The 55,707-nt window shown below is 62.6% G+C and carries 51 protein-coding genes, 2 tRNA genes and 1 pseudogene (1 of these 54 only partly in view); 30 read left to right on the top strand and 24 right to left on the bottom strand.

Annotated features, from left to right (window positions below):
* The 4 genes from hisS to AC1DLT_RS04780 form a co-directional block, all read left to right on the top strand.
* On the top strand, positions 1-1,349 hold the 3' portion of the coding sequence (gene hisS / locus AC1DLT_RS04795; RefSeq protein ID WP_477486052.1) for a histidine--tRNA ligase. The gene continues 199 nt to the left of window position 1, outside the view; 1,349 of the gene's 1,548 nt are visible here — the last part of the coding sequence; its start codon lies beyond the left edge, outside the window; it ends in the stop codon at positions 1,347-1,349.
* Between the two features lie 198 nt (positions 1,350-1,547).
* A complete protein-coding gene (locus AC1DLT_RS04790; RefSeq protein ID WP_477486051.1) occupies positions 1,548-2,669 on the top strand; it encodes an ATP phosphoribosyltransferase regulatory subunit in 1,122 nt (373 codons plus the stop codon).
* On the top strand, positions 2,666-3,364 hold the full coding sequence (hisG, locus tag AC1DLT_RS04785) for an ATP phosphoribosyltransferase (protein WP_477486050.1): 699 nt from the start codon (positions 2,666-2,668) through the stop codon (positions 3,362-3,364). Before AC1DLT_RS04790 ends, hisG begins: the two co-directional genes overlap by 4 nt.
* 22 nt (positions 3,365-3,386) lie before the next feature.
* The gene (locus AC1DLT_RS04780) at positions 3,387-3,791 is read left to right on the top strand and encodes a GFA family protein (RefSeq protein ID WP_477486049.1); all 405 of its coding nucleotides are present in this window, start codon (positions 3,387-3,389) and stop codon (positions 3,789-3,791) included.
* Positions 3,792-3,856: 65 nt separating this feature from the next.
* Here the strand turns inward: AC1DLT_RS04780 and AC1DLT_RS04775 are convergent, their stop codons facing one another.
* The 3 genes from AC1DLT_RS04775 to AC1DLT_RS04765 form a co-directional block, all read right to left on the bottom strand.
* Positions 3,857-4,306: a DoxX family protein gene (locus AC1DLT_RS04775; RefSeq protein WP_477486048.1), complete on the bottom strand. Its 450-nt coding sequence runs from the start codon at positions 4,304-4,306 to the stop codon at positions 3,857-3,859.
* A gap of 147 nt (positions 4,307-4,453) precedes the next feature.
* Positions 4,454-5,995 (bottom strand): cation:proton antiporter, encoded by a 1,542-nt coding sequence (locus AC1DLT_RS04770; protein WP_038540177.1) that lies wholly within the window; start codon positions 5,993-5,995, stop codon positions 4,454-4,456.
* A 174-nt stretch (positions 5,996-6,169) separates the two neighbouring features.
* A complete protein-coding gene (locus AC1DLT_RS04765; protein WP_151040933.1) occupies positions 6,170-6,685 on the bottom strand; it encodes a disulfide bond formation protein B in 516 nt (171 codons plus the stop codon).
* Between the two features lie 289 nt (positions 6,686-6,974).
* Between AC1DLT_RS04765 and AC1DLT_RS04760 the strand changes: the two genes are divergently transcribed.
* Both AC1DLT_RS04760 and AC1DLT_RS04755 read left to right on the top strand, forming a co-directional pair.
* A tRNA-Arg gene (locus AC1DLT_RS04760) sits at positions 6,975-7,051 on the top strand.
* A gap of 499 nt (positions 7,052-7,550) precedes the next feature.
* Positions 7,551-8,261 carry a hypothetical protein gene (locus tag AC1DLT_RS04755; RefSeq protein WP_247137419.1) on the top strand — a complete coding sequence of 237 codons (711 nt, stop codon included), beginning with the start codon at positions 7,551-7,553 and terminating at the stop codon, positions 8,259-8,261.
* Between the two features lie 109 nt (positions 8,262-8,370).
* Here the strand turns inward: AC1DLT_RS04755 and AC1DLT_RS04750 are convergent.
* A tRNA-Leu gene (locus tag AC1DLT_RS04750) sits at positions 8,371-8,455 on the bottom strand.
* 284 nt (positions 8,456-8,739) lie between these two features.
* Between AC1DLT_RS04750 and AC1DLT_RS04745 the strand changes: the two genes are divergently transcribed.
* Entirely contained in the window at positions 8,740-10,374 is a 1,635-nt protein-coding gene (locus AC1DLT_RS04745) for an AMP-binding protein (protein WP_247137418.1), read from the top strand.
* 14 nt (positions 10,375-10,388) lie between these two features.
* On the opposite strand, the gene AC1DLT_RS04740 is transcribed toward AC1DLT_RS04745, so the two are convergent.
* The 3 genes from AC1DLT_RS04740 to secA all read right to left on the bottom strand — a co-directional run bounded on the left by AC1DLT_RS04740 (position 10,389) and on the right by secA (position 15,972).
* Complete coding sequence (locus AC1DLT_RS04740) at positions 10,389-11,615, bottom strand: GNAT family N-acetyltransferase (RefSeq protein WP_247137422.1); 1,227 nt, start codon at positions 11,613-11,615, stop codon at positions 10,389-10,391.
* Positions 11,616-11,668: 53 nt separating this feature from the next.
* Complete coding sequence (locus tag AC1DLT_RS04735; protein WP_309493814.1) at positions 11,669-13,090, bottom strand: lipopolysaccharide biosynthesis protein; 1,422 nt, start codon at positions 13,088-13,090, stop codon at positions 11,669-11,671.
* Positions 13,091-13,260: 170 nt separating this feature from the next.
* Entirely contained in the window at positions 13,261-15,972 is a 2,712-nt protein-coding gene (secA, locus tag AC1DLT_RS04730; protein ID WP_038540192.1) for a preprotein translocase subunit SecA, read from the bottom strand.
* A gap of 255 nt (positions 15,973-16,227) precedes the next feature.
* Here secA and AC1DLT_RS04725 point away from each other — a divergent pair, with 255 nt between their 5' ends.
* The 6 genes from AC1DLT_RS04725 to AC1DLT_RS04700 all read left to right on the top strand — a co-directional run bounded on the left by AC1DLT_RS04725 (position 16,228) and on the right by AC1DLT_RS04700 (position 20,249).
* A complete protein-coding gene (locus tag AC1DLT_RS04725; RefSeq protein WP_051899649.1) occupies positions 16,228-17,097 on the top strand; it encodes a peptidylprolyl isomerase in 870 nt (289 codons plus the stop codon).
* Positions 17,098-17,159: 62 nt separating this feature from the next.
* Entirely contained in the window at positions 17,160-18,401 is a 1,242-nt protein-coding gene (argJ, locus tag AC1DLT_RS04720; RefSeq protein WP_038540195.1) for a bifunctional glutamate N-acetyltransferase/amino-acid acetyltransferase ArgJ, read from the top strand.
* A gap of 6 nt (positions 18,402-18,407) precedes the next feature.
* Positions 18,408-19,190 (top strand): GNAT family N-acetyltransferase, encoded by a 783-nt coding sequence (locus tag AC1DLT_RS04715; protein ID WP_477486047.1) that lies wholly within the window; start codon positions 18,408-18,410, stop codon positions 19,188-19,190.
* Positions 19,187-19,600 carry an 8-oxo-dGTP diphosphatase MutT gene (gene mutT, locus AC1DLT_RS04710; RefSeq protein WP_477483818.1) on the top strand — a complete coding sequence of 138 codons (414 nt, stop codon included), beginning with the start codon at positions 19,187-19,189 and terminating at the stop codon, positions 19,598-19,600. Before AC1DLT_RS04715 ends, mutT begins: the two co-directional genes overlap by 4 nt.
* A gap of 107 nt (positions 19,601-19,707) precedes the next feature.
* Positions 19,708-20,028 (top strand): hypothetical protein, encoded by a 321-nt coding sequence (locus AC1DLT_RS04705; protein ID WP_038540203.1) that lies wholly within the window; start codon positions 19,708-19,710, stop codon positions 20,026-20,028.
* A gap of 47 nt (positions 20,029-20,075) precedes the next feature.
* Complete coding sequence (locus tag AC1DLT_RS04700) at positions 20,076-20,249, top strand: Flp family type IVb pilin (protein WP_255761287.1); 174 nt, start codon at positions 20,076-20,078, stop codon at positions 20,247-20,249.
* Between the two features lie 19 nt (positions 20,250-20,268).
* Here AC1DLT_RS04700 and AC1DLT_RS04695 read toward each other — a convergent pair whose 3' ends face one another.
* On the bottom strand, positions 20,269-21,144 hold the full coding sequence (locus tag AC1DLT_RS04695; RefSeq protein ID WP_477486046.1) for a class I SAM-dependent methyltransferase: 876 nt from the start codon (positions 21,142-21,144) through the stop codon (positions 20,269-20,271).
* A 58-nt stretch (positions 21,145-21,202) separates the two neighbouring features.
* Here AC1DLT_RS04695 and AC1DLT_RS04690 point away from each other — a divergent pair, with 58 nt between their 5' ends.
* From AC1DLT_RS04690 to AC1DLT_RS04670, 5 genes are read left to right on the top strand one after another with little or no spacing between them, the layout of a single operon-like run.
* A complete protein-coding gene (locus AC1DLT_RS04690; protein ID WP_038548765.1) occupies positions 21,203-21,979 on the top strand; it encodes a ComF family protein in 777 nt (258 codons plus the stop codon).
* 59 nt (positions 21,980-22,038) lie between these two features.
* Positions 22,039-22,296, top strand: a complete 258-nt coding sequence (gene grxC, locus AC1DLT_RS04685) for a glutaredoxin 3 (protein ID WP_038548767.1) — start codon at positions 22,039-22,041, stop codon at positions 22,294-22,296.
* 12 nt (positions 22,297-22,308) lie between these two features.
* Entirely contained in the window at positions 22,309-23,163 is an 855-nt protein-coding gene (locus tag AC1DLT_RS04680; RefSeq protein WP_477486045.1) for a carbon-nitrogen hydrolase family protein, read from the top strand.
* Positions 23,160-23,588: a DUF1178 family protein gene (locus AC1DLT_RS04675; RefSeq protein ID WP_038540215.1), complete on the top strand. Its 429-nt coding sequence runs from the start codon at positions 23,160-23,162 to the stop codon at positions 23,586-23,588. Before AC1DLT_RS04680 ends, AC1DLT_RS04675 begins: the two co-directional genes overlap by 4 nt.
* A complete protein-coding gene (locus AC1DLT_RS04670) occupies positions 23,589-24,167 on the top strand; it encodes a DUF3291 domain-containing protein (protein ID WP_477486044.1) in 579 nt (192 codons plus the stop codon).
* A 24-nt stretch (positions 24,168-24,191) separates the two neighbouring features.
* Here the strand turns inward: AC1DLT_RS04670 and AC1DLT_RS04665 are convergent, their stop codons facing one another.
* From AC1DLT_RS04665 to ubiG, 3 genes are read right to left on the bottom strand one after another with little or no spacing between them, the layout of a single operon-like run.
* On the bottom strand, positions 24,192-24,491 hold the full coding sequence (locus AC1DLT_RS04665; RefSeq protein WP_477486043.1) for a type II toxin-antitoxin system RelE/ParE family toxin: 300 nt from the start codon (positions 24,489-24,491) through the stop codon (positions 24,192-24,194).
* Positions 24,492-24,500: 9 nt separating this feature from the next.
* On the bottom strand, positions 24,501-24,746 hold the full coding sequence (locus AC1DLT_RS04660; protein ID WP_105405215.1) for a hypothetical protein: 246 nt from the start codon (positions 24,744-24,746) through the stop codon (positions 24,501-24,503).
* Positions 24,747-24,796: 50 nt separating this feature from the next.
* Positions 24,797-25,543, bottom strand: a complete 747-nt coding sequence (gene ubiG, locus AC1DLT_RS04655; protein WP_038540224.1) for a bifunctional 2-polyprenyl-6-hydroxyphenol methylase/3-demethylubiquinol 3-O-methyltransferase UbiG — start codon at positions 25,541-25,543, stop codon at positions 24,797-24,799.
* A gap of 41 nt (positions 25,544-25,584) precedes the next feature.
* On the opposite strand from ubiG, the gene AC1DLT_RS04650 reads away from it, so the two are divergent.
* Together AC1DLT_RS04650 and AC1DLT_RS04645 are read left to right on the top strand one after the other, a co-directional pair.
* Positions 25,585-25,920 carry a hypothetical protein gene (locus AC1DLT_RS04650; RefSeq protein WP_477486042.1) on the top strand — a complete coding sequence of 112 codons (336 nt, stop codon included), beginning with the start codon at positions 25,585-25,587 and terminating at the stop codon, positions 25,918-25,920.
* A gap of 552 nt (positions 25,921-26,472) precedes the next feature.
* On the top strand, positions 26,473-27,366 hold the full coding sequence (locus AC1DLT_RS04645) for an alpha/beta hydrolase family protein (protein ID WP_038548768.1): 894 nt from the start codon (positions 26,473-26,475) through the stop codon (positions 27,364-27,366).
* Between the two features lie 15 nt (positions 27,367-27,381).
* Here the strand turns inward: AC1DLT_RS04645 and AC1DLT_RS04640 are convergent, their stop codons facing one another.
* The 8 genes from AC1DLT_RS04640 to bglB all read right to left on the bottom strand — a co-directional run bounded on the left by AC1DLT_RS04640 (position 27,382) and on the right by bglB (position 36,977).
* Entirely contained in the window at positions 27,382-27,726 is a 345-nt protein-coding gene (locus tag AC1DLT_RS04640) for a hypothetical protein (protein WP_038540230.1), read from the bottom strand.
* 102 nt (positions 27,727-27,828) lie between these two features.
* Positions 27,829-28,911 carry an ABC transporter ATP-binding protein gene (locus AC1DLT_RS04635; RefSeq protein WP_477486041.1) on the bottom strand — a complete coding sequence of 361 codons (1,083 nt, stop codon included), beginning with the start codon at positions 28,909-28,911 and terminating at the stop codon, positions 27,829-27,831.
* 9 nt (positions 28,912-28,920) lie between these two features.
* Positions 28,921-29,973, bottom strand: a complete 1,053-nt coding sequence (locus AC1DLT_RS04630; RefSeq protein ID WP_247038953.1) for a carbohydrate ABC transporter permease — start codon at positions 29,971-29,973, stop codon at positions 28,921-28,923.
* On the bottom strand, positions 29,973-30,989 hold the full coding sequence (locus AC1DLT_RS04625) for a carbohydrate ABC transporter permease (protein WP_477486040.1): 1,017 nt from the start codon (positions 30,987-30,989) through the stop codon (positions 29,973-29,975). The genes AC1DLT_RS04630 and AC1DLT_RS04625 overlap by 1 nt, the downstream gene beginning before the upstream one ends.
* Positions 30,990-31,184: 195 nt before the next feature.
* Entirely contained in the window at positions 31,185-32,453 is a 1,269-nt protein-coding gene (locus AC1DLT_RS04620) for an ABC transporter substrate-binding protein (protein WP_477486039.1), read from the bottom strand.
* 92 nt (positions 32,454-32,545) lie between these two features.
* Complete coding sequence (locus tag AC1DLT_RS04615) at positions 32,546-35,032, bottom strand: hypothetical protein (RefSeq protein WP_477486038.1); 2,487 nt, start codon at positions 35,030-35,032, stop codon at positions 32,546-32,548.
* Positions 35,033-35,043: 11 nt separating this feature from the next.
* Positions 35,044-35,880 carry a 5-dehydro-4-deoxy-D-glucuronate isomerase gene (gene kduI, locus AC1DLT_RS04610; protein ID WP_477486037.1) on the bottom strand — a complete coding sequence of 279 codons (837 nt, stop codon included), beginning with the start codon at positions 35,878-35,880 and terminating at the stop codon, positions 35,044-35,046.
* Positions 35,877-36,977 (bottom strand): beta-galactosidase BglB, encoded by a 1,101-nt coding sequence (bglB, locus tag AC1DLT_RS04605; RefSeq protein ID WP_477486036.1) that lies wholly within the window; start codon positions 36,975-36,977, stop codon positions 35,877-35,879. The genes kduI and bglB overlap by 4 nt, the downstream gene beginning before the upstream one ends.
* Before the next feature lie 146 nt (positions 36,978-37,123).
* On the opposite strand from bglB, the gene AC1DLT_RS04600 reads away from it, so the two are divergent.
* The 7 genes and pseudogenes from AC1DLT_RS04600 (at position 37,124) to AC1DLT_RS04570 (ending at position 45,975) form a co-directional block, all read left to right on the top strand.
* Positions 37,124-38,173 carry a LacI family DNA-binding transcriptional regulator gene (locus AC1DLT_RS04600; protein ID WP_477486035.1) on the top strand — a complete coding sequence of 350 codons (1,050 nt, stop codon included), beginning with the start codon at positions 37,124-37,126 and terminating at the stop codon, positions 38,171-38,173.
* 157 nt (positions 38,174-38,330) lie between these two features.
* Positions 38,331-38,846: pseudogene (locus AC1DLT_RS04595) on the top strand (SH3 domain-containing protein); the annotation flags it as partial.
* Between the two features lie 341 nt (positions 38,847-39,187).
* Positions 39,188-40,462, top strand: a complete 1,275-nt coding sequence (locus AC1DLT_RS04590) for an aspartate kinase (RefSeq protein WP_477486484.1) — start codon at positions 39,188-39,190, stop codon at positions 40,460-40,462.
* A gap of 81 nt (positions 40,463-40,543) precedes the next feature.
* A complete protein-coding gene (ptsP, locus tag AC1DLT_RS04585; protein WP_247038969.1) occupies positions 40,544-42,811 on the top strand; it encodes a phosphoenolpyruvate--protein phosphotransferase in 2,268 nt (755 codons plus the stop codon).
* A 29-nt stretch (positions 42,812-42,840) separates the two neighbouring features.
* Complete coding sequence (gene prfA / locus AC1DLT_RS04580; RefSeq protein WP_477486034.1) at positions 42,841-43,923, top strand: peptide chain release factor 1; 1,083 nt, start codon at positions 42,841-42,843, stop codon at positions 43,921-43,923.
* Positions 43,920-44,783, top strand: coding sequence for a peptide chain release factor N(5)-glutamine methyltransferase (gene prmC, locus AC1DLT_RS04575; RefSeq protein WP_477486033.1), 864 nt, complete (start codon positions 43,920-43,922; stop codon positions 44,781-44,783). Before prfA ends, prmC begins: the two co-directional genes overlap by 4 nt.
* A 301-nt stretch (positions 44,784-45,084) precedes the next feature.
* A complete protein-coding gene (locus AC1DLT_RS04570; protein ID WP_477486032.1) occupies positions 45,085-45,975 on the top strand; it encodes a DUF4167 domain-containing protein in 891 nt (296 codons plus the stop codon).
* Between the two features lie 82 nt (positions 45,976-46,057).
* Here the strand turns inward: AC1DLT_RS04570 and AC1DLT_RS04565 are convergent, their stop codons facing one another.
* Positions 46,058-47,146, bottom strand: coding sequence for a 3-deoxy-7-phosphoheptulonate synthase (locus tag AC1DLT_RS04565; protein ID WP_477486031.1), 1,089 nt, complete (start codon positions 47,144-47,146; stop codon positions 46,058-46,060).
* Positions 47,147-47,530: 384 nt separating this feature from the next.
* Between AC1DLT_RS04565 and clpB the strand changes: the two genes are divergently transcribed.
* Positions 47,531-50,131: an ATP-dependent chaperone ClpB gene (gene clpB, locus AC1DLT_RS04560; RefSeq protein WP_477486030.1), complete on the top strand. Its 2,601-nt coding sequence runs from the start codon at positions 47,531-47,533 to the stop codon at positions 50,129-50,131.
* A 290-nt stretch (positions 50,132-50,421) separates the two neighbouring features.
* On the opposite strand, the gene groL is transcribed toward clpB, so the two are convergent.
* Entirely contained in the window at positions 50,422-52,065 is a 1,644-nt protein-coding gene (gene groL / locus AC1DLT_RS04555) for a chaperonin GroEL (RefSeq protein ID WP_038540272.1), read from the bottom strand.
* A gap of 59 nt (positions 52,066-52,124) precedes the next feature.
* Entirely contained in the window at positions 52,125-52,421 is a 297-nt protein-coding gene (gene groES, locus AC1DLT_RS04550) for a co-chaperone GroES (protein ID WP_007752582.1), read from the bottom strand.
* Between the two features lie 452 nt (positions 52,422-52,873).
* On the opposite strand from groES, the gene AC1DLT_RS04545 reads away from it, so the two are divergent.
* Positions 52,874-53,722, top strand: coding sequence for a TIGR01459 family HAD-type hydrolase (locus AC1DLT_RS04545; protein WP_477486029.1), 849 nt, complete (start codon positions 52,874-52,876; stop codon positions 53,720-53,722).
* Positions 53,723-53,761: 39 nt separating this feature from the next.
* Complete coding sequence (locus AC1DLT_RS04540) at positions 53,762-54,742, top strand: bifunctional riboflavin kinase/FAD synthetase (RefSeq protein ID WP_477486028.1); 981 nt, start codon at positions 53,762-53,764, stop codon at positions 54,740-54,742.
* A gap of 4 nt (positions 54,743-54,746) precedes the next feature.
* Here the strand turns inward: AC1DLT_RS04540 and AC1DLT_RS04535 are convergent, their stop codons facing one another.
* Positions 54,747-55,205, bottom strand: coding sequence for a PIN domain-containing protein (locus AC1DLT_RS04535; RefSeq protein WP_477486027.1), 459 nt, complete (start codon positions 55,203-55,205; stop codon positions 54,747-54,749).
* Positions 55,202-55,474, bottom strand: coding sequence for a type II toxin-antitoxin system Phd/YefM family antitoxin (locus AC1DLT_RS04530; RefSeq protein WP_477483837.1), 273 nt, complete (start codon positions 55,472-55,474; stop codon positions 55,202-55,204). Before AC1DLT_RS04530 ends, AC1DLT_RS04535 begins: the two co-directional genes overlap by 4 nt.
* Positions 55,475-55,707: the final 233 nt, after the last annotated feature.

Here is a 55,707-nt window from a genome sequence, read left to right as displayed (position 1 = left end):
GCGACCGCCCGAACGAGGGCGTCTTTTCGCTGCAGGACGACGACGACCAGTGGATGAGCCTGCGCTACGACCTGACGGCGCCGCTCGCCCGCCATGTCGCGGAGAATTTCAACGAGATCCAGCTGCCGTTCCGCACCTATCGCGCCGGCTACGTCTTCCGCAACGAAAAGCCGGGTCCTGGCCGTTTCCGCCAGTTCATGCAGTTCGACGCCGATACGGTCGGCGCACCGGGCGTCCAGGCGGATGCCGAAATGTGCATGATGATGGCTGACACGATGGAAGCCCTCGGCATCAAGCGTGGCGACTACGTGATCCGGGTCAACAACCGCAAGGTTCTGGACGGCGTCATGGAGGCGATTGGGCTTGGCGGGGAAGAGAATGCCGGACGTCGCCTGAACGTGCTGCGCGCGATGGACAAGTTCGACAAGTTTGGTTCAGAAGGAGTCGCGTTGCTTTTAGGTGCTGGCCGAAAAGATGAAAGCGGAGACTTTACCAAGGGGGTGGGGCTACCCCAGAATGCAATAGAGGGCATCATAGAGCTTCTTGATGCTCCTTTAATTGATGATCTGATCGACTACACCAATAACATCACGTTTAAGACTGCAGCTCTTTCAAAGTTTAGTGTAAATCCAAAATTCGAAGAGGGCTTTGGCGAGCTCCAGCTAATCTCGGAGCTCGTGCAGGCGGCTGGTTACCTTTCAGACAAGATTCGGATCGATTTATCTTGCGTCCGCGGCCTTGAATATTACACCGGCCCGGTCTTCGAAGCCGAGCTCATCTTCGACGTCACCAATGAAAAAGGCGAAAAGGTCGTGTTCGGCTCGGTCGGCGGCGGCGGGCGTTATGATGGCCTCGTGTCGCGCTTCATGGGCCAGCCGGTTCCGGCGACGGGTTTCTCGATCGGTGTGTCGCGCCTGATGACGGCGCTGAAGAACCTCGGCAAGCTTGGTCAAGACGAGGTGATCGCCCCGGTTCTGGTCACCGTCATGGATGGCGATGTCGAGAGCATGGGGCGCTACCAGCGCTTCACCCAGGCGCTGCGCAACGAAGGCATCCGCGCCGAGATGTACCAGGGCAACTGGAAGAAATTCGGCAACCAGTTGAAATATGCCGACCGCCGCGGCTGCCCGATCGCCATCATCCAGGGCGGCGACGAGCGGGCAGAGGGCGTCGTGCAGTTGAAGGACCTGATCGAAGGCAAGCGCCTCTCCGGCGAGATCGAGGACAATGCCAGCTGGCGCGAGGCGCGCGTGGCGCAGGAAACCGTTCCCGAGGCGGACTTGGTCGCCAAGGTGAAGGAGATTCTCGCGGCTCAGGCGGAGGATCGGAAAAGGGCGGGCAATGCGTGAGCTCTACCCCCCTCTGTCCTGCCGGACATCTCCCCCACAAGGGGGGAGATCGGCTGGGCTACTGCTCACCACTTCCTATCTAACGTCGCGTCCTTCGCAGCGCTCCTTCGGGGGCGTCGGTCATGCCGCTTGTGATCTCCCCCCTTGTGGGGGAGATGCCCGGCAGGGCAGAGGGGGGTATTCCTGGGGAGCAATCCCATGCCCCTGATCGACATGCCCGACTTCTCCGCCGACCTCCTCGCCGAATTCGCCGCCCGCCGCACCGAGCGGGTCAACACGCCGGTCATCCAGCCCGCCGAACCCTTTCTCGACATGGCCGGCGAGGATCTGCGCCGCCGGATTTTCCTCACCGAAAGCGAGACCGGCGCCAATCTCTGCCTGCGCCCGGAATTCACCATTCCGGTCTGCCTGCGCCACATCGAAACGGCGACCGGCACGCCAAAACGGTATTCCTATCTCGGCGAAGTGTTTCGCCAGCGCCGTGAGGGTTCCCACGAATTCTACCAGGCCGGCATCGAGGATCTCGGGAATAAGGATATAGCCAGTTCCGACGCTCGCGCCATTGGCGATGCCACCGGCATCCTGAAGGCGCTGTTGCCCGGCCGCGAACTCAGCCTGACGCTCGGCGATCAGGCGGTGTTCGAGGCGGTCGTCAAGGCGCTTGGCCTGCCGTTCGGCTGGCAGCGGCGGCTGATCCATGCGTTCGGCGACATGGCGCATCTCGAAGCGCTGCTGGAACGGCTCGCCAGGCCCCAGCCGGTCACCGGCCTTGATCCGCAGATCGCCGAACTGATCGCTTCGGACAACGAGGCGGATCTCGTCGCCCGCATCGACCGCACCATGCAGGAAACCGGTTATTCCACCAATGCCAGCCGTTCGCCGACCGAGATCGCGAGAAGGCTGAAGGAAAAGTTGGAACTGGCCGAAACCCGGCTCGACGGCACGGCGCTGCTGCTGCTGCGCGAATTTCTAACGTTGCAATTGCCGCTCGCCGAAGCACCTGCCGCTCTGGCCGGTTTTGCCGATGCCGCCGGCCTGAAGCTCGGGACGGCGGTTTCCCGCTTCGACGCCCGGCTCGCAGCGCTCGCCAATGCCGGCGCCGATCTCTCCGCCATGACCTACCGCGCCGCCTTCGGCCGGCCGCTCGACTATTATACCGGCCTCGTTTTCGAAGTGACCGAGGCGGGGTCGTCCGCGGTGCTTGCCGGCGGCGGCCGTTTCGACCGGCTGCTGACCCTGCTCGGCGCCAGGGAGCATATTCCGGCGGTCGGTTTCTCGCTCTGGCTCGACCGGATCGAAGCTGCGAGGGCACTGAGATGAGCACGATCACCATCGCTCTGCCCTCCAAGGGCCGTATCAAGGAAGAGACCGCCGAGGTCTTCGAGCGCGCCGGCCTTGCCATTTCCGCGGTCGGCAACGACCGCTCCTATCGCGGCCGCATCGAGGGCATGGAAGGCGTCGAGGTCGCCTATCTCTCGGCCTCCGAGATTGCCCGCGAGCTTGCGAGCGGCGCCGTCGATTTCGGCGTCACCGGCGAAGACCTGGTGCGCGAAGGCATGGCCGGTGCTGACGGTCGCGTCGAATTCTGCGCCCGCCTCGGCTTCGGCCACGCGGATGTGGTGGTCGCGGTGCCGGAAATCTGGCTCGACGTCGAAACCATGGCCGACCTCGGCGACGTGGCGGCGGATTTTCGCGCCCGCCACGGCCGCCGTTTGGCAATCGCCACGAAATACTGGCGGCTCACCCAGCAGTTCTTTTCGAGCCAGCACGGCATCCAGCTTTACCGCATCGTCGAAAGCCTCGGCGCCACGGAAGGCGCGCCGGCTGCCGGTCAGGCGGATATCATCGTCGATATCACCTCGACGGGATCGACGCTCAGGGCCAATCACCTGAAGATCCTGTCGGATGGCGTGATCCTGAAGTCGGAAGCCTGCCTGGTCAGGGCCCGCAAGCCGGCTCACGAACAGGATCCGCGGATTGCCAGGATCGTTGAGGCAGTCCGCGCCGTGCTTTGAGCTTTGAAGAGGAGGAAGGACGATGCATGTAACCGGTCGATGCCATTGCGGCTATGTCACCTATGAGGCTGAACTCGACCCAAAGCGGCTCGCCATCTGCCATTGCACCGATTGCCAGACGCTCAGCGGCTCGCCCTTTCGCGTCACCGCCGTCGTCCCGGAAAGCGATCTGAAGCTCACCGGGCACGAGCCAAAGCTCTATCGCAAGGTGGCCGAGAGCGGCCGTGTCCGCCAGCAGTATTTCTGCCCCGAATGCGGCTCGCCGCTTTTCGTCAATGGCGAAGGTGAGGCGGCCAAAATCTGGGGCATCCGCTGGGGCAGCATCGACCAGCGGGCGGAGTTGAGGCCGCAGCGCCAGATCTGGTGCCGCTCGGCCGTTTCCTGGCTGCCCGAAATGAGCGAACTGCCAGCCGTCCAGACCGATTGAGCTCAAAAAAATACCCGCCGGACTTCTCATCCGGCGGGCAGTCTTGGGCAGGGAATTTCGAAAGCTTAGGCAGCGATTGCGACAGAACCACGGCGGGCGTCGACAGAAAATGCACCGGCGCCGATGGCGGCGAGAGCCAGGAAACCACCGGCAATCGTCAGGTTTTTCATCATCATCAGGCTGTTAAAGAGCGTCAGCAGGCCGTTCGCGGCTGCCGGGAAGCCCGGGACATTGATGGCGCCGGAATGGAAGACCAGCGCGGTAAAGACCGAGAACAGCGCCAGCAGGATTGCTGCGATACGCGTCTGGAAGCCGGTCAGAACGGCAAGGCCGGTGATCAGTTCGAAGAGGCCTGCGACATAGGTGAGCAGCGTGGCGGCGGGAAGGCCGGCGCCGGTGATCATGCCGGCGGTGCCGGCGGGATCGACGAGCTTCTGGAAACCGGACATGACGAACATGCCGGCCAGAAGAACGCGGCCGACGAGAAGCAGGGAATTGGTGGCAGTGGTGGACATTTTGGGATCTCCGGATCGGTGTCTCTGGTTGGACACGCGGGTTGAATTCTCTGGGACCGTATGTGCCCCATTTCGCCCGTATCCGGAAGATGAACAATGATTGACAGTTCGTTCGATAAAAGGAGACGATATTGACTGGCGGGCGGATCAGCTCTCCTCGATTCGGCGCGCATCTTCCGGCAGGACCGAAAGCTCGCGCCAGTCGATCTCTTCGAGCAGCAGATTGTATTCGTCGACATTGACCTTGTGCACGGAGCGAAGCTTTTCCAGCTCTTCCCGCTGTGCGGCAATCGCCTTCAAGGCCAGCCGCCGGTAGGTCTCGAGAGAGTTGGCGTCCTCGATCCGGGAGGCGGCCAGCTGTTCGATGCGGAATTTCGAGCGCAGCAATTCGGCTTCCGTCTCGGTCGCACCGTCGAGCCTGGAAAGGCCGGCGAGCGCGATCTTGCCGCGGATGACGGCGAGTTCGCCATGCCCCTCGGCGCGTCGGTCGAGGCCGAGCCAGCGGATGATCGGGGTAAGCGTCAATCCCTGGACGACAAGGGTCGCAAGCACCACCGAAAAAGCGGTCAGCACCACGACGTCGCGCTGCGGAAAGTCCACCGGCAGGGCGAAGGCGGTCGCAAGCGTCACCAGACCGCGCATGCCGCACCAGCCGGCCAGCAGTGCCTGGGTCGTCGTCGCGGGTTCCGGCCTGCCGCGGCTGCGCTCATGCCAGGCGGTGAGCCGATTGTAGCCGACGCAGACCGCAAACCGCACGACGATGACGATCATGATCGTCAGCAGCGAAAAGCGGGCCGCATCCCAGAGGTGATCCGCCGGCATTCCGCCGACGATGTCGCGAACCTGCATGCCCATCAGCAGGAAGGCCATGACGTTGAGAACGAACACGACGGCGGTCCAGACCGCGTAGGATTGCACCCGCATGCGCGCCGAGGAGCGGGCTTCGCTGCTTCTCGCGAGCGTCATCGCGAAGGCGACGATGGCAAGCACCGCCGACAGGCCGAGCCGTTCGGCGAGGATCCACAGAAGGAAGGTCTGGACGAACTGCAGGAGGATGCCGCCGAGCGTACCGGCGACGAACCGCATGAGATGCCGGACCACCCAGGCGGCCAGGACCCCGAGCAGCAGGCCGCCGGGCACCGCGACGGCAAGATGCAGCGCCACGCCCGCATCGAGGCTGCCGGCAGATTGCACGGAGAGCGCCGCGTCGAAGATCAGCAGCGCAGCCGCATCGTTGAACAGGCTTTCGCCGCGAAGGACGGTATCGGTGGTGCGCGGGATCGACATCGACGACAGCACCGCCGTCGCGGCCGCGGCATCGGGCGGGGCGACGATCGCGCCGAGCACCAGCGCCGCTGCGATCGGCAATCCGGCCACCGTCCATCCGACGAAGGCGACGGCAACCGCGGTGACGCATACGCCGCCGATCGCAAACACCAGCAGCGGCAGCCAGAACCGGCGGGCAATTCCGATCGGAAAATCGAACGCCGCATCGAGCAGCGCCGGCGCGATGAACAGCGCGAGCGCCGTTTCCGGGTCGAGCGAGATATACGGCGTGCCCGGCACCAGGGCGACCGCAGCGCCCGCCAGCGCCAGCATCGACGGATAGGGCACGGAAAGCCGGCGCGAAATCTGCAGAAGCACGATCGCGACAAGCAGCAGGACGAGCAGGCTCTCGAAGAAGTTCATGCCACAATCTTAGAGGCCGTCGAAGCCTTTGTCAGCGGCAGGTTCTCGCAATTTGTTCCAGACACCCGCGCGACAATGGCCCTGTGTTCGGGCCGATCGAGCGATCGGCGCATAACCCGGAAACGGAAAGGGGCCCGGTTCAGTCGGGCCCCGGATCTTTCCGCATCAGGTGGTTCAGGCCGCCTTTTTGGCGCCGACGAATGCGATGGCCGCCAGGATGACGCTGGCAATCACGTTCCAGCCGGCAAACGACAGGCCGAGCACCCGAAGGGCTGCCTGCGTGCACGAGGGGCCGTGAACCGTGTTCAGGTCCGACAGCAGGCTGCCGGCATTGGTGGTGACGCCGGCCCCGCCGCCGCAGCTTGCCGGACCTTCCCAGAAGGCCCATTCGACGCCCGAGTGATAAACACCCATGCCGGCGCCGACCAGCATCATCACGCCGATGACGACCAGCAGCGCGCGGGTGACCCAGGCGGGCAGGCCGATCATCGAGACGACGATCGCCAGAATGCCGACCGGAATGCCGTAATAATAGGGATTGCGCTGCAGAAGGCAGAGCGCGCAAGGGATATAGCCGCCGATATACTGGAAAGCCAGCGCCCCGCCGACCGTCGCCGCCATGCCGAGCGTCAGGACGATGGCGTAGCCTATGCCGACGCGGGACCGGGGTGTGGAAGCTGTCAGCGCCATGCGCCTCTCCTAAAATGGTTTCGACCGGCAGGGGTGCCATGGCCTCACTTAGAGCAGATGCGGCGGCGCGGTAAGACAAATTATCTTGAATTGAAGACCGGGCTTTCCGGGGACAAGGCAACGGCCAGTGCCGGGACCATGGGATAAAGCCCGCAGGAAGCCGCGGGTGCCACAAATAGAACGCCGCCACCAGATGATTTGCATCCGCCGCAAATTGGCGATTGATGCCGGCAACATCCTGAGTTAAGAACCACCATCGGACGGAGACGAGTCATCGTCTTTCAGGTTAGCACCCGTAGCTCAGCTGGATAGAGTGTTGGATTCCGATTCCAAAGGTCACAGGTTCGAATCCTGTCGGGTGCGCCATATCACTTTTTCTGCAAGAATCTGATATTGCAGCGCAATTATCAGAAGTTGGCTATCAGTACGACCCGCAAAACTTAATTTTGCAGCCGTTTTTGCTACGAATTCTGCATCTGTGGCCGACTTGCTTGACTACGCAAAGCGAGTCTATCGTCCCTCGTGACAATCATTCTGCGAAATTGCGATCCGATCGATGGTCCGAGCATCGATCGGGTTCCCCTGCAAGCGGGCCGAAACCCTCGACGCGACGATCTGCGCGCTCGCTGCTCGATCTCTAATCAGCATGGACCTTAATCGCCGCGAGGCCGAGCTTTCGATCGCCGCCGCGCCGAAGCCGAAACAGACGGTTTTCAGGTCTGTTTTTTGAACCGGTAGGTCGGAAACGTAGTTTTTGTGGAAATCTGCAATGCCAGGGCCAAGTAGGCTAAGCAAGGATTGATATTGGAACAATGACACCCGAGATATTGTCCAACCGTCATAGCCAAAAGGGGTCCGGCCTGTAATGGATGATAGCATCTACGATAATATGCCAGATGACCCAGGCCGCGCGTTTCTTTACTTTGAGGAGCATTTCAGAGCGGAATTAGAGGAATCCTTGAGGTACGATAAGGAAAACTCCTATTACCACCGAAATAAATTTATGAGCGATGTCCGCAACATCGCGGATATTTTCGATTTTCCTGAAATTGCTCACTTTCGAGATGAGGACAGGGAAGAGAACAGCGAATATTATTTCAGTCAGTTTGAATTGGCTTTGCGTAACGTAATGCACCGCGTCAAGATTCAGGGTGCGCAAGGTAGAAAGCAATTTAGCGTCCATTTGACGACGGCAGAGCGCGAAAAAATCCGCCATTATGTCGAGCAGATAAAAGGTGTTGTCGAGAGATCCGATGCGGCGACTGAAAAGCGAGAAGCTATCTTTAAGAAGCTCAACGCGCTCCTACTGGAAATCGACAGGGATCGAACTCGCTTTGAAGTCATCACGGACGGAATAAGGGCCGTGGCACGTCTCAGTGGCGACGTTGAACGTGAAGGTGCGGAACCTTGGTGGAAATGGGTAAAGCTTATTTTCGGTGTTGTTGATGACGCGAAAGAGCGTGAACCTACCGCAAGTTTACCCGCTCCAACTGAGCGGAAGCGGATCGACGGTCCACGCAAACAGCTTCCCAAACCTCGCGAAGATCGCAATATGGACGACGATATTCCATTTTAATGAGATTGTTGCTACTGATTTTGCCACAGTTGAGAGGTGCGGAACTAGTCAAGTGCGCACGCAATCACTGCGCCAGAAAACCGCAACATATCAAAGCTTCCAGGAGATGTGGTGCCCCGTGCCGGAATCGAACCAGCACTCCTTTCGGAACCTGATTTTGAGTCAGGCGCGTCTACCAATTCCGCCAACGGGGCACTTGGGTAGCGGTATGCGCTCTATCACGGGGCTGCACCGGCATGCAAGGGTGAAGTGAGGTTGCAATCCCGCATGCCTGGCAGCTGCGAAATTGTCCCGGATCAAGGCAGATCGATGTCGTTTTTCCCGATCCTCGGCGGCAGATCGCCGTCTTTAGCGCCTCCCGGAACATGCGTGCCGCCTGGGCTTCCGGAGGCAGCCATATCAGGTCCCTTCCTGTGTCCCCCTTGTATTTTAAGCATCCCGGATGTTAGCTGGTGCAGCAAAAATAGAAGCGCTGCCCATGAAACTGCCTGCCCGAACGTCCTATGAAGACCTTTTTCGCGATTTCGCCTGGGAGATCCCGCAGCGATTCAACATGGGGGAGGCGGTCAGCGATGCCTGGGCGGAGAAATTTCAAGATCGCATCTGTCTCCAGCATTTCAGCCCGGATGGTGCTCATCGGGCTCTGACCTATGGCGAACTGTCCGGGCGATCCGCCTCGCTTGCGAACGCCTTTGTCGCGCTCGGCCTCAAGCCCGGCGACCGCGTTGCACTTCTTCTGCCGCAAAGTTTCGAGACGGTGATCGCGCATGTGGCGATCAACAAGATGGGCGGCATCGCCCTGCCGCTGGCGCTTCTGTTCGGGGCCGAGGCGCTCGAATACCGGCTGAAGGCATCGGGTGCTGCGGCGATCGTCACCAATCCCTTCGGCCTGTCGCGGCTGGCAGCCTTAAGCGAAAAGCTGCCGGAGCTGCGGCACGTGATCGTCACCGGGGAGCTGCCGCCCGGCGACGGCCTGCTGGCGCTCGACGCATTGATCGCCGCCCATTCTCCCGTGTTCGAGGTCGTCGACAGCGGACCGGACGATCCGGCGCTGATGATCTTCACCTCCGGCACGACCGGCCCGCCGAAGGCGGCGCTGCACGGCCATCGGGTGCTGGCCGGCCATATTCCGGGTTTCCAGCTGGCGCACGAATTCGCACCCCAACAGGGGGACCGGATCTGGACGCCGTCGGACTGGGCCTGGGCAGGCGGCCTGCTCAACGTGCTGATGCCGGCGCTGATGCTCGGCATTCCGGTCGTCTCCTCGCCGGCCCAGAAATTCGACGCGGACATGGCTTTTCGCATCATGAGCGAGATGGATGTGCGCAACGCCTTCATTCCGCCGACGGCGTTGCGGCTCCTGAAATCCGTCGAAAACCCGCTCGAAAAATACGATCTCAAGCTGCGGACGATCGCCTCGGCCGGCGAGGCGCTCGGCCGCGAGACCTATGACTGGGCGAAGGCGGCGCTGGGGCTGACGGTCAACGAGTTCTACGGCCAGACCGAATGCAATTTCGTGCTGTCCTCGGCCGCCAATCTCGGTGTGTCGCGCGGCGGAGCGATCGGGCGGGCGGTGCCCGGCCATCACGTGGCGGTGGTCGACGGCAGGGGCATCGAGCTGCCGGCCGGCAAGATGGGGCAGATCGCCATCCGCAGACCCGATCCGGTGATGTTCCTCGGCTACTGGAACGACGACGCGGCGACGGAAGCGAAATTCGTCGGCGACTGGCTGATCACCGGTGATCTCGGCCGGAAGGACCGCGACGGCTATGTGGAATTCGTTGGGCGGGATGACGACGTCATCACCTCGTCCGGTTATCGCATCGGGCCGAGCGAGATCGAGGATTGCCTGACTGGTCATCCGGCGGTGCGGCTGGCGGCCGTGGTCGGCAAGCCGGACCCGATCCGCACCGAGATCGTCAAGGCCTATATCGCGCTGGCCCCCGGCTATCGCCCGACCGACGAACTGGCTCTGGAGATCCGTGACTGGGTGAAGACGCGGCTGTCGATGCATGAATATCCGCGCGAGGTCGCCTTCGTCGACGATATCCCGCTGACGACCAGCGGCAAGGTGATCCGCCGGCTGCTGCGCGACAAGGCGGCGGCCGAGTGATCGCTACGGGTTGATTATTCCGAACGGCCGGCGAGCGACATGATCTTCTCGCGCAGCATGCGGGCCATGTTGCGGGTGTTGCGGTAGAGGTGGAGCTGGGCTGCCACCTGGCGCACGTCGCGGTCGCCGTTCTGGCGCAGGCCGATCACCAGTGTGCCCATTTCCTCGCGCTCTTCCCAGAAACGGCTCATGATCGGATGGTCCGGAACCGCGCAACTGTCGGTGCGCATGATGTTGGCGTCGTCGAGATGCCATTCGGTCAGCTTCACCATCAAGAGCTTGCCGGGCGAGAACTGGGAAAAACTCTCGTCGTAGGCGGTTTTCCACGTATAGGCCTCGCCGGCCATGATGAAGACGATGAGCGAGGCGATGGCGCGGCCGTCGAAATCGATGGTGTGGATGCGGACGGCGTCGATTTCCGCCAGGTTGGTGATCGCTTCGCGGGCGAAGGCGGCGCGGTAGCGGTCGTTGATCAGGGCCGAGCGTTTGCGGCCCTTCCAGCCCTTGGCTTCGAGCGCCAGGAATTCCTCCATCCGCAACCGGATCTCTTCCGGCTGGCGGGCGACCGAATAGCTGAGCGAGCCCTTGTTGCCGAGATTGCGCCAGAGACGGCGCATTTCGCGGTAGTGGTGCGACGAGATCGAGTGCTTGAGATAGGCCTCGCCGTCGAGCAGGCTTTCGAGCATCGGTCGGAGATGAGGATCGGTAACGGCAACCGGCAGGTTGCGGCCGATCGCGACCGCCTTGGCGAGCTGCGCGAACGGGCCGCCGAGCCTGACGTCCGGCATGACCAGCACGGAGGGGAGGCGGGCTTCGCGCATGCTGAGCGCGTCGAAAAGATTGTCGATCGTCTCGGCTGAATCTTCCGCGTCGACGAGCGGCGTGCCGATCGGCCCGAAGGGGTTGGCCCAGGCGCGGATGATCGAGGCGCCGACGGAAAAGCCGGGCTTCTCGACAGTAAACGGCATCAGCAGCCGCATGCGGCTGCGTGCACCGATCTCGTCGCGGATCAGCGCCAGGCGCACCTGCTTGTCCTCGACCCGCGGCATGGCGGGGGCGAGCAGCCGGGCCGAAAAGAAGATGTTCGGCTCGAGCGCGCGGTTGGAGAGGAATTCGAGTTCTTCCTGCAGGTCGTAACCGAAGGCGGCGGGATAGAGGCAGAGTTCGCGGCCGGGCCGGCCGACCTGGAGATGGGTATCGGCATCCGGCCGCTCGGCGCGGAACGCCTGGACCATGCTCATCCGGCCGCCGCCATTGCCCTCGAATTCGCTGCTGAATGGAGGTTGCGCCATGATCAGGAAGCCTTTGAAGGAGCAGAGGGCGTCGGATCGGCAAAGGCGAAGAGCACGATGCCGAGCGTGCGCCGGACGGCGATATGCAACAGGATCGCCTCGATCATCATCGCCGACGCCGTGGCCATGGCCGCACCCGTCAGGCCGAAGCGGGGGATCAGCGCGATATTGAGGCCGATGCTCGCCAAGAGCGTCACGCTATAGAGCAGGACGCAGAGTTTCTGGCGGCCGGCCATGCTGAGCAGGACCTCGCCGGGCCCGACCATCGATTTGGCGAGGATGCCGCAAAACAGGATTGCCATCAGCCAGTAACCGGCCGTGAACGCGCTGCCGAACAGCGACAGAAGCAGTTCGCCGGATGCGAGCGCCACGAGCCCGACGGCCAGCGACGGCCAGAAACTCCAGCGCGCGGTCTGGCCGGCAAAGGCAGCCAGCGCCGTCATGTCCTCCTCCGCCATGATCGCGGAAAAGCGGGGGCCGGCGGCAGCCTTGATCGAGAAGTAGACGAATTGCACCAGCACGATCGTTTTTGCCGCGGCATAATAGATGCCGACCTGGTCCGGCGGCAGGTAAAGGCCGACAACGACGACGTCCGCATTGGTCAGCAGGAAGCCGATGCCGTCGACCAGGAAGAGCGGCAGCGAATATCGGAACCAGGCGCCCATCTCGAACCGTATCGGACCGGTGCCATAGAGCCGGCGCAGGCGCAGCGTCAGGCGCAGAAGCTGCGAGAGCGTGGTGACATAGGTTGCCGCAAGGGCTGCCTGCATGGCGGTGACGGCCGTGTGGTCAGCGCCCAACCAGAGCGCGGCCAGCATGAACACGAGGATCAGGGTCGGGCGGATCAGGTAGGTGGGCGAGAGCGCCGTCACCGTCCAGCCGTTTGAACGTGCGGTGCCGTCGAGCACGTCGCCGAGCGCGATCATCGGGATGGTGAAGAAGGCGAGCGACACCGGCACGAGGTAATAGGGTTCGACCGTGTGGCCGTAGACATGCAGGAACAGGAAACCGAGGCCGGCTACCGTGCTTGCCGAGATGAGCGCCACGAGGCGGACGGCGAGATTGAGCCCGCGCACCGTCGCCACCTCGTCGCGTGCCCTGTGCTGGTGCAGGAAACGGATGACGGATGTGTGGAACCCGAGGCAGGAGAGATTGCCGGCGAGCACGACCAGAACCCAGACGAAGGCGAAGATCCCGTATTCGAACTCGCCCATCAGCCGGGCGAGCACGATTTGCGACACAAAGGCGATGGCGGCGCTTGCGACGCGGATCACGAAAGCGATGAGCGCGCGGCGCTGGGCGCGGGCCGTCTCGTCGTCATCGGTCAGGATCGATTGGAGCTTGCGCGTCAGCGGTGCCAGCCGGGTCCTCAGACCAGGCGGAAGCAATCTTTCCGCTGTTTCGATAACCGCCATGATGGGCACGCAATACTCGTAACGACGACGGGAACAATGGGCAAAAGTGTTGCCACAGCAGGGTTAAGAAAGGGTTCGCCCAGGCGTTAAAGGATTGACGGTCGCGCGGGTCCCGCGGCGGAAACGACAACGCCGCCCGGCAGGGGCGGCGTTAAAGGGATAAGATTTTAGCAGAAGCTTCAGGCCTGTTCGAAGGCACCGTGGCAATGCTTGTATTTCTTGCCGGATCCGCAGGGGCAGGCCTCGTTGCGGCCGATCTTGCCCCAGGTGGAGGGATCTTCCGGACGGCGGTCTGCCGGTGCGGCGATGAAGTTCTCGCTGTCGAAGCCGGTGACCTGGTTGAGGCCGGTCGTCGGATCGACATGTTGTTCGTCATAGATCGCCGGCGGCTGTGGCGGCTCGGGGTTCTGCACCAGCTCGACGCGCATCAGCTGGGCGGTGACCGCCTCGCGCAGGTTGGCAAGCAGCGCCTGGAACAGCTCGAAGGCTTCCGCCTTGTATTCCTGCAGCGGATCACGCTGGGCGTAGCCGCGGAAGCCGATGACCGAGCGCAGGTGGTCGAGATTGACGATATGCTCGCGCCACAGGTGGTCGAGCGTCTGGAGCAGCACGGAGCGCTCCACATAGGTCATAATATCGGCGCCGAAGCGCTCCTTGCGCTCGGCCGCGGCCTTGTCGGCAGCCTCGGTGATCCGTTCGCGGATGTCGGTCTCGCCGATGCCGTCTTCCTTGACCCAGTCTTCGATCGGCAGGTCGAGGTTCAGCATCCGGCCGACGTCTTCGCGAAGGCCCGCGGCATTCCACTGTTCGGCATAGGCGCGTTCGGGAATGTGCTTGGCGACCAGAACCTCGATCACCTCGCTGCGCATGTCCTCGACGGTCTCGGATACGTCTTCCGAATCCATCATCTCGATGCGCTGTTCGAAGATCACCTTGCGCTGGTCGTTGGTGACGTCGTCGTATTTCAGAAGGTTCTTGCGGATGTCGAAGTTGCGGGCTTCGACCTTCTTCTGGGCGCGTTCGAGCGCCTTGTTGATCCACGGATGGACGATCGCCTCGCCTTCCTTGAGGCCGAGCTTCTGCAGCATGCTGTCCATCCGGTCGGAACCGAAGATGCGCATCAGGTCGTCCTGGAGGGACAGGTAGAATTTCGAACGGCCCGGGTCGCCCTGACGGCCGGAGCGGCCGCGCAGCTGGTTGTCGATGCGGCGGCTTTCGTGGCGCTCGGTGGCGATCACGTAGAGGCCGCCGGCGGCAAGCGCCTTCTCCTTGAGCTGTTTGACCTCTTCGCGGCTTGCCGCTTCCAGCGCATCGCGCTCCGGACCCGGCTCCATGCCTTCGAGTTCGCGTTCGAGGCGCATGTCGATATTGCCGCCGAGCTGGATGTCGGTACCGCGGCCGGCCATGTTGGTGGCGATCGTGACGGCGCCCGGCACACCGGCCTGCGACACGATATAGGCTTCCTGCTCGTGGTAACGGGCGTTCAGGACCTGGAAATTGTTGAAGCCCGACTGGCGCAGCATGGTCGCCAGCAGTTCGGATTTTTCGATCGAGGTGGTGCCGACCAGGACCGGCTGGCCGCGTTCATGGGCCTGTTTGATCTCTTCGATGATCGCCTTGAACTTTTCGTCGAAGGTCCGGTAGACCTCGTCGTCCTCGTCGATACGCTGGATCGGCAGGTTGGTCGGCACTTCGACTACTTCGAGCTTGTAGATGTTGCCGAACTCTTCCGCTTCCGTCTGCGCCGTACCGGTCATGCCGGCGAGCTTTCCGTACATGCGGAAATAGTTCTGGAAGGTGATCGAGGAGAGCGTCTGGTTCTCCGGCTGAATCTGCACCTTTTCCTTGGCTTCGAGCGCCTGGTGCTGGCCTTCCGAATAACGGCGGCCGGGCATCATGCGGCCCGTGAATTCGTCGATGATGACGATCTCGTCGTTGCGGACGATATAGTCCTTGTCGCGGGTGAAGAGCTTGTGGGCCTTCAGCGCGTTGTTGATGTGGTGGACGATTGCGACGTTCTCGACGTCGTAGAGGGATTCGCCCTTCAGCAGGCCCGCCTGACGCAGCAGGTTCTCGAGCTTTTCGGTGCCGACCTCGGAGAAGTTGGCGGAGCGCTGCTTTTCGTCGATCTCGTAGTCATCAGGCGTCAGTGCGGGGATGAAGGCGTCGATCGTGTTGTAGAGTTCCGAACGGTCGTCGAGCGGGCCGGAGATGATCAGCGGCGTGCGCGCCTCGTCGACCAGGATCGAGTCCACTTCGTCGACGATCGCGTAATTGTGGCCGCGCTGGACCATCTGGCTACGCTCGTACTTCATGTTATCGCGCAGATAATCGAAGCCCAGTTCGTTATTGGTGGCGTAGGTGATGTCGCAGGCATAATTGGCGTGGCGCTCTTCGTCGCTGAGGCCATGGACGATGACGCCCGTGGTCAAGCCCAGGAAGCCGTAGAGCTTGCCCATCGTATGGGCGTCACGCTGGGCGAGGTAGTCGTTGACGGTGACCACATGGACGCCCTTGCCGGCAAGCGCGTTCAGGTAGACTGCCAGCGTCGCCACCAGCGTCTTGCCTTCGCCGGTCTTCATCTCGGCAATCGCGCCGTCGTGAAGGATCATGCCACCGGTCAGCTGCACGTCGAACGGGCGCATGCCGAGCACCCGGCGGGAAGCCTCGCGCACGACCGCAAAGGCCGGAACCAGGATGTCGTCGAGCGTCTTGCCCTCGGAGAGCAGTTTCCTGAACTCGACCGTCTGGGCCGCAAGCTGTTCGTCGGAGAGAGCCTTGGTCTTCTCCTCGATAGCATTGATGGCGTCGACAGTCGGCTGGTAGCCGCGCACGCGACGATCGTTTGCCGAACCGAACAATTTGCGGGCGATGCCGCCAAGGCTGACCATACGAATGGTCCTTTCTGAAATCTGTCCCATGGGGGCGCGGGACCGGTCGAACCATCGGTTTCTGATACCGATAAAATGACCTGTCACGCCCGGAAACTCTGCTGGACGCGAAGTTGCGTGACAGATAAGAGGGGGGTCGAATGATGTCAACGGTGGCGGCCGATACAGAATGGCCACAATCCGGTGTTTGTGAAGGTTTTCTGGCCGGAATCAGACGTTCTGAAACCGGTATCCTTAATCGAAAGGTCTTTATCGATGTTGCGCCACAAGTTTCTCATGACGGCCGCGCTGGCCGCCGCGATCCTCTGCCAGGCTCCCGCCTTTGCGGCGGAGGATCCGGTCGTTGCCAAGGTCGGCGACCTCGAAATTCACCAGTCGGAACTGGAGATTGCGGTCCAGAACCTGGATCCGCAGCTCGCCCAGCTTCCGGACGAACAGAAGAAGGTCGCAGCCCTTTCCGGCGCCATCGACGTCAAGCTGCTCGCCAAGGGCGCTCTCGCCGAAGGCATCAAGGACACCCCGGACTTCAAGAAGCGGATGGATTATATCGCCGACCGCGAGCTGCATAACGCCTATTTCCGCAAGCATGTGATCGACGCCACCACCCCGGCGGAGGTCAAGGCCCGTTACGACAAGGAAATCGCTTCCCTGCCGAAGCAGGAAGAGGTGCATGCCCGCCACATCCTCGTAAAGACAGAGGACGAGGCCAAGGCGATCATCGCCGATCTCGACAAGGGCAAGGATTTCGCCGCGATCGCCAAGGAAAAGTCGCAGGATTCCAACAAGGATGAGGGCGGCGATCTCGGCTGGTTCGGCCGCGGCCGCATGGTTCCGGAATTCGAGGAAGTCGCTTTCGCGCTGAAGAAGGGCGAATATTCCAAGACGCCGGTCAAGTCGCAGTTCGGCTATCACGTCATCAAGCTGGAAGACACGCGCGATGCTCCGGCACCGGCTTTCGACCAGGTCGAGGACCAGGTCAAGCAGCTGGTGATGCGCGACAAGTATGTGGCTCTGATCACCAAGGCCAAGAGCGAGCAGAAGATCGACATCAAGGATGCGGCCCTCAAGAAGGGATATGAAGACGTCAGCAAGATGCAGGACGGCGACGTCCCGGTCCAGCAGTAATCATTTGACGACGGGCCCGGATCTTCCGGGCCCTTTTCCTATTTGAGCCAGGTAATTATCCGATGTCCGATTCCGTTTCGCCGCTCGCTCCGAAATCCTATCCCGACATGCCGGCGATCCGCGGCGTGCGGATGGCGACTGCCGCCGCCGGGATCAAGTACAAGAACCGCACCGACGTGCTGCTGATGGTGTTCGACAAGCCCGCGACCGTCGCCGGCGTCTTCACCCGCTCCAAGTGCCCCTCGGCACCGGTCGATTTCTGCCGCGCCAATCTGTCGCACGGGGTGGCGCGCGCCGTGGTCGTCAATTCCGGCAATGCCAACGCCTTTACCGGCGTCAGGGGCAAGGCTGCGACTGAACTCACCGCCAAGTCGGCCTCCGAGGCGGTCGGCTGCGGCAAGAACGAGGTCTATCTCGCTTCGACCGGCGTGATCGGCGAACCGCTCGACGCAACGAAATTCGCAGGCGTGCTCGGCGACATGAACAGCGGCGCCACCGGCGACTTCTGGCTCGAAGCTGCCAAGGCGATCATGACCACCGACACCTATCCGAAGGTCGCGACCCGCACCGCCGAGATCGGCGGCGTCAAGGTGACGATCAACGGCATCTCCAAGGGCGCCGGCATGATCGCCCCCGACATGGCGACCATGCTGTCCTTCGTGGCGACCGATGCCGACATCGCGTCGCCGGCGCTGCAGAGCCTGCTGTCCGCCGGCGTCGGCCCGAGCTTCAACTCGGTCACAGTCGACAGCGATACCTCGACCTCCGACACGCTGATGCTGTTTGCCACCGGTGCCGCCGCCGAAGATGGCCAGGTCCGTGTCGAGACCGCCGACGATCCGCGTCTCGCAAGCTTCCGCGCCGCGCTCAATGATCTGCTCAAGGATCTGGCCCTGCAGGTCGTCCGCGACGGCGAAGGTGCGCGCAAGATGGTCGAGATCACCGTCACCGGCGCCGAAAGCGATGCCGCGGCAAAGGTGATCGCGCTGTCGATCGCCAACTCGCCGCTGGTCAAGACCGCGATCGCCGGCGAAGACGCCAATTGGGGCCGTATCGTCATGGCCGTCGGCAAGTCGGGCGAAATGGCCGACCGCGACCGGCTGGCGATCTGGTTCGGCGACGTGCGCGTCGCCGTCGACGGCGAGCGCGATCCGGCCTATTCCGAAGCAGCGACCACCGCCGTCATGAAGGAACAGGACATTCCGGTGAAGGTCGATATCGGTCTCGGCAGCGGCCGTGCGACCGTCTGGACCTGCGACCTCACCAAGGAATATGTTGCCATCAACGGCGACTACCGGAGCTGACAGGAATTGAACGAAGCATCATCTCCTCAGAACGATCTGCCATTGGTCCGGCGGCTCGAAGCCGTCGGCTTTCGAGCCTGGCCGGCGGCGTCCGTCATTTATGACGGCAGCTGGCAGGTGCGGCTGACCGGCGGTCATCCTTCCAAGCGCTTGAACTGCATCGTGCCGCTCGACCCGTCCGATCACCGCGACATGGCGATGCGGCTCGAGAAGGCGCGCAAGCGGTTCGAGGACTATGGCCGGCAGCTGGTCGTCAGGGAGACGCCGCTTGCTCCACCGAAACTCATCGACCACCTCAATGCCGCCGGCTGGCGGGCGTTCGAGACCGTCGACGTCCTGACCGTCAACCTCACCGAACTGGAACTGCCGGACACGCTCGATCACCTGCCGAGCCACGATATCGGCCGGTTCTGCGACGCGAGCCTGGCGATCGATAACGAAGATCCGGCGCTGAAGCCGGCGCTTGCCGAGATCCTGAGTTCGATCAAGCCGACTTCCGGCTTCTTCATCAAGGAGAACCCGCAGGAAGGCGCCGCGGCCGTGGCGCTCTGCGTCCAGGACAACGACCTGGCCGGCATCATCTCTTTTGCCGTCGCCAAGGTGCATCGGCGTGAGGGGCTCGGCACCGAAATCCTCTCCTCGGCGCTGCGCTGGGCCCGCATCAGCGGTGCACGGTCGGCCTGGCTGCAGGTGGTCTCGACCAACGAACCGGCGCTGGCGCTCTATCGCAAGTTCGGCTTCCGCAAGGCCTACGAATACCGCTATTGGCGGCAGGAAAGCCGGGCATGAGCGACACCCCCCGCAAGATCCTGCTCGTCGCCGCCTGCGCGCTGATCGATACGGACGGCCGCATCCTTCTGGCGCAGCGGCCGGAAGGCAAGTCGCTGGCCGGCCTCTGGGAGTTTCCGGGCGGCAAGGTCGAGCCGGGTGAAACACCGGAGGAGACGCTGGTGCGCGAGCTCGAGGAAGAGCTCGGCATCCAGACCAAGATCCCCTGCCTTGCGCCGCTCACCTTCGCCAGCCACACCTACGAGACCTTCCACCTGCTGATGCCGCTCTACATCTGCCGTCGCTTCGAAGGCATTCCGACGGGGCGGGAAGGGCAGGCGATCAAATGGGTGCGGCCGAACGCGCTGCGGGACTACCCGATGCCGCCGGCTGACGAGCCGTTGATCCCGATCCTGCAGGATCTCCTCTGATCGATAAAATTAGAGCCGCCGAATTCATACGGCGTTAAGGGATCGTTTAGCCGATTGTGGCACCTTCAAGGCTTATCCGGTAACGCGTTGATGAGGCTTTAGAAGGCATGGACGAGGAATTCTGGAAAACTGTGCGGGTCCGTCAGCGGACGACGCATGGCTCCGGCAAAACCGGCGCGCTGAATATCGCACTCCTGTTCGGGACGGCCGCGATCGCTCTTTCGCTGATCGTGACGCCGATGCTCGCCAGCCGCAATGACGAGCGCCGTCTGGCGCATGTCCAGGAAGATTTCGACCTGATCAGCACGGGCTCCATCAAGCCCGGCGAAAAGGGCGCAAGACATTATACGATCCGGCGCAGCGTATTGCAGGAAACGCCCGGTTCGGTCTGCATCGTACAGGGTTATGGCGTCGGCAGCGACTGCTGACGCCGGGACTTTGAGGCCGGACTCCCATTTGATCCAAAGGTCAGTTCATGCGCCTTTTCAGGTTCCTTCTGAATAATAACAGCGGCGCGACGGCCGTGGAATACGGCCTCATCATCGGGATCATCTCGCTGTCGATGATCGCCGGGTTCACGACCTTTACCGACGCATTGACGAATACGTTCAAAACCATCTCTAACAGCATTGACGACCCTGTTCCCTGAATTTGGGTCGGGGGGCCGTTCAGCGCGGGTCGCGACTGTTGAGGGCGTCGGCAAGCCGCATCTTGGCGGAGCCCGGCTTCAACGGTTTTTGCTGGCTTTCGTGCGGTGCCCAGCCGGATGCGTAGATGATCGAGAATGTCGCGCGGATGCGGCCGTCCGGATCGGAATAGCGCTCGGCATAAAGTTCTGCAGCTCTCACGAAGAAACGCCTCGTCACCGGCACGCGACTGCGTCCCGCGAGCGGATTGGTCATGCCCATGGCCCGCAGATCCCGCATCAGCGGGAACAGCGAGTCGTAGCGTACCGTGTAGGTTTCGGCATCGACGACCGGCAGCGAGAAACCGGCCCGCTGCAGCAGAGCACCGACATCGCGCACATCGGCAAACGGAATGACGCGCGGGCTTGCCCCGCCGGTCAGTTCGGCCTCGGCGGACAGAAGGACGTCCCGCATTTCCTGCAGCGTGCCTGAGCCTGGGATCGCGGCCAGGAAAAGCCCGTCCGGCTTCAGTGCCCGGCGAATGCGGATCAGCGTGCCGGGCGTATCATTGACCAGATGCAGCGACAGTGGCGACAGGACCAGGTTGACGGAATCCGGTTCGAGCGGCACGTCCTCCAATGGAGCGGCCGTGAAGGCATCTCCGGGCTTTGCAAAGGTCTCGTCGGTTTCGATCCGGCGGATGGTGCCAATCTTGCCGGTGGCAAGCGCTTCGCGGGCGGCGATGCCGGTTCCGCCATGGAGTTCGACCGCCGTCTCGAAGCGGCGCTCGACGACCGCCAACCGGTCTGCAAGCTCGCGGCCGGCGATATCCAGAAGAAAGGCGGCGTTGTTGTCCTGAGTGGTTATCGCCCGTCTGCGGCGGGCACTCACCAGCTGTTCGTCGAAGAGAATTTCCATGGTCGTCCACTCGTATTCTGCCGTCGCAAAGGCGCGTTCCATCCGCTATTGTCAAGTCATGTCCGCCGAGCCGAACGTCAATGCCCTGCGACTTTTAACATCGTTCGCCGCGGGGTGGACGAGATGGATCGGCGATTTCGTTTATCCGCCGATCTGTCCCGGCTGCGGGGTGCGGACCGGCGCGCATCAGGGCTTCTGCCCCTCCTGCTGGCGGGAAATCCGTTTCATCGAACGGCCCTATTGCGAAAAGCTCGGCCTGCCGTTCTCCTATGATCCGGGGCCAGGCATTCTGTCGGCGCAGGCGATTGCGGAACCACCCGTCTTCGACCGTTTGCGCTCGGCGGCAATCTTCGAGGGCGCCGCCCGCGACCTCGTCCATTCGCTGAAATACCGCGACCGCACCGACCTTGCGGGGATGATGGCCGGCTGGATGCTGCGCGCCTCCGATGGTTACGTGGAAAACTGTGACGCCATCCTGCCGGTGCCGCTGCATCGGTCGCGGTTCGCCTCGCGCAAGTTCAACCAGGCGGCGGAGCTCGCCCGGCATCTGTCGCAGAAATCCGGCCGGCCGTTCCTGCCGTCTACCCTCATTCGCGTCAAACGCACCAACCGGCAGGTCGGGCTTACGGCAAGGGCCCGCGAGGACAATGTGCGGGCGGCCTTTGCGGTCGCGCCGCGCCATGAGGACCGCGTCTTCGGCAAGCGGCTGGTGCTGGTCGACGACGTCTACACCACTGGCGCGACGGTTTCTTCGGCCACACGTGCCTTGCGGAAAGCCGGCGCTGCGGAGGTCACTGTTTTGACCTTTGCAATGGCTGTCGGCGGGCCTATATGACAGAAGAAAACACTATTGCGCGCGGCCTTTTCCCCGCCTGGTCGCGCCCGGAGACGATCATGGCAGAGGTCACTATCTATACCCGCGAATATTGCGGTTACTGCGCGCGCGCAAAAGCTTTGCTGGATACAAAGGGCGTCGCCTATACCGAGCATGACGCCACCTATTCGCAGGAACTGCGCCAGGAAATGATTGGCAAGGCGAACGGCCGCTCGACCTTCCCGCAGATCTTCATCGACGGCACACATGTCGGCGGCTGCGACGATCTGCACGCACTCGACCGGGCCGGCAAGCTGGACCCGATTCTGGCGAACTGAGAGGTTTCTTCCATGGCTTTCAAAGCTGCCGCCATCCAGATGTGCTCCGGCGTCGATCCGGAAAAGAACGCCGCCGACATGGCGCGGCTGGTGCGTGAAGCGGCGGCGCACGGGGCGACCTATATCCAGACCCCGGAGATGACCGGTTTCCTGCAGCGGGACCGCAAGGCCATGCGCGCGGTGCTGCGCGACGAGGCGGGCGATATCATTGTTTCGACCGCCGGCAGCTTGGCGAGCGAACTCGGCATTCACCTGCATATCGGCTCGACGGCGATCGCCGTCGACGGCGGCAAGATCGCCAACCGCGCCTTCCTGTTTGCGCCGAGTGGCCGCCAGATCTGCACCTATGACAAGATCCATATGTTCGATGTCGATCTGGACAATGGCGAGAGCTGGCGCGAAAGCTCGGCCTATGAGCCGGGAAGCGAAGCGCGGGTCGCCGGCCTGCCGTTCGCCAAGCTCGGTTTCGCGATCTGCTACGACGTGCGCTTCCCGCAGCTTTTCCGCACCGAAGCCTTGGCCGGCGCCGAGATCCTGACCGTGCCGGCCGCCTTCACCCGCCAGACCGGCGAGGCCCATTGGGAAATCCTGCTGCGTGCCCGGGCGATCGAGAACGGCGCCTTCGTGATCGCCGCCGCACAAGGTGGCGTGCATGAAGACGGCCGCGAGACATTTGGCCACTCGATGATCGTCGATCCCTGGGGCAAGGTGCTGGCGTCTGCCGGCGGCACCGGCGAAGGCGTCGTGCTCGCCGACATCGATATTGCCGCCGTTGCCGCGGCCCGGGGAAAGATCCCCAACCTCAAGAACGCCCGCGAGTTCTCGCTCGATGCGGTTCCCGACGCGGCGGGAGAGGTGGCCGCTTGATCAAGTATTCCCTCTCCTGCGACAATGCCCACGCGTTCGAAGGCTGGTTTTCGGAAAGCGCCGATTTCGACCGGCAGGTCGCGAGCGGCTTCCTGACTTGTCCGGTCTGCAATTCCGCCGCAATCTCCAAGACGCTGATGGCGCCCTCCGTTTCGACCGCCCGCAGGCAAGAAGAGAAGCAGGCGATGGTGATGGACCTGGCACGCCGCGAGGCGATCGCCAAGCTCAAGGAAGCGGTGGCGGCGATCAAGGCCAATGCCGAGGACGTCGGCGAGAAGTTTCCCGAGGAAGCCCGCAAGATCCACTACGGCGAGGCCGATGCCCGCGGCATCATCGGCCAGGCGAGCCTCGGCGAGGTGCGCGACCTCCTCGACGAGGGCATCGAGATCGCGCCTCTGCCGGTCATTCCCGAAGACGCGAACTGAATGAACGGGGCGGCGAAGCGGCTGGCGGTCTATAATTTCGGCCTGTTCGTCGCTCACTATGAAAGCCCCGAGGTCGCAGGGTTTCGTTTTCGCGAGCCGGCTAATTTCCAAGCCGCCGAACTGGCGGAAGGTTTTCTTGGCCGGTCCGGTTATACCGGCGAGCCAGGTCCCCGAAGCTGGGGGCAACAAGTCTTTCCGCGTTTCATCGAGGGCAGCGGCTTTGCGACCGCGCCTTCGACGCTGTCCCTGTGGGCCGATCTCGAGTCCCTGATGGCCTTCACCTATAACGGCGTGCATGCCGATGCACTGAAGCATGCACGCGACTGGAACGTCGAGCGGCGATGGCCGGCGCTGGTGCTCTGGTGGACCGAAGGCAGGCCGGACTGGGCCGAGGCGGTGGATCGGTTCGAGCATCTCCACGACCATGGGCCGAGCGTGAAAGGTTTCCATTTCAAAGAACCCTATGGACCGGATGGCGAAAGGATCGTCATCGACCGAGCCCGAGTACGCGAACTTTCCGCGCGCAATGCGGAAAAGCAGACGGATCTGCTTGCGCATGTGCTTTCGGCAAGAGTTTAGCCGAGTGGGAGAGGGCGGGGATGATCAATCGTCGGGAAAGAGGATGCTTTCGTAGTCCTGGGCGCCGTGGAAGATATGGAGGATTTCGACAGTCGTATCCGTAATCCTGTAGAGAATTACATAGTTGCCATAAGGGCGTCGCCGGATACCGCTTTCCGGATAGTCCGACAGAGCCGCAAAGGCGCTTGGTGAATTTCCAAGCTGGCGGCAGGCTTCCCTTAATTCCAGTACGAATGAGATCGCGCGCGGAGGATTATCTTTTCTGATAAATTTTGTGATTGAGGAAATGTCCGAAAGCGCTTCGTCCGTGATGACGACTTTCACGGGCTTTCCCTACTTTTCGAGGTCGCTCAAGATGCGGTCAAAGGCCTCCTCGAGCGGGGTGACGCGACCCGCATCGGCGTCAGCTATCGCCCGATCAAGAGACTCATGTAGCTTCTGTCTTTGGAGGTCGCGGAGATAGCGATCACGGAGCGCGTCCTCGATATATCGATCGCGTGACTTGGTTTCACCTCGTTCGATAGCATCTTGGATGTGGCTATCCAGGACTGCGTCAAGCTTTACGGTTACTTGCGGCATATGCAGCTCCTTCTACTCCGACATGGTACCACAGACGCCACGAATTTCCATCACGCCGGCCGCTTGGCCAGCATCATGTAGTTGACGTCCATGTCCGGCGACAGGTTCCAGCGGTCCTGCAGCGGGTTGAAGAAGACGCCGGTGCGGTGGATGATGTCCATGCCGGCTGAGGAGATCGGCCTTTCGAGTTCTTCCGGGCGGACCAGCTTTTCGTATTGATGGGTGCCGCGGGGCAGCCAGCGCAGGATGTTTTCGGCAGCGAAGATCGCCAGCGCGCCGGCCTTGAAGGTGCGGTTGATGGTAGCGACGAACATCAGGCCGCCGGGGCGGACCATGTTGGCGCAGGTCGTCATGAAGAAATTGACGTCCGCGACATGCTCGACCACTTCCATGTTCAGCACGACGTCGAATGTCTCGCCGGCTTCGGCGAGTTGTTCGGCGGTGACGGCGCGGTAGTCGACCGAGGTGCCGGTCTCGGCGGCATGGGTAGAGGCGATGCCGATATTCTTTTCCGACGGGTCGGCGCCGACCACGGTTGCGCCCATGCGGGCGATCGGCTCGGAGAGCAGGCCGCCGCCGCAGCCGATATCGAGGATGCGCAGGCCGGAAAGCGGAAGGTGGCTCTTGCCGTCGCGGCCGAAGTTTTCACAGATGCGGTCGCGGAGATAGGCGAGCCGCACGGGGTTGAACTTGTGGAGGGGCTTGAACTTGCCGGTCGGGTCCCACCACTCGGCGGCCATCGCGGAAAACCGGTCGACTTCGCTCTGGTCGATCGTCGTGCGGGCGGCTTCGGTCATGGCTCTACTCCTTGTTTCGCTGTTGAAGTCGGATGCAGCGGATGAGAAGTCAAGAGATGTTTCTTGGCGCGCCGCCTTGCCGCAACCAAGATGCAGGCGCGGAGCACGTCGAGATCTGGTTCATCGATCGCTATCTGCTGAAGCTTCTGCAAGGTCTGTTTGAAGAGTTCATAATGTTGCGGTTCGCGATTGGCGATGCAAAGCGGAAGGTCGGCGCAGGCCTTGCCGCTCAGGCCGATTTCCTGCTGGGCACGGACTTTCCAGATCTGATGCGCCGATGGCAGCATCGGGCCGCTGCAGACACGCCGGCGGCCGCAGGCCCGCAAATGGCAGAAGCCGTTGCCCAGAAAGCCGATCGACGCCGTGGCGCGACATAATTCCTCGTGCTGTTCGGCGCGAAGCTTTTCGTAATCGCTAAGATCTGGCTTATCCATGTTCTTCCTTGCCCAATCTCAAGGCGTACTCATCCCTTGGTGCTTTTGCGTTTCATCCTCGGGTTAAACCCGAGGATCGGCCGGGACACGTCGTGTGCCTCGAATTGAAATTTTAATAATGACACGCGACGTGTCCCGTTCGGTGTATTTTTCCGCACAACTCCGGTCCCTCTGCGGCGGTATGGACCTCCTTGCGGAGCCATACCGGATTGTGTGCGACACACGCACGCCCCGCCAGAAGGCGAGAGGAGGACCATTTTCTGCGCAGCCCCTGGCAACCCGCCTGCATGACGGCGGATCACCAAGGCACCGGTCCCATCTCGCCGGTTATGCGGGCCGGTGTAGCCGAAACGGGACGGGCAGATTGTAGGCATGAGACCATAAGGCGGGGATGCGAGGGGATGAGATTTCGTCTATGCCTTTGAAGATCTGGCAGGCACAGATCGCGGTTATCCTCTCTGGAGGGGAGGGGTGGCGCACCGGGAGGAGGGCAAGATGGCGATCACGGTTGAGCGATTGAAGGAACTGCTTGCCTTCGAAGAGGTCTCCCTGACGCTGGCGGACAGTTCCGCGGAAAACCGCGACGGCTATATTCTCGAAAGGTTGCGGTTTCGGTTGAACGACGGCACCGAGGTGCGTGGCTTCCTGACCCGGCCGAGCGAAGGCTTCCTCACCCGCGGCCCGGCGATCCTCTATGCCCATGCACACGGCGCTCGCTGGGATATCGGCGCATCGGAACTGGTCGACGGCCGGCCGGCTCTACTCGACGCCCCGGGGCCGGTTCTGGCGCGCGAAGGTTATGTGGCGCTTTGCATCGACATGCCGACGTTTGGCGAGCGGGCCGGGGTGACGGAGGATGCCGCGACCAAGGCGGCGCTCTGGCACGGCAAAACATTGTTCGGACAGATGCTGTCCGAACAAGCGGCGGCGCTGACCTGGCTCGTCGGCCGCCCGGAGGTCGATCCGCAAAGGATCGGCATCTCGGGGCTGTCGATGGGGGCGACGCTCGCCTATTTCCTGGCGGCGATCGATCCGAGGGTGAAGGCGACGGCGCATCTGTGTTGTTATGCGGATTTCGCGACGCTGGTCAAAATCGGCGCCCATGATCTGCACGGTCATTACCTGACCGTGCCGGGGCTGCTCAACGAGACCTCTATCGGCGAAATTGCCGGGCTGGTGGCGCCGCGGCCGCAGCTGATCTGCGTCGGCTGGGACGATCCGCTGACACCGCCTGACGCGGTGGAACGCGCCTTTGCCGAGACGGAGGCCGCCTATTTGAGAGCGCAGGCGCTCGGGGCGCTGGTGTTTCTGCCGCAAGCGGGCGTCGGTCACCGCGAGACGGCGGAGATGCGGCGGGCAACGTTGGCCTTTTTCAGCGGCTATCTCTAGAGGGAGACGCGCAGGTCAAAAGCGGTCGTAGAGGCTGCGTCTTGCTCGATCTACCTTGATCGCTCGCATCTGCCGGTCGAGCGTATTGTACGCTGCCTGCATGATGTCGAGATCCTTCATGGCGCCGATCGCGGCAATCTCCTTCATCAGCTCGCCAATTGCGGTATCGATGGCGGGGGCAGGCCTGGCGGCAGCAGTGGCCGCGGCAGTTGCAAGCCCTTCGGCAGAACCGCCAAGAACGTAAAAAAGTTCTATCGCGGCCACGAGACAGGCCTGGCTGCGTTGCTCCCGGTCGAAGCTGAAATTTTCACCCGCGCTTGCCGTTACCAGTGCGACAGCTCTGTTCTGATACTCGCCCATGATCTTTCCCAATGATGACGCTTTGCCCCAGGGGCATATTAGCGCTCAACTTCTTATCATCGGGTTATCAGCTTATCCTAATGAACCGCCGCAAGGCGCGGTTCACGTCCCCTTCACCCTCAACCCATTCCTGTCGAACAGGTGCAGCGGGGCGCCGGCGACGGAGAAATAAGCTTCGTCGCCCGGCGAAATCGGCTTCTGGCCGGAAACCACCGCGAGCAGCTTTTCGCCGTTCAGATCCGCATGGATGACCGTCTCGGAGCCGAGCGCCTCGACGAGACGCACCTTGACCGTGAGACTGCCGGGATCGCCGGCAAGCGTGATGTGCTGCGGGCGGATGCCGATCGTCAGCTTGTCGCCGACGGAAAGCGAATGGCCCGAGAACGGCACGAGAAGGCGGTGGCCGCCGGATGTCGTAAGCGTTGCGGTGCCGGTCTGCAGCTCGGTGACTTCGCCGGCCAGGAAATTCATGTGCGGCGCGCCGATGAAACCGGCGACGAAGCGGTTGGCGGGCGTGTTGTAGAGGTCGAGCGGCGTGCCGACCTGTTCGATCTTGCCGGCGCGCATGACGACGATGCGGTGGGCAAGCGTCATCGCCTCCACCTGGTCGTGGGTGACGTAGATCATCGTCGAACCGAGGCGGGCATGCAGGGCCGCGAGTTCGGCGCGCGTCGAGACGCGCAACTCGGCGTCGAGGTTCGACAGGGGCTCGTCGAGCAGGAACGCGGTCGGGCGGCGCACGATGGCGCGGCCGATCGCGACGCGCTGGCGCTGGCCGCCGGAAAGCTGGCCGGGCCGGCGTTCCAGATAGGGCTCGATCTCTAGCATGCGGGCGGCTTCGGTGATGCGCTCGGCGACCTCCGCCTTCGGCATGTTGGAGTTTTCGAGGCCGAAGGCGAGGTTCTGGCGCACGCTCATATGCGGATAGAGCGCATAGGATTGGAAGACCATGGCAAGGCCGCGGTCGGCGGCGGACACTTCGTTGACGCGCTTGCCGTCGATCTCGATCTCGCCGCCGGTGACCTTTTCAAGGCCGGCGATGGTACGCAGCAAGGTCGATTTTCCGCAGCCGGATGGGCCGACGAAAACGATGAACTCGCCGTCCTTGATGTCGAGGTCGATGTCCTTCAGGACGTCGACCGCGCCGAAGGATTTCTTGATTTTGGTGAGTGTGATCTCGCCCATCGGGGATCCTTACTTCAGGCCGGTGCCGGCAATGCCGGTGGTGATGAAACGCTGCAGGAAGATGAAGACCAGCACGACGGGGATCATGGTCACGACCGTCATCGCCAGGATGAAGTGCCACTGGACGTTCAATTCGCCGGAATAGATGCTCAAGCCCACCTGGAGGGTGTAGAGTTCGCGCCGTGACAGGACGATCAGCGGCCACAGGAAGTCGTTCCAGCGCCAGACCACCGAGAAGATCGCCAGCACCGCAAGCGCCGGTGCCGTCAGCGGCAGGACGATGCGCCAGTAGATCTGCCATTCCGACGCCTTGTCCATGCGCGCCGCGTCGATCAGTTCGTCCGGGATGGTCAGCATGTACTGGCGCAGGATGAACACGCCGGTCGGTGTCGCGACCGTCGGCAGGATCACGCCCCAGAGACTATTGAACAGCCCGAGCGACGAGATGATCGAATAGAGCGGCACCATGATCACCGAAAGCGGTACCATCAGCGTCGCAAGGATGATCAGCATCGCCAGGCTGCGGCCCTTGAACTCATATTTCGACAGCGCGAAAGCGGCCATGGAATTGACGATCAGGGTGATCAGCGTCGCGGTCACCGTGACGAAGACCGAGTTCCACAGGTAGCGCAGGAAATCGAACTGGGTGAAGGGCGTCGTGTAGTTTTCCGTGGCGAACGAGACCGAGCGGACCGGCGTGCGGTCGCCGATATTGACGCGGACGATTTCTCCGGGCGCCTTCGGATCGACCATCTGGGCGACCAGACCGATACGGCGCACTTCGGCCAGCACCCTGGTCGAACCGTCCGGCATCTTGGCGTCGAAGAGCTGCAGCGGCTTGTCGTAGCCCTGCACCGTCGCCTGGCTGGTGATATAGGGCAGGATCGACGGCGGGAATTCGGCAAGTGCCGCCGGCGTCTTGAACGATGAGAAGGTGAGCCAGACGGCCGGGCCGAACATGATGATCAGTCCGCCGATCAGCCAGACCCAGGTGACAATATCCGTCCAGTGCCAGCTCTTGCCGCCGCGGCGGCGCAGAATGAAGCGGGAGGCTACACCCATCAGCGTTTCCCCTTCTTTTCGCCACGCTGGCCTATGCCGAGCTGGATCAGTGTCAGGACGACGAGCACCAGGCCCATCAGGATCGAGGCGGCAGCGGCAAGGCCCGGATTGCGGAGCGCCGAGGCAAAGCCGGTCTCGTAGATATACTGGGTCAGATAGAGCGTGCTGGTGCCGGGACCGCCGCCGGTCAGGACGTAGACCTCGTCGAAGATCTGCACGGCCTTGATCAGCGCCAGGACGACGACGACCAGAAGGTTCGGGGCGAGAAGCGGCAGCGTGATGCGCCGGAAGACGCGCGCCGGCTTGGTGCCGTCCATTTCGGCGGCTTCATAGAGATCCTTCGGGATCGCCTGCAGACCGGCGAGCAGGATCAGCGTGTAGAGGCCCATATGCGCCCAGATCGATACGCCGATCGTGGCGATGAAGGTCCAGTTGCGGTCGGTGAGCCAGGTATAGGGCTCGATGCCGAACTGGTAGAGGCCGAAATTCAAGAGGCCCTGGCGCTGCAGGATCCACTTCCAGATCAGCCCGACGACGACCGGCGACAGGAGGACCGGGAAGAAGAATACGGCGCGCCAGAAGGAGCGGGCGGCGAGATCGCGGTTGAGGGTCAGCGCCGTGATCAGCGACACGCAGATCATCAGCGCCACCTGCAGGATGACGAACCAGAACGTGTTGCCGACGGCGGCCCAGAAGGCATCCTCCTGGCAGGACATCGGGTCGAGGTAGTTCGTACAGGTGAAGAGGCGCTGATACTGGTCGGCGCCGACGAAGTTGCGCTCGGAAAGGAAGAAGGCGGTGCCGCCGGTCATCGAGTAGACGAAGTTGATGACGAGGGGCAGGAGCACGAAAATGCCGAAGATCAGCATGTTCGGGGCGAGGAAAACGGTCGCCATGCCGCCGATGCCGGTCGCTTTCTGGACGGCGCGCAGCGGTATGTCGATGATGCGCATCAAGAGATGCACGGGCGCCATGAGGAGGCTGCCGAGGCGTTCGGTGAGAGACGTCGTGCTCATGTTCGTATTCCATCCCTCCTTGTCTTCTTGTCCGGATGGCGAGGCTCGCCCCTCATCCGCCTGCCGGCACCTTCTCCCCGCTGGCGGGGAGAAGGGATATGCCGCGCCGTTGCCGATCCCCCTCGCCCCGCTTGCGGGGAGAGGGTGCGCCGAGCGGAGCGGAGGCGGGGTGAGGGGCTCACCCCAATGCTGTCATCAAAGGCCGCTGTCCTTGACCTTCTGGGCGATATCGGCGTCGATGCGCGTAAAGGCGTCGTCGAGCTTCAGTTCGCCGGCAAGGGTCTGACCGACGCGGGTGACGATCGCGGCATAGACCGTGTCGGACCAGCGCCAGCCGGGCAGCTTCAGGGCTGTGTCGGAGGTGGTCTTGGATGCCTCGACATACTTGGTCAGGGCCGCCTTGGCGAAGGCGTTGTCGGTCTTGAAGTCGAGGCCGCCCTTGTCGACGACGCCCTTGTGGCCGGGCAGGAACAGGGTGCGCTCGGAGAATTCTTTGACGATCTTCTCCTGGGCGAACCAGTCCATGACGGCTGCGACGTCCTTCGGGTTCTTCGTGTATTTCACAGCGACGAGCGCCGCGCCGCCGGGCATGCCGGTGCAGGCTGCCGGGCCGCAGGGGCTGCCGGTGGCGACCCAGTCGAAGCTGTTGCCGATCTTGGTGGCGAGGTTGGCCACCTGCCAGGAACCGGAATAATAGAAGGCGAGCTGGCCGTTGATGAAGTCCTCGGCCGCGGCGCGGTAGGTCGAGCCGCCGGCGGAGACCCAGACGTCCTTCGCAAACGAACCTTCGGCGACCCAACCGACGAACTTGGTCAGGAAATCCTTGGCGCCCTTGTCGAGCGGGGCCGGCTTGCCGTCCGGGCCGACATAGTTGGCGCCGTAGGACAGCAGCGGAGCGGTGAGGCGGTGGCCGGAGCGGTCGATCGCCATGGCGAACGGAAGCTTCTGGCTATCCTTGACCTTCTTTGAAGCTGCGGCCCATTCTTCCCAGGTGGCCTTCGGGCCCGGCATCGGAACGCCGGCCTGGTCGAACAGGGTCTTGTTGGCAAAACCGCCGGTCAGGGTGATCTGCGTCATGAAGCCGGAGATCTGCTTGGAACCGTCCGGACGCATCCAATCGGCCTGGGCGCCGAAATTATCGTCCCAGTACTTGGCGTCCTTGACCAGCGGGCGCAGGTCGAGCCAATGCCTGGAAAGGTCCTTGATCGCGGTGACGCGGGCGATATCCGGGCCGTTGCCGGCTTCGAGCTGCACCGGCAGCTGGTCCTTGATGACGCTGTAGGCAACGTTGTCGAGAATGACGTTGATGCCCGGGTTTTCCTTCATGAAACGGCCGACGAGGTCCTTCATGACGTCGCCTTCGACGCCGTCCGAATACCACATGATCCGCACGTCGCCGGCATGTGCTGCCGTCGACATGAGAAGGGCGAGCGCTGCGCCCGCCAGAAGCGATTTGGTTTTCATGCTCATTTCCTCCTCTGAATGGACGGGGCCTCCTCCCGTCCGGTTTCCTTAAGGCGCACATCTGTGCGCCTTAACCTGAAAATCCTTTTATATCATGCGGGGCGCAGCATCGTCGCTTCGCCCTTTACGGTGTAATCCGCCCGCGCGATCACGCGGCCTTCGGCCTCCACGGAGCCGTCCTTCCTGAAGCGGACGGTACCATATTCCGGGTCCTCGACAACGACGGTGCCGTCGGATTCCTGTCTCGGGGCGAGACCGCTGAAGCGGTACTCGACGGCGGTGAGATTGTCCGCCTCGCAGACGCGGACGATCCAGCGGGTCTTCTGGCCGTACTGGCGCAGTTCAGCCCCTGCCGACGGACCGTCGGTCACGGCCTCCAGCTTCGAGGGCGCGCGCAGCATGACGGCACCCTTGCCGGAGCGGGCAAGCGCCACGCCGCCGGAAACATGGGTTTCGTCGAACTCGGCCTTCGGGAACCAGGCATGGGTGAAATCCGGTTGTTCCTCGTAGGTGGTGAATTCGAGGACGGCGAGGCCGCGATACTGCTGGGCACGCGGGATGGTACCGCAGCCGCCCCAATAGGACGGGCGGCCGTAGCCGAACTGGATGGTTTCGCCCGGATGGTTGATCCAGATCGCAGCTTCCGGCTTGTCGCCGAGACGCAGGTGCAGGATGGTTTCCTGATAACCCCATTCGTCCCAGCGGTAATGCACCGTCGAGCCCATGGCGAAATGCTCGCCCTTGTAGTGATAGAGCGCCGCAAACGAGTTCTCGCCCTGGGCGAAACGCCATTCCTGGTGCTGGCTGCCGCGGTGGTCGGCAATCGCGGCAAACTCGGCCGGGATTTCGAGACCGTGGTCGCGCAGGCAGACGGCCATCTGCGGCAGGCAGTGGACGCGGCGGCCATACCAGCCCTTGCCCCAGAGCAGGCGGGCGACGCCGGAGAGTTCCAGCGAGCGGCCGGCGCAGAGCGTGTGCTCGTAGGAGCGGCCTTGCGCCGCGGTGACCATGCCGTGATGGGCCGAGCGGGCGATGATTTCGCAGAGGCGGACGATGCCGGCCTTGGCGCGGTCGGCGATATCCTTGTCGGGCGACAAGGCAGCCAGCGCGGTCAGGCCCTTGAGGTCGATCGGGAAGTAGGGGGCGGAGTTGAACTCGGCCATTTCCCAATGTTCGAAATGGTCGAGCCAGGCGCGGACGCGGGCAGCGCCGACCTTCGCCTGCTCCGAACCTTTGCGGCCGGAGCGGGCGAAGGTGGCGTCTGGGAGGAGACTGCCGCCGAGATAGGCTGACGTGTGGAAGAGCAGCGCGTGGTTTTCGGAGAAATACCACTGCACGTCGTTGCCCGGCTCATCCATCCAGTAACGGTAGTTGAGGATGGCGCCGTCGATGCGGGCACGGGTCTTTTCGTTGATATCCTTGCCCCAGACGGTGCGCGACCAGATGAGCGGCACCAGCGAGAAATCGGCGCAGTCGTGGCAGTCTTCGATCGAGGGCAGGATTTCCTCGATCATCGCATCCGTATCGGGGCCGGAGCGGCCGCTTGCGAGACGGGCGAAGGCACGCACGGTGTCGCGTTCGGAATTCTCCGAAATCTGCGTCAGGGTCTCGGCGATGCGATCGCTCAGCGATGCAGGAGCCTGGCCCTGGCTTTCGGCATGGCAGATCTCGACGCCGAGCGAACGGGAGACGACAAAGCCATCGGCGTTCAGCGTGATGCGGAAATGGCGGAAATCGGCGGGCGCCTTTTCGGACGGGCCGACATTGAGGCTGGTGGCGCCGGCGGGAAGGGTAAAGTCGAAATCGAAACGCTCGCGCGACATGAAGTCGCCTTCGACCGCGACATTGACCTTCACCTCGACCGGCAGGGGCTCGGAAAGAAGCAGGGTGATATCGCCACCGAAATAATGCTGGCGGTCGAAATACATGGTGTCCAGGGCCTGTTCGAGGCTTGCGGCGACGGCGCTTGCGACCGGAACGGGCAGGGCGACGCTGGCAGCCGGGCCGGAGAGATAGTCGAACTGGTAGAAATAACGGGCGTCACGTTCGGCGAGGTCGTCGAAGAACAGCGTGATCTCGTTGAGGCCGGCGACCAGCGGCAGCTCGAATTCCTGCTTGGCTTCGAGATTGCGGCTATAGGGCGCCATCCAGCCGGCTTCCGTGCCGTTGACCCAGATGACGGCGCCGCCGCAGGTGCCGAGGCGGATCTTTGCCGTGCCGGCGGTTTCCGCGTCGATATAGGTGCGGGTCCAGCTGGCGAGCCGGGTCGGGCGGAACCAGAAGCCGGAAAGATCGAGCCGCGGCGAACCGAAAGGCAGCCACCAGCGCGTGGCGTCGAAGGCGCCGCGGACATCCGGGCGCTTGCCGCGATAGGTCTCGGCAAAGATGGTGCGGCAGGGATATTCGTGCGGAATGAAGTTCTTGACCTTGGTCAGGAAGAAGAACGGGTCCATCTCGCCCTTCATCGGGGCGTCGGGCACGTCGAACCGTTCCTCGGTGATGCGGCCGAGCTGCCAGTACCGGACGGCTTCGCCCGGCTTCAAGGTTTTCCGCATCCAGTTTGCTTCGGGATTCATCATCGGTTCCGCACTTATCTAAGTTCGCTGAGGGCCACGGGGGCCACGTCGTTATATTCCTGGTTCTCGCCGGTCATGCCCCAGACGAAGGCATAAGGCCCGGTGCCGGCACCCATATGGATCGACCAGGCGGGCGAAAGCACCGCATCGAGGTTCTTGACCACGAGGTGGCGCGTCTCTTCCGGGCGGCCCATCAGGTGGATGACTCGTTCCTCTTCCGGCAGGTCGAAATAGCAATAGGCTTCCATGCGGCGCTCGTGCAGATGCGGCGGCATGGTGTTCCAGACGCTGCCCTCGGCCAGATCGGTAATGCCCAGCAGAAGCAGGCAGGACGGCGTGACTTCCGGATGGATGTACATGCGCAGGTTCCGCAGATTGGCGCGTTTGGGATCGCCAAACGTCAGCATCTTCGATTCCGCCCGCTTGATCAGGCGGTGCGGAATGTCGGCGCCTGCAGGAACGGAGTTCATGTAGAACCGGGCCGGCTTTTCGGCCGAGGCGCTGGCGACGGAGATCTCCTGAGCGCCACGGCCGACATAAAGCACGTCGCGGTTTTCCAGGGTGAAACTCTTGCCGTCGACCGAAACGACGCCGGTGCCGCCGAGATTGGCGATGCCCATTTCACGGGCCGACAGCAGGAAGGGCGTGCCGATCTCTTCGCCCGAACCGAAGCTCAGGGTGGACGAGGTCGGAACCGCGCCGCCAAGGATCAGCCGGTCGACATGGGTATAGGTGAAGCTGACCTTGTTCGTCTGGAACAGGTCTTCCATCAGGAATTCGGCGCGCAGGCGCGCGGTGTCGTAGGTCTTGATGTCGTTGGGGCCGGCCCCGTAGAGAACCTTCATCGTCATGCCGCCTCGTTTCCCGGTTCCACATGCCGGATGGCTTCGGAAAGGCAGAGGATCGAAAGCGCCTGTCCGTAGCCGGTCGGCTGGATCGGGATATCCCGATAAAATTGCAGATCATGGCCCATGCGCGTTCCATAGGAGACGTTGAGCACGGTGCCGGTTTCGTCGATATTGGCGAGCACGGCTTCCACGGCCTTGAGGCCGGCCACGCGCCATTCATGGGTGCCGAGGCCAAGGCGGTAACCCTTGAGCAGGCCGTAGCCGAAACCCGCGGTCGCCGAAATTTCCTCGTAGGACGACGGATCGTCGAGCAGGGTGCGCCAGGCACCGGAGGCCGCCTGCAGCGGCAGCAGCGCGTTGACCTGCGCCGTCAGCACGCCGAGCAGGAAATCCTTTACCGGCTTCGAAACCTCGGCGAGGTCGAAGAGGTCGAGCATGCCGGCGGTGATCCAGGCATTGCCGCGCGCCCAGCGGGCTTCCGCAAAATTATGGCGGCCCTGGAACGTCCAGCCGTGGAACCAGAGGCCGGTCTTGGTATCGGCAAGGTAACGGGAATGGACGAGGAACTGCTTCGACGCCTCGTCGACCAGTTCGCGGCGGCCGCTTGCCTCGCCATAGGAGGCGAGGAACAGGGCGACCATATAAAGTGTGTCGTCCCAGAGTTCGTCGTCATTGACCTTGTCGGAGACGTGATGTTCGAAGGCGCCTTCCTCGGTGCGGCCCATCTCGCTCATGACGCGGTCTGCCCAGGCGTCGAGAACCGGCTGCCAGCGCGGGTCGCGGGTTTCGCGCCAGAGGACGGACAGGCCGAGCATCGGTGCCGTGGTGTTGACGTTGAGCGTCGGAAGACCCGCTTCGATGCGGGACGCATACCAGTTCTCGATCAGCGCCTTCAGGTCGTCGCGGCCGGTGAACAGCCAGAGACGGATCAGGCCGTAAAGACCGACGCCCTGCGGCCATTCCCAGCTTTCGAAAGAGATATAGTCGCCGGCGGTCCCGTCGAGATTGGGTTCGTGGAAACGACCGTCGTCGCGAAGCCCGGTTATGCCGGCCACGAGGCGATCAAGCTTTTCACGGATATCCCGGGCTGAAAGGCCCATGTCTCAATTCCTCCCTTTGCTGCAGCTCTTGCCGCGCAGCATTTCACTCCGCTTCTCCCGAGCGATGCCCTCATGAAAACATTTGAAAATTGATTGCGCAATCTGAAAATTTTTTGCAGTGTGCGCATCTGTGATGGGAGGATGTGATGGCGACGACGATCGTGCCGGGCAAGCGCGGCAAAAAAAGCCGACGGGTGCGGCTGGAGGATATTGCGGAAAAAGTGGGCGTGTCGCTCAGCACCGTCTCGCGGGCGCTGGCCGGCGAGAAGGGGGTGCGCGCGGATATCCGCCAGCGGATCATGGAAGCGGCGAAGGACGCCAATTACGCGATGCCGACGCCGGTCGCCGGCAAGAAGGTGATCCTGGCAGCTTCGAGCGCGGCGATGATCGACTATGTGCGCAACCAGTTCACGCTCTATGTGCTGGAAGGGTTGCGGGACCGCGCCCAGGCTCTCGGGCTCGACATCGTCACCCGCGCCGTCGCCGATCAGTCGGAGGAAAAGGTGGTGCTGGAGGAGGCGCGGGTCGATCCGGACGTCGCGGGACTGTTGTTCCTGACCGTCGACGACGAGGGCATGCTCGACGCCACCCGCAGTTTCGCCAAGCCGGTCGTGCTGATCAACGGCGACGATCCGATGATGCGGCTGTCGAGCGTGACGCCCTGCAATCGCTCGGCGGCGCATCTGGCGACGGATTATCTGATCCGGCTCGGGCACAAGCGCATCCTGTTCCTGATGCGTCCCGGGCGGCGGACGATCGACCGGCGCCGGGAGGGCTGGCAGGATGCCTTCCAGCAGCACGGATTGCCGTGTCCCCCGGATCTCGTCGTGCCGGTCGACGACTGGCTGCCCGAGCTTGCCGCCCAGGCGGTGAGCGACCGGCTGCGGAAAAACGGGCTCGATTTTTCCGCCGTGCTGACGGCGGGCGACAGTCTCGCGGTCGGCGCGATGATGGGCGTGCAGCAGGTGGGTTATACCGTGCCGGGCGACGTTTCGGTGATGGGCATGGACGACCTGCCGCAGGCCGCCTTCCTCAATCCGCCGCTGACCACGGTGCATGTACCAATGCGCGAGCTCGGCGCCGTGGCGCTCGATCTTTTGAGGGACGGCATGACGGGATTTGCAAACCCGGCGCGGCGGGTGGAGCTCGCCTGTTACATCGCCGAGCGGCAATCGACCGGGCCGGCCAGAGGTTAACGCCTGCCAAACGGCGTATTCATGCGCCATTCAGCGGCTTGCTGGAACAATGCGGCTGTCTCGAACATTGATCTGTCGGCGAAATCCCTCCGGCAGATGTCAGCCCGGTTCGAACGCCATTTGGTTTCTCAGGAGGAAGCCCGTGAAGAAAATACTGATGTCCGTTGCGGCACTTTGCGCCCTGTTCGCGGCGCCGTCGATTGCGGATGCGGCCGTGCGCGGGGTTGCCACCGCCGATGTCAACATGCGGTCAGGGCCAAGCACCGGCTACCCGGCCGTCGACGTCATTCCGGCCGGTGCGGCGGTAACGATCTACGGCTGCATGAGCAGCGTCAACTGGTGCGACGTCGCCTTCGTCGGCGGACGCGGCTGGGTGTCGGGCAACTACGTGCAGGCGACCTATCGTTCCAACCGCGTCTATGTCGCCCCCGACTATTACGAGGGCCTCGGCATTCCGATGGTCACGTTCGACGTCGGCAACTATTGGGGCCGCTACTATCGCAACCGCGACTTCTACCGCGATCGCGACCGCTGGGACCGCTACGACTGGAGACGCGAATCGCGTCTTCCGCCGCCTCCGCCCCCGCCGCCGCGCTGGGATCGTGACGGAGCCCCACGCTGGGACCGTGATCGCAGCTGGAGCCCCGGCGACGCGCAGCCGCCTCGTCCGCCAGTCTGGCAGAGATATCCCGACCGTTTCTTCAGAGATCGGGATTGACTGCAACCGGCCTCTCAGCGGTTCGGCCGTGACGATGACCGGCAACCCGAACCGCTGATCCCGCCCAAAAATTCAAGGAGGCCGCCTATGGGTGGCCTTTTTGCGCTCGGCATTAAGGCAAGCTCATGCCGAAGCGTACCGCTCGGCCATGTTCTGACCATTGCGCCTTTTCAGCCTTTTCGATAAGAGACCCCGCAACTTGATGATCCTGTCATAAACGCCGGGATTTCGAGGCGGTTTGAAAGCAGGCGCCCAAGGCTCCCGATCCTTGAGGCGAAACAGTGGTTTTGGTCGGTATGGCTCGCATCGTCATGAAGTTCGGCGGCACTTCGGTCGCCAATCTCGAACGCATTCACAACGTCGCGCGCCATGTGAAACGTGAGGTTGAGGCCGGGCACGAGGTCGCGGTCGTCGTCTCCGCCATGTCCGGCAAGACCAACGAGCTGGTTGGCTGGGTCCAGGACATGCCGAAGGTCTCCGGCGCCAACTCGCCTTTTTACGACGCGCGCGAATATGACGCCGTCGTTGCATCCGGCGAGCAGGTGACATCCGGCATTCTGGCGATCGCCCTGCAGTCGATGGGCATCAACGCCCGGTCCTGGCAGGGCTGGCAGATCCCGATCCGCACCGACAGCGCCCATGGGGCAGCGCGGATCATGGAGATCGACGGGTCCGAGATCATCAAGCGGATGGGCGAGGGCCAGGTGGCCGTCGTCGCCGGTTTCCAGGGGCTCGGCCCCGACAACCGGATCGCCACGCTCGGCCGCGGCGGTTCCGATACGTCGGCGGTGGCGATCGCGGCCGCGGTCAAGGCCGACCGCTGCGACATCTATACGGATGTCGACGGGGTCTACACGACCGACCCGCGTATCGTGCCCCAGGCACGGCGCATGAAGAAGGTCTCCTTCGAAGAAATGCTCGAAATGGCCTCGCTCGGCTCGAAGGTTCTGCAGGTGCGCTCGGTCGAGCTCGCCATGGTATTCAAGGTACGTACCTTCGTGCGTTCCTCATTCGATGATCCAGATGCTCCGGGGATGGGTGATTTCGACAATCCGCCCGGAACGCTGATTTGTGCAGAGGAAGAAATCGTGGAACAGGAAGTCGTCACCGGCATCGCCTATGCCAAGGATGAAGCGCAGATTTCGCTCCGGCGTCTTGCCGACCGGCCGGGCGTGTCGGCGGCGATCTTCGGCCCGCTCGCCGAGGCTCATATCAATGTCGACATGATCGTGCAGAACACGTCGGAAGACGGTTCGCGCACGGACATGACCTTCACGGTGCCTTCCGGCGACGTGCAGAAGGCCATGAAGGTGCTCGACGACAACAAGGAAAAGATCGGCTTCGACGTCGTCCAGACCGAATCAGGCCTGGCGAAAGTGTCGGTCATCGGCATTGGCATGCGCAGCCATGCGGGCGTTGCCGCGCATGCTTTCAAGGCACTTGCCGAAAAATCCATCAACATCAAGGCGATCACCACCTCGGAAATCAAGATTTCGATCCTGATCGACGGTGCTTATTCGGAACTCGCTGTTCGGACTTTGCATTCCGCTTACGGTCTCGATAAGAGTTGAGAATGAACCGTTTGGACGCGCCGGCAGTGGCGGGCGCCGTCCTGCGGTTGGGGTGACCTCGTTTCGGGAGAGCATATGCCGATGAGAGACCTGTCGGCAGGTCCGCGCGTTCTGTTGAGGCGGCTACGCGAGTTGATGGCGGAGCCGCTCGAGCCACAGGAGCGCCTTGACCGGATCGTTCGCCAGATCGCCAGCAACATGGTGGCCGAGGTCTGCTCGGTCTATGTGCTCCGCTCCGACGGCGTTCTCGAACTTTATGCGACCGAAGGCCTCAACAAGGAAGCGGTCCACACGTCGCAGCTGAAGATGGGCCAGGGCCTTGTCGGCACGATCGCCGCGTCCGCCCAGCCGCTCAACCTTTCCGACGCGCAGGCCCATCCGGCGTTCCGCTACCTCCCGGAAACCGGCGAGGAAATCTACCATTCCTTCCTCGGCGTGCCGATCCTGCGGGCCGGTCGCACCCTTGGCGTTCTCGTCGTCCAGAACAAGGCGAGCCGCAACTATCGTGAGGACGAGGTCGAGGCGCTCGAAACCACGGCGATGGTGATCGCCGAGATGATCGCCACCGGCGAACTCAAGAAGATCACCAGGCCGGGCCTGGAGCTTGACCTCACCCGGGCCATCACGATCGACGCCGACGCCTATAACGAAGGCATCGGCCTTGGCCACGTGGTGCTGCACGAGCCGCGCATCGTCGTTACCAATCTTCTCAACGAGGACGCGGAGAAGGAAGTCACGCGGTTGGCGGAAGCGCTCGGCTCCTTGCGCATCTCCATCGACGATATGCTGTCGCGCCGCGAAGTCTCCCAGGAAGGCGAGCATCGCGAGGTGCTCGAGACCTACCGGATGTTTGCCCACGACCAGGGCTGGGTCCGCCGCATGGAAGAGGCGATCCACAACGGGCTGACGGCGGAAGCGGCGGTCGAGAAGGTCCAGAGCGATACCAAGGCGCGGATGATGCGCCTGACCGACTCCTATCTGCGCGAGCGGATGCATGATTTCGACGATCTCGCCAACCGGCTTTTGCGCCAGCTGACGGGTTTTTCCGGCCGCGCCTTCGACGAAGGTTTCCCGGTGGACGCGATCATCCTTGCCCGCGCCATGGGTGCGGCCGAACTGCTCGACTATCCCCGCGCCAGCCTGCGTGGCCTCGTGCTGGAAGACGGAGCGGTGACCAGCCATGTGGTGATCGTCGCACGCGCCATGGGCATTCCGGTCGTCGGCCAGGCGGCAGGCGTCGTGGCGCTTGCCGAAAACGGCGATCCGATCATCATCGACGGCGACGACGGCCAGATTCATCTGCGGCCGGTTCTCGACCTGCAGAAGGCCTATGAGGAAAAGGTGCGCCTGCGGGCCCGCCGGCAGGAGCAGTTCAGAGCGCTGAGGGACGTCGAGCCGGTCACCAAGGACGGCAAGCGCATCAGCCTGCAGATGAACGCCGGCCTGCTTGTCGATCTGCCGCAGCTTGCCGAGTCCGGCGCCGACGGCATCGGCCTGTTCCGCACCGAGCTGCAGTTCATGATCGCCTCGACCATGCCGAAGCTCGAGGAGCAGGAGAGTTTCTATCGCAACGTCATCAAGCAGGCGGCCGGGCGGCCGGTGACGTTCCGGACCCTCGATATCGGCGGCGACAAGGTCGTCTCCTATTTCCGCGCCCAGGAAGAGGAAAACCCGGCGCTCGGCTGGCGGGCGATCCGCCTGTCGCTGGACCGGCCCGGACTTCTGCGCACCCAGCTTCGGGCGCTGCTCAGGGCTTCCGCCGGCGCCGAGCTCAAGATGATGCTGCCGATGGTGACCGAGGTCTCGGAAATCCACGCGGTCCGCGAGCTGATGCAGAAGGAAGTGCAGCACCTTTCGAAATTCGGCCACAGCCTGCCGCGCAAGCTGCAGTTCGGGGCGATGCTCGAAGTACCGGCGCTGATGTGGCAGCTCGACGAACTGATGGCGGAAGTGGACTTCGTCTCGGTCGGCTCCAATGACCTGTTCCAGTTCACCATGGCAGCCGACCGCGGCAACGCCCGGGTTTCCGATCGTTTCGACAATCTCGGCAAGCCGTTCCTGCGCATTCTGCGCGATATCGCGCGGGCCGGCGAACGTAACAAGACGGTGGTGACGCTGTGCGGCGAGATGGCGGGCAAGCCGCTCTCCGCCATGGCTCTGCTGGGCATCGGTTTTCGCTCGGTTTCCATGTCCCCGACCTCGATCGGGCCGGTCAAGGCGATGCTGCTCGGGCTTGACATCGACAAGTTGTCCGCTGAATTGAACGCGGCGCTCGACGATATAAGGTCGCCGGAGCCGATCCGCGCGCTGCTTCTGCGGTTCGCCGAGGCCAACAATATCCCCGTCTAGCGGATAAAAAGAATAAACGGAGTTAGTGGGTGGCGAAGCTTCCTGTCGAAAAGATGCGCGAGCTGGAACGCCGGTTCGGCGAGATCGAGGCGCGCATGTCGGAAGGTCCGGCTGCCGACGTCTATGTGAAGCTGGCGTCGGAATATTCCGAACTGCAACCAGTGGTGCGCAAGATCCGCGAATACGAAAAGTCGATCGCCGAAGTGGCCGATCTCAGGGCGATGCTGACCGACAAGGGCACCGACCGCGAGATGCACGAGCTTGCGGAAATGGAGCTGCCGGAGGCCGAGGAGCGGCTCGAGACGCTGGAAAAGGACATGCAGGTCCTGCTTCTGCCCAAGGACGCGGCCGACGAAAGGAGCGCAATCCTCGAAATCCGGGCCGGCACCGGCGGCAACGAGGCGGCACTTTTCGCCGGCGACCTGTTCCGCATGTACGAGCGTTATGCCGCCACCAAGGGCTGGAAGGTCGAGGTCCTGTCGGCAAGCGAAGGCGAGGCGGGCGGCTACAAGGAAATCATCGCGACCGTGACCGGACGCGGCGTGTTCTCGAAGCTGAAGTTCGAATCCGGCGTGCACCGGGTGCAGCGCGTACCCGATACGGAAGCGAGCGGCCGCATCCACACCTCGGCTGCGACCGTGGCGGTGATGCCGGAGGCCGAGGAGATCGACATCGAGATCCGGCCGGAAGACATCCGCATCGATACGATGCGTTCGTCGGGCGCCGGCGGCCAGCACGTCAACACCACGGACTCCGCAGTGCGGATCACCCACATGCCGAGCGGCATCGTGGTGACCAGTTCGGAAAAGTCGCAGCACCAGAACCGCGCCAAGGCGATGCAGGTGCTGCGCACGCGCCTCTACGACATGGAGCGCCAGAAGGCGGACAGCGAGCGCTCCGCCGACCGCAAGAGCCAGGTCGGCTCGGGCGACCGCTCCGAGCGCATCCGTACCTACAATTTCCCCCAGGGGCGGGTGACCGACCACCGCATCAACCTGACGCTCTACAAACTCGACCGGATGATGGAAGGCGATATCGACGAAGTGGTCGATGCGCTGATTGCCGACTACCAGGCCGGCCAGCTGGCGCAACTCGGCGAGCAACGCGGATGACGACGCTCGGTGCGGCTGTCGCGGATGCCAGATCGCGGTTTTCGGCGGCGGGCCTGCCGGATGCGGCGATCGAGGCGCGGCTGCTAATTGGCGGCTTGCTCGGCCTTTCGTCGACGGAAGTTTTTACCGGCGGCGACCGTGTCCTGACGGACCAGGAATTGTCCCTCGTCGAGAAAGCGGTCGAGCGGCGCTTGAAACGGGAGCCGGTGCACCGCATATTAGGGTTACGTGAATTCCACGGCATGGAGCTCCTGATTTCGAAGGAAACGCTGGAGCCGCGCCCGGACACCGAAATCCTGGTAGATTCGATGCTCGCCTATGTGAGGCAGATTGTCGCAGGCAAGGGTTCGGCACGTATTCTCGATCTTGGAACCGGAACCGGCGCAATCGTTTTGGCACTGCTGAAAGAAAGCCCGCAAGCTCAAGGGATCGGCAGCGATATTTCGGAGGACGCCCTGCAAACGGCGTCGCGGAATGCGGCGCGGCTGGGAATGTCCGAAAGATTTCAAGCGATCCGCAGCGATTGGTTCGACGCAATTTCTGGCCGGTTCGACATAATCGTGTCAAATCCGCCTTATATACGTAGCGATGTTATCCCCGCATTGGACCCGGAAGTCCGGGATTTCGATCCGCTGACAGCGCTAGATGGAGGTCCGGATGGGCTCGAAGCCTATCGCGCGATTGCAGTGAGTGCAGGAGATTTCCTCGAAAAGGACGGCGTTATCGGCGTCGAGATCGGGTTCGATCAAAAGGAAACCGTGACCGCGATTTTCCGCGTCGCCGGCTTTACGCTGGTGGAGGCGCTACGCGACTACGGCGACAATGATCGAGTTCTCGTATTTACCGTGAATCATCCTTGATTTTGCAGGCAAAAGAAAAGGCTTGGATTCCCGGAGGAAGCGGGATAGCTTGCAAATACGCACTGGGACGGCTGGGAATGAACAGCGATTCGTTCGGGTTACAGGGCAACCCTTTGATCCTTCTCTTTTCGAAGAGTTGCGAAGGTTGAACAATTCCCGGTGCGTGAATCAGTTAATTTGACTTTCACAAGCGGCAGGACGCTTTGATCGGCCTGTGCGCGGCACGCGAAGTCTTGTTCGGCTCTGTCCGACAGACCGCGTGGCCCCTTATCAGCGAAGACAGAGAATTGGTGAACGATAGATGAGGCCAGGACAGCAGAACAAACGCGGTCGAGGTCGCGGCAGTAACAACAATAACAATAATGGCGGCGGCGGCGGTGGTGGAAATAACAACTTCAACCGCAAGGGCGGCAATCCTCTCAGCCGTACCTACGATAGCTCCGGCCCGGACGTGAAGATCCGCGGGACCGCCCAGCATATCGCCGAAAAATATAGCCAGCTCGGCCGCGACGCCCAAAGTTCAGGCGATCGCGTGATGGCGGAGAACTATCTCCAGCACGCCGAACACTATAACCGCATCATTGCCGCCGCACAGGCGCAGATGCAGGATCGGTTCCAGCACGACAATCGCGGTGAGTATCAGGATCGGGACGGCAACGTTCAGGATCAGGACGACATGGACAATAGCGACGGCGAGGACAATGGTTTCTCGCAGCAGCCGTCCATGGACGAAGCGCCGCAGCCGCACGTCCAGCAACAGCAGCCGCGCCGGGAGCAGCGTGAACAGCGCGAGCCCCGTGAACAACGCGAACCTCGCGACCAACAGCGCGAACCTCGCGACCAGCGGGAACCCCGCGAACAGCGTGACCAGCAGCGCGAACGGCCCCGTCGCGAGAACCGTCAGGAACAGGCAGCTGCCGCAACGCCGGTCCCGGCCGCGGTCGCAGCACCTCAGCCGGTTGCTCCAGTCATGGATGGTTCCGGCCCGCAGCCGGTAATCGAAGGCACGCCTGCCGAAGTGGCGGTCGAGGAAGAGGCACAGGCAGAAGCCACGCCGCGCCGTCGTCGCGCTGCCGGCAGCCGTCCGCGTCGTCCGCGTCGTGGCGAAGGCGCCGGTGAAGAGGGTGGTTCCGAAGGCGAAGCCTCGGGCGACGGCTCGCAGCCGGCCCTGGCGGATGCAGCTTCTGAATAAGCCATCCTTCAAATAACGAGATCAAAAAGGCCGCTCGGGAAACCGGGCGGCCTTTTTCTTCGAGCGGAGATTGCCTTCTGCTTCAAGCCGTCGGCTGGCGCCGATCACGGACGGCGCGGGCAAGCTCCTCGAGCACCAGGACCGATGTCTCCCAGTCGATGCAGCCGTCGGTGATGCTCTGGCCGTAGACGAGAGGTCTGCCGGGTACGAGGTCCTGGCGGCCGCCGACGATATTGCTCTCGATCATCATGCCCTTGATGGCCACGTTGCCGGCCGCGATCTGCGTCGCGACGTTTTTGACGACCAGCGGCTGGTTCATCGGATCCTTGCCGCTGTTGGCGTGGCTGGCATCGATGAGGATGCGCGGCTCCAAACCGCGTTTCGCCGCGTCCCTGGAAACGGCCTGGACATCGGCCGCCTCGTAGTTCGGCTGCTTGCCGCCGCGCAGGATGACGTGGCAATCCTCGTTGCCGGTCGTCGTGGCGATCGCGGCCCGGCCGTCCTTGGTCACCGCCGGAAAATGGTGCGTCTGCGAGGCCGCCAGTATGGCATCGAGCGCGACAGCGACGCCGCCATCGGTGCCGTTCTTGAAGCCGATCGGGCAGGAGAGGCCGGATGCCAGCTGGCGGTGTACCTGGCTTTCGGTCGTCCGCGCCCCGATCGCGCCCCAGCTGACGAGGTCGGCGATATATTGCGGGGTGATCGTATCGAGGAATTCGCAGCCGGCCGGAAGGCCCGTCGCATTGATGTCCAGAAGAAGCTGCCGGGCGATCCTCAAACCCTCTTCGATGCGGTAGCTGCCGTCGAGATGCGGGTCGTTCATCAGGCCCTTCCATCCAACCGTGGTGCGCGGCTTTTCGAAATAGACGCGCATGATGATTTCGAGATCGCCGCTGAAACGCCGTCGCTGTTCTTCCAGCCGGGCCGCATAGTCCCGCGCGGCAACCGGGTCGTGGATGGAGCAGGGGCCGATGACCACGATCAGCCGGTCGTCCTCGCCATGCAGGATGCGGTGGACGGCGTCGCGCGTCCGGGTCACGGTCTCGGTAACCGCCTCGTTGCGCGGGATTTCGCCGATGATGTCGGCGGGGATGGTCAGCGGTGTGATCTCGACGATGCGGCGATCGTCGATCGTATCTATCGAGGCATCTGCAGGTTTGGCATTCGGCACGGGTATGGCTCCTGTTTGGCGCTACCGTGCGGAATTGAAAAAGCCGCCAGGTAGACTAGCGGCTTGAGGGAATGTCGTTGCGTCGAAATCAGCTACGCACGGACCCGCATCCGCTGGGGAAAGCGGTAGCTATAAAATCGCGAGGCGTAGGCGGACGTGAAAGACATGCGGTTTCTCTATTCGCTCGATTGTGGATTGTCACGCGGAAAATTCGTGACGTTTCCGCTCGCGGATTTTGGCCGTCTGAACTCTTTAAACACCGGAATCCGCTTACCATATCTCCAGCAACGCCGAAACTTCGGCAGGGCTCGCCTTTGAGGGAGCTCAATCTCAATCATCGGTCCGTGCCTTATAATGGGCGGGTCGATCACTGGAGGTACCGTAATGAACATTGAAAAATACTCCGAGCGCGTCCGCGGTTTCCTGCAGTCGGCTCAGACCCAGGCCTTGGCCACGGGTCACCAGCAGTTCACGCCTGAACACGTGCTGAAGGTGCTGCTCGACGACGACCAGGGCATGGCGTCCTCGCTCATCGACCGCGCCGGCGGCAGTGCCAAGGAAGCGCGCATCGCCAATGACGCCGCGCTTGCGAAACTTCCCAAGGTTTCCGGCGGCAATGGCGAGATCTATCTCTCCCAGCCGCTCGCCAAGGTTTTCTCGACCGCGGAAGAGGCGGCCAAGAAGGCCGGCGACAGTTTCGTCACCGTCGAACGCCTGCTTCTGGCGCTTGTCATCGAGACCTCGGCTTCGACCTCTGCGACCTTGAAAAAGGCCGGCGTGACCGCGCAGGGGCTCAACCAGGTCATCAACGACATCCGCAAGGGCCGCACCGCCGATGGCGCCAATGCCGAGGCCGGGTTCGAGGCGCTGAAGAAATATGCGCGGGACCTGACGGCGGAAGCCCGCGACGGCAGGCTCGATCCGGTGATCGGCCGCGACGACGAAATCCGCCGCACGATCCAGGTCCTCTCCCGCCGCACCAAGAACAATCCAGTCCTGATCGGTGAGCCCGGCGTCGGCAAGACGGCGATCGCCGAAGGCTTGGCGCTGCGCATCATCAATGGCGACGTGCCGGAAAGCCTGAAAGACAAGAAGCTGATGGCGCTCGACATGGGTGCCCTGATCGCTGGCGCCAAATATCGCGGCGAGTTCGAGGAGAGGCTGAAGAGCGTCTTGAACGAAGTGCAGTCTGAAAACGGCGAGATCATCCTGTTCATCGATGAGATGCACACGCTGGTGGGTGCAGGCAAGTCCGACGGCGCGATGGATGCCTCCAACCTCCTGAAGCCGGCGCTTGCCCGCGGCGAACTGCATTGCGTCGGCGCCACCACGCTCGACGAATACCGCAAGCATGTAGAAAAGGACCCGGCGCTTGCCCGTCGTTTCCAGCCGGTCATGGTCGAGGAGCCGACGGTCGAGGACACGATCTCGATCCTGCGCGGGCTGAAGGAAAAATACGAACAGCACCACAAGGTCCGCATTTCGGATTCGGCCCTGGTCGCGGCTGCGACGCTTTCCAACCGCTACATCACCGACCGATTCCTGCCCGACAAGGCGATCGACCTGATGGACGAAGCCGCATCGCGGCTGCGCATGCAGGTGGATTCCAAGCCCGAGGAACTCGACGAGCTCGACCGCCGCATCATGCAGCTGAAGATCGAGCGCGAAGCCCTGAAGAAGGAAACCGATAGCGCCTCGGCTGATCGCCTGCAGCGTCTCGAAGGCGAAGTGACCTCGCTCGAAGAACAGGCGGATGCGCTGACGGCCCGCTGGCAGGCGGAAAAGCAGAAGCTCGGCCTTGCCGCCGACCTGAAGCGGCAGCTCGACGAAGCCCGCAACGAACTGGCGACTGCCCAGCGCAAGGGCGAGTTCCAGCGTGCCGGCGAACTGACCTATGGCGTGATCCCGGAACTGGAAAAGCGCCTCGTGGACGCCGAAGCCCAGGATACTTCGACCAATGCCATGGTGCAGGAAGTCGTGAACCCGGATGCGATCGCCCATGTGGTGTCGCGCTGGACCGGCATTCCGGTCGACAAGATGCTGGAAGGCGAGCGCGACAAGCTGCTGCGCATGGAAGACGAACTGGCAAAATCGGTCGTCGGCCAAGGCGATGCGGTCCAGGCCGTCTCGCGTGCGGTACGCCGTTCCCGCGCCGGCCTGCAGGATCCGAACCGGCCGATCGGCTCGTTTATCTTCCTCGGCCCGACCGGTGTCGGCAAGACGGAGCTGACGAAATCGCTCGCCCGCTTCCTGTTCGACGACGAAACGGCGATGGTGCGCATGGACATGTCGGAATACATGGAGAAGCACTCCGTGGCCCGGCTGATCGGTGCGCCTCCGGGCTATGTCGGTTATGACGAAGGTGGCGCGCTGACTGAAGCCGTCCGCCGCAAGCCCTACCAGATCGTACTGTTCGACGAGATCGAGAAGGCGCATCCGGACGTGTTCAACGTTCTTCTGCAGGTGCTCGACGACGGGCGCCTGACGGACGGGCAGGGCCGCACGGTCGACTTCAAGAACACGATGATCATCATGACCTCCAATCTCGGAGCGGAATACCTGACCGCTCTTCGCGAGGGCGAGGATTCCGAAAGCGTGCGAGAGCAGGTGATGGACGTCGTGAAAGCCTCGTTCCGGCCTGAATTTTTGAACCGCGTCGATGAGATCATCCTGTTCCATCGCCTGAAGCGCAACGAGATGGGCGCGATCGTCGATATCCAGATGAAGCGGCTGCTGTCGCTTCTGGCGGAGCGCAAGATCAGCATCGATCTCGGTTCGGACGCCCGCGAATGGTTGGCCGACAAGGGCTACGATCCGGTCTACGGCGCTCGTCCGCTGAAGCGGGTGATCCAGAAGTTCATGCAGGATCCGCTCGCCGAACAGATCCTCGGCGGCCAAATCCCGGATGGATCGGCCGTTGCGGTGAGTGCCGGTTCCGACCGGTTGCTCTTCCGCGTCAAGCGGGCGGTCAGCGAAGCCGCATAACCTGCCAAAACGGCGGCTCCGCAAGCCCAGCGTGAGGCGTCGAACAGCTCAGTCAAAGAATGGCCGCACCGGAAACAGTGCGGCCATTTTCATTGGGGGACGGTTTGGAACGGGTCGGGGCCAGATCTGTTTCGCGAAGTGCGCTCGCGGAGCCTCAAACAGAAAGGGCCCCGGTCAAACCGGAGCCCTTAATCGTTTTCAACTAGGCTGCTTCTTGCCGCCGGTTCAGCACGCTTGACGCGCTGAACCACGTGAGGTGAGAGGCGGCTTCGGCGATAGGCTTGCGCCTATCACATCATGTCCATGCCGCCCATGCCGCCCATGCCGCCAGGCATGCCGCCGCCAGCCGATTCCTTCTTCGGAAGTTCGGCGATCATGGCTTCGGTGGTGATCAGCAGCGAAGCAACCGAAGCTGCGTTCTGCAGAGCCGTGCGAACGACCTTGAGCGGATCGACGATGCCCATGGTGATCATGTCGCCATATTCAGACGTCTGGGCGTTGTAGCCGTAGTTGTCTTCGTTCTTTTCGAGGATCTTGCCGACCACGATCGAAGCTTCGTCACCAGCGTTTTCAGCGATCTGGCGAACCAGCGACTGAAGAGCGCGGCGAACGATGTTGATGCCGGCTTCCTGGTCGTCGTTTGCACCCTTTGCGGTGATCTTGACGGAGGAACGCAGCAGGGCAACGCCGCCGCCCGGTACGATGCCTTCCTGAACGGCAGCGCGCGTCGCGTTGAGAGCGTCGTCGATGCGGTCCTTCTTTTCCTTGACTTCGACTTCCGTCGAGCCGCCGACGCGGATCACGGCAACGCCGCCAGCCAGCTTGGCCAGACGTTCCTGCAGCTTTTCGCGGTCGTAGTCCGAGGTGGTTTCTTCGATCTGAGCCTTGATCTGACCAACGCGGCCTTCGATGTCGGCCTTGGAGCCGGCGCCGTCGACGATCGTGGTGTTTTCCTTGGAGATCGAGACCTTCTTGGTGCGGCCGAGCATGTCGAGCGTGACATTTTCGAGCTTGATGCCGAGGTCTTCGGAGATGACAGTGCCGCCCGTCAGGATGGCGATGTCTTCGAGCATGGCCTTGCGGCGATCACCGAAGCCCGGAGCCTTGACGGCAGCGATCTTGAGGCCACCGCGCAGCTTGTTGACGACGAGCGTCGCAAGAGCTTCGCCTTCGACGTCTTCAGCGATGATCAGCAGCGGCTTGCCGGTCTGAACGACGGCTTCGAGAACCGGGAGCATCGCCTGCAGGTTCGAGAGCTTCTTCTCGTGGAGGAGAATGAAAGCGTCGTCGAGATCGGCGACCATCTTTTCCGGGTTGGTGACGAAGTAGGGCGACAGGTAGCCGCGGTCGAACTGCATGCCTTCGACGACTTCGAGTTCGGTTTCGGCGGTCTTGGCTTCTTCGACGGTGATCACACCCTCGTTGCCGACCTTCTGCATGGCTTCAGCAATGTCGAGACCGACCTGCTTGTCGCCGTTTGCGGAGATCGTGCCGACCTGTGCGACTTCTTCCGAGGTCGAGATCTTCTTGGCCTTGGCCTGGAGATCCTTGACGACGTCAGCAACGGCGAGGTCGATGCCGCGCTTCAGGTCCATCGGGTTCATGCCGGCTGCAACGGCCTTGTTGCCTTCGCGAACGATCGCCTGGGCAAGAACGGTAGCAGTCGTAGTGCCGTCGCCGGCGATGTCGTTGGTCTTCGAAGCAACTTCGCGGACCATCTGGGCGCCCATGTTCTCGAACTTGTCGTCAAGTTCGATTTCCTTGGCGACCGATACGCCGTCCTTGGTGATGCGCGGAGCGCCGAAGGACTTGTCGATGATGACGTTACGGCCCTTCGGGCCGAGCGTTACCTTGACTGCGTCAGCGAGAATGTCGACGCCGCGCAGCATCTTTTCGCGCGCGGTGCGGCCGAACTTGATTTCTTTGGCTGCCATTTTGATAACTCCTGAAAAGGGGTGTCAGCGATTTAGAATGAAGAGTAACCGGCCGGAAATCAGCCGATGATGCCCATGATGTCGGATTCCTTCATGATCAGAAGGTCTTCGCCATCGAGCTTGACTTCGGTGCCCGACCACTTGCCGAACAGGACGCGATCGCCAGCCTTGACGTCGAGAGCAGTGATGTTGCCCTTGTCGTCGCGGGTGCCGGTGCCGACGGCGACGATTTCGCCTTCCTGCGGCTTTTCCTTGGCGGTATCAGGAATGATGATGCCGCCCTTGGTCTTGGCTTCGGATTCGACGCGACGAACAACGACGCGGTCATGAAGGGGGCGGAAATTGGTGCTTGCCATTGTCTAATCCCTCGATCAAATGACATGGACGGGTGAAACCCGTATCTCGGTGCTGTTAGCACTCCCGGTTGGAGAGTGCCAGCCGCGTCGAAATAGGGCTGGCTGGCGGATGAGTCAAGAACGGCCGTAAAATTTTCGAGACGGCTCGGAACTTCATACGAAATACGCTTAACGATACGGATGCTGGCTGAACGCCTGTTGTCTCGCGGAACTGCCGGCCGTCTGCGGCCACATCAGGGTCTCTCGTTTCGGCCACCCCTTCGGGCAGGTCGGCATGTTGCACGGGACTTTGGTGGAAGAATGGCGCCGACGCGGCTGCGATCCGGGCACCGGTGCGAAGAGTTATCCTTGCCGACCTCGGCGATCTCGTCGCGGTTTTTCTCCCGATTATCTCTTGTAATCCTCAACCGGGTTTGTCATGTGACCCGGGACTTGCGAGATGGGAAGATTACATGGCAAAGCGCATCGGCAATCTGAGCGAAGTGATCGGCGACTACGACGTTGTCCTCTCGGACGTCTGGGGTGTGGTTCACAACGGTGTCGAGGCTTTCCAGCATTCCTGCAAGGCGCTCGCCGCAGCCCGCGAAGCCGGCGCCACCGTCGTGCTGATCACCAATTCGCCGCGCACGGCTCCCGGCGTCATCGAGCAGATGCGCGCGCTCGGCGTGCCCGACGGCACCTATGACCGGATCGTTACGTCAGGCGACGTCACCCAGCACCTGATCGTCGACGGCCCGAAAAAGGTTTTTCTGATCGGTCCCGAACGCGACCTCAACCTGTTTGACGGGCTCGGCGTCGAGGTGGTCTCCGCCGACGAAGCCGAATGCATCGTCTGCACCGGTTTCTTCGACGACGAGAAGGAAGTCCCGGAAGACTATACCGACATGCTGGCAGCGTTTGCCAAGCGTGACGTGCCTTTCATCTGCGCCAACCCGGATCTTGTTGTCGAGCGCGGCCACAAGATCATCCCCTGCGCCGGCGCGGTGGCGGCCTATTACGAAGAGTTCGGCGGCAAGACCCGCGTCGCCGGCAAGCCGCACAGCCCGATCTACGAGGCGACGATCGAAGCTGCCCGCGAAGTGCGCGGCGATTTCCCGATGAACCGGGTGCTGGCGATCGGCGACGGCATGCCGACCGACGTGCGCGGCGCGCTCGCATACGGCCTCGACCTGCTTTATATCAGCGGGGGCATCCATGTTTCGGAATATACCGTCAACGGCCAGACCGACGAGGCGATCCTCAACGCCTGGCTGAAGCGGGAAAATGCCGCGCCGAAATACTGGATGCCGCGCCTCGCATAGCCCCCTGGGCCTGAATTGGGCCTGAACCGGAATCCGCGCATGACTGTCTTCCATCGCAACGAGAAGAAGGAACCGCTGCCCGAGGAACTGAAGGGCGGCGTCATCGCCATCGGCAATTTCGACGGCGTGCATCGCGGCCATCGCAGCGTGCTGGAGCGCGCGTTGGCACTTGCGGAACAGTGCGGCGTACCCGCCCTGGTGCTGACCTTCGAGCCGCATCCGCGCACCGTTTTCCGCCCGGAGGAACCGGTCTTCCGCCTGACCCCGGCGCCGCTCAAGGCGCGCCTGCTCGAGGCCATGGGTTTCCGCTCGGTGATCGAATATCCCTTCACCCGCGAGTTCGCCACCCGCTCGGCGGAAGAATTCATCCAGACCATTCTCGTGGATTGGCTGGCAGCCAGCGCCGTCGTCACCGGCTTCGACTTTCATTTCGGCAAGGACAGGAAAGGTGGTCCGGCCTTCCTGATGGCATCGGGCGCCAAGCACGGTTTCAACGTGCAGCTGGTCGATGCCTTCCGCGACGAGAATGCTGACGTAATCTCGTCCAGCCGCATCCGCGATCTGCTGGCGGAAGGCGATGTCTCCGCCGCGGCCGGCCTGCTCGGGTATCGCTACACGCTTGAGGCGGAAGTGATCGGCGGTGAAAAGCTTGGCCGCCAGCTCGGTTTCCCGACCGCCAACATGCAGCTGCCGCCGGAGGCCGTACTCAAGGCCGGCATCTACGCCGTCCGCTTCCGCCGCCCCGACGGCACGCTTTTCGACGGCGTCGCCAGCTACGGCCGCCGCCCGACGGTGACCGAAAACGGTGCGCCCCTGCTCGAGACTTACCTTTTCGATTTCTCCGGCAGCCTTTACGGCGAAACCTGTTCCGTCTCCTTCTTCGGCCACCTGCGCGACGAACTGAAGTTCGACGGGCTGGATGCCCTGGTTGCCCAGATCAAGCGGGACGAGGAAGAGGCGCGGGCGCTGCTGTCCGGCGTCAGGCCGCTCGGCGAGGTGGACGCCAAGATCGCGTTTTGAGGCGTTAGCGGCGACTCAGCGGAAACCGCTCGGGGTCGTCCTGCCAGGGATCGAAGATTGCAGCACCCGACGCGCGGGTGTCCTTCACGTTGCGGGTGGCGAGATAGAGATTGTGCTCGATCGCCGTCGCGGCAAACAGCGTGCCGATCACCGGCGGCGCATGGCTGGTCGCCTGCTTCACCCTTCCAGATATAGCGCCCCATCGCCTGACGATCGCGTCGCTGACGGAAAGGGTCCGGCCGGCAAACCTGTCTTCGAGCGCATCACGGGCTGCGGCATAACGATAGCGGTTTTCGTCATCCGGCGGCAGGTTTTCGATGCCCTTGTCATATTCCGCCAACGTCAGGATACTGATGAGGAAACGGTTTTCATCTTGACCGGCGGCCCACCGTTTGACGGAAGGAGCTCCGTTCGGATTGATCAGCGCGGCGACGACATTGGTATCCAGCAGCCAGCCGATCACAGCTCGATATCCCGACCGCGATCCGCTTCCCGTTCCAGCTCTAGCGTGTCCAGCCCCAGGCCTTCCATGAATTCCACGAAGGATTTCTCAGGTTCGGCTCTGGTCAGCCTCTCCAGCTCCTCGGTGCTGATCACGACGACGCTGTCACGACCCCGCACGGTCACGCGCTGGGGGCCTTCGCTATGCGCGCGCCTCACCACTTCGCTGAAGCGTGCCTTGGCATCCTCCAGTTTCCAGCTATTGTCGTGAGCGGTGGGCTTGCCCGGCATGAAAACCTCCAACTGGTCAGATAGTCAGATATAGTCTCCGCGCGTTTGAAAGTCTAGGACGACATCTTGGTTTTGCCCCTTCCTTTCCGGCGCAAAAACCCTTAAGAACCGCCACCATGAAAAAATTCCGGCTGGCCCAGATCATTCGAATTATAGGCCCGGCCTTCCGCGCGCTGTAAGAGCGGCCGGAGGGTCCGGGTTTTTGGCGCTTCATGAGCGCCTTCCGCCAGCGA

Source organism: Neorhizobium sp. 05N33, assembly GCF_056397445.1.
This window is presented reverse-complemented; position numbering and strand designations above follow the sequence as displayed.

Coding starts and splice junctions, on each gene's coding strand:
- AC1DLT_RS04790 (WP_477486051.1), top strand. CDS start 1,548: ATGCCCCTGATCGACATGCCCGACTTCTCCGCCGACCTCCTCGCCGAA.
- hisG (WP_477486050.1), top strand. CDS start 2,666: ATGAGCACGATCACCATCGCTCTGCCCTCCAAGGGCCGTATCAAGGAA.
- AC1DLT_RS04780 (WP_477486049.1), top strand. CDS start 3,387: ATGCATGTAACCGGTCGATGCCATTGCGGCTATGTCACCTATGAGGCT.
- AC1DLT_RS04775 (WP_477486048.1), bottom strand. CDS start 4,306: ATGTCCACCACTGCCACCAATTCCCTGCTTCTCGTCGGCCGCGTTCTT.
- AC1DLT_RS04770 (WP_038540177.1), bottom strand. CDS start 5,995: ATGAACTTCTTCGAGAGCCTGCTCGTCCTGCTGCTTGTCGCGATCGTG.
- AC1DLT_RS04765 (WP_151040933.1), bottom strand. CDS start 6,685: ATGGCGCTGACAGCTTCCACACCCCGGTCCCGCGTCGGCATAGGCTAC.
- AC1DLT_RS04755 (WP_247137419.1), top strand. CDS start 7,551: ATGGATGATAGCATCTACGATAATATGCCAGATGACCCAGGCCGCGCG.
- AC1DLT_RS04745 (WP_247137418.1), top strand. CDS start 8,740: ATGAAACTGCCTGCCCGAACGTCCTATGAAGACCTTTTTCGCGATTTC.
- AC1DLT_RS04740 (WP_247137422.1), bottom strand. CDS start 11,615: ATGAGCATGGTCCAGGCGTTCCGCGCCGAGCGGCCGGATGCCGATACC.
- secA (WP_038540192.1), bottom strand. CDS start 15,972: ATGGTCAGCCTTGGCGGCATCGCCCGCAAATTGTTCGGTTCGGCAAAC.
- AC1DLT_RS04725 (WP_051899649.1), top strand. CDS start 16,228: ATGTTGCGCCACAAGTTTCTCATGACGGCCGCGCTGGCCGCCGCGATC.
- argJ (WP_038540195.1), top strand. CDS start 17,160: ATGTCCGATTCCGTTTCGCCGCTCGCTCCGAAATCCTATCCCGACATG.
- mutT (WP_477483818.1), top strand. CDS start 19,187: ATGAGCGACACCCCCCGCAAGATCCTGCTCGTCGCCGCCTGCGCGCTG.
- AC1DLT_RS04705 (WP_038540203.1), top strand. CDS start 19,708: ATGGACGAGGAATTCTGGAAAACTGTGCGGGTCCGTCAGCGGACGACG.
- AC1DLT_RS04700 (WP_255761287.1), top strand. CDS start 20,076: ATGCGCCTTTTCAGGTTCCTTCTGAATAATAACAGCGGCGCGACGGCC.
- AC1DLT_RS04695 (WP_477486046.1), bottom strand. CDS start 21,144: ATGGAAATTCTCTTCGACGAACAGCTGGTGAGTGCCCGCCGCAGACGG.
- AC1DLT_RS04690 (WP_038548765.1), top strand. CDS start 21,203: ATGTCCGCCGAGCCGAACGTCAATGCCCTGCGACTTTTAACATCGTTC.
- grxC (WP_038548767.1), top strand. CDS start 22,039: ATGGCAGAGGTCACTATCTATACCCGCGAATATTGCGGTTACTGCGCG.
- AC1DLT_RS04680 (WP_477486045.1), top strand. CDS start 22,309: ATGGCTTTCAAAGCTGCCGCCATCCAGATGTGCTCCGGCGTCGATCCG.
- AC1DLT_RS04670 (WP_477486044.1), top strand. CDS start 23,589: ATGAACGGGGCGGCGAAGCGGCTGGCGGTCTATAATTTCGGCCTGTTC.
- AC1DLT_RS04660 (WP_105405215.1), bottom strand. CDS start 24,746: ATGCCGCAAGTAACCGTAAAGCTTGACGCAGTCCTGGATAGCCACATC.
- ubiG (WP_038540224.1), bottom strand. CDS start 25,543: ATGACCGAAGCCGCCCGCACGACGATCGACCAGAGCGAAGTCGACCGG.
- AC1DLT_RS04650 (WP_477486042.1), top strand. CDS start 25,585: ATGAGAAGTCAAGAGATGTTTCTTGGCGCGCCGCCTTGCCGCAACCAA.
- AC1DLT_RS04645 (WP_038548768.1), top strand. CDS start 26,473: ATGGCGATCACGGTTGAGCGATTGAAGGAACTGCTTGCCTTCGAAGAG.
- AC1DLT_RS04640 (WP_038540230.1), bottom strand. CDS start 27,726: ATGGGCGAGTATCAGAACAGAGCTGTCGCACTGGTAACGGCAAGCGCG.
- AC1DLT_RS04635 (WP_477486041.1), bottom strand. CDS start 28,911: ATGGGCGAGATCACACTCACCAAAATCAAGAAATCCTTCGGCGCGGTC.
- AC1DLT_RS04630 (WP_247038953.1), bottom strand. CDS start 29,973: ATGGGTGTAGCCTCCCGCTTCATTCTGCGCCGCCGCGGCGGCAAGAGC.
- AC1DLT_RS04625 (WP_477486040.1), bottom strand. CDS start 30,989: ATGAGCACGACGTCTCTCACCGAACGCCTCGGCAGCCTCCTCATGGCG.
- AC1DLT_RS04620 (WP_477486039.1), bottom strand. CDS start 32,453: ATGAAAACCAAATCGCTTCTGGCGGGCGCAGCGCTCGCCCTTCTCATG.
- AC1DLT_RS04615 (WP_477486038.1), bottom strand. CDS start 35,032: ATGATGAATCCCGAAGCAAACTGGATGCGGAAAACCTTGAAGCCGGGC.
- kduI (WP_477486037.1), bottom strand. CDS start 35,880: ATGACGATGAAGGTTCTCTACGGGGCCGGCCCCAACGACATCAAGACC.
- bglB (WP_477486036.1), bottom strand. CDS start 36,977: ATGGGCCTTTCAGCCCGGGATATCCGTGAAAAGCTTGATCGCCTCGTG.
- AC1DLT_RS04600 (WP_477486035.1), top strand. CDS start 37,124: ATGGCGACGACGATCGTGCCGGGCAAGCGCGGCAAAAAAAGCCGACGG.
- AC1DLT_RS04590 (WP_477486484.1), top strand. CDS start 39,188: ATGGCTCGCATCGTCATGAAGTTCGGCGGCACTTCGGTCGCCAATCTC.
- ptsP (WP_247038969.1), top strand. CDS start 40,544: ATGAGAGACCTGTCGGCAGGTCCGCGCGTTCTGTTGAGGCGGCTACGC.
- prmC (WP_477486033.1), top strand. CDS start 43,920: ATGACGACGCTCGGTGCGGCTGTCGCGGATGCCAGATCGCGGTTTTCG.
- AC1DLT_RS04570 (WP_477486032.1), top strand. CDS start 45,085: ATGAGGCCAGGACAGCAGAACAAACGCGGTCGAGGTCGCGGCAGTAAC.
- clpB (WP_477486030.1), top strand. CDS start 47,531: ATGAACATTGAAAAATACTCCGAGCGCGTCCGCGGTTTCCTGCAGTCG.
- groL (WP_038540272.1), bottom strand. CDS start 52,065: ATGGCAGCCAAAGAAATCAAGTTCGGCCGCACCGCGCGCGAAAAGATG.
- groES (WP_007752582.1), bottom strand. CDS start 52,421: ATGGCAAGCACCAATTTCCGCCCCCTTCATGACCGCGTCGTTGTTCGT.
- AC1DLT_RS04545 (WP_477486029.1), top strand. CDS start 52,874: ATGGCAAAGCGCATCGGCAATCTGAGCGAAGTGATCGGCGACTACGAC.
- AC1DLT_RS04540 (WP_477486028.1), top strand. CDS start 53,762: ATGACTGTCTTCCATCGCAACGAGAAGAAGGAACCGCTGCCCGAGGAA.
- AC1DLT_RS04530 (WP_477483837.1), bottom strand. CDS start 55,474: ATGCCGGGCAAGCCCACCGCTCACGACAATAGCTGGAAACTGGAGGAT.